The organism is Bacillus sp. XB1, assembly GCF_053557995.1.
This window is the reverse complement of record NZ_JBNRIL010000003.1, coordinates 230,685-288,355: the sequence shown is the minus strand read 5'-3', so window position 1 is coordinate 288,355 and position 57,671 is coordinate 230,685. Positions and strand designations below refer to the sequence as shown.

The following is a 57,671-nucleotide window of genomic DNA, read 5'->3' as shown; positions in this document are numbered from 1 at the left end:
ATCAGTAATTGGTATTATCCTACTTATTTTATCTCTTGTTGGAGGACAGTATGTAGCAGAAAATCCAACACTTGCAAGTATGTTCACATTTAGTGGTGAAACAATTGCTATTATGCTTATTGTATATGGATTTATCGCATCGGCATTACCAGTTTGGATGCTTTTAGCACCACGTGATTATTTAAGTACATTTTTAAAAGTCGGAACAATTGTAGGGTTAGCAATCGGTATCTTAATTGTAGCACCAGATTTACAAATGCCAGCAGTTTCGAAATTTATTGATGGAACTGGTCCTGTGTTTTCTGGAAACTTATTCCCGTTCTTATTTATTACTATTGCTTGTGGTGCAGTGTCTGGATTCCATGCTCTCGTTTCATCAGGTACGACGCCGAAGATGATCGAGCAAGAGGGACACGCACAGCCAATCGGTTATGGAGCAATGTTAATGGAGTCGTTTGTAGCAGCGATGGCGATGATTGCAGCTTGTGTATTAACACCGGGAACGTATTTTGCAATTAATAGCCCCGCAGCACTTATCGGTACAGATGTTTCGCAGGCAGCTCAAGTTATTTCCTCATGGGGATTTGCTATTACACCAAATGAACTAAAAGATCTCGCTGTAAATGTTGGAGAGCAAACAATTTTATCACGTACAGGTGGTGCGCCAACATTAGCGATAGGTATGGCATATATTTTCTCACAAGTAATAGGTGGAACGGCCATGATGGCATTTTGGTATCATTTTGCGATTCTCTTTGAAGCTCTATTCATTTTAACAACAATTGATGCCGGAACGCGTGTCGGCCGATTTATGATTCAAGATATTTTAGGGCATGTATATAAGCCATTTGGGAAAACGGATTCTACATTAGCGAATGTAATCGCTACAACATTATGTGTATTAGGGTGGGGATATTTCTTATACCAAGGGGTAATAGATCCGCTCGGTGGAATTAATACATTATGGCCACTTTTCGGTATTGCAAATCAAATGCTAGCAGGTATTGCATTATTACTTGGAACGACAATTTTGTTTAAAATGGGAAAAAAGGCGTACGTTTGGGTAACACTTATTCCAACTATCGGGTTGCTGATTGTAACGATGACGGCGGGATATCAAAAGCTATTTCATGAAAATCCTAAAATTGGATTTCTATCGCATGCAAAGGTATTTCAGGGAGCATTAGATGAGGGAAAAGTGTTAGCGCCAGCTAAAAATGTCGCTCAAATGAAGCAAATTATTTTCAATGATTATATCGATGCAGCGCTTTGCGGAATTTTTATGATAGTTGTAATCGCTGTGTTAATTTCAGCACTTCGAATTTGGATCCAAGTATTAAGAAATAAGCCAATGCCGTTAAAAGAGGCACCATATATTCCTAGAGATGAAAGTGAGTCGAGGAACTATGCTTAAAAAGTTGTGGCAAGTATGGGGTGAAAGAAAACGCTTTATTAGTTTGCTCGTTGGAGTACCAAGTTATGAAGTATATGTGGAGCATATGAAAAAGCATCATCCTGAAGAAGAGGTTGTATGTCAAAAGCAATTTTTTGCTGAGGCACAAGAAGCAAGATTTAATGCAAAGGGTGGAAAAATATCACGCTGTTGTTAATGAAAAAGGGCGAGTTTTCGCTCTTTTTATTTTTTTGCTGTTTCACGTGGAACAGCAAAAATAAACAAAACCTTTGGGAATTAAAGGTATTTCGTATACAATAAAGTGAGGAAGGGGATAGATGGAAAAGTAGGGAGATTATTTTATGTTAAGGGACTTATTTGTAAATACAACAATTATTCTTTCCTTTATTTTTATTGGGGGTCAGCTTTTAAGGGATAAGCCGTTAAAAGAAGGATTCTCTTTTGGGCAGAAATGTGTAGTAGGCATTTTTACTGGGATACTAGGTATAGTATTAATGTATTTCAGTGTTCGTGTTGGTACCATTCTATTGGATTTACGCTATTTAGCTGTTATTCTAGCTGTTATTATTGGAGGACCGATAGCGAGTACCATAACAATTGGTATGATTTTAGTAACTAGGCTGTTGTTTATGGATTATTCATTAGCTTCTCAAGTGGCTTTTTATACAATCATTGCGATAGGAATAGGGAGTATCTTTATTTCGCGCATGAAGCTTTCTTTAGGGGGAAAGTGGGTATGGTTACACACATATATTTTATCTATTCTAATCCCAGCGTTATATATATGGTTAATTAAAGAGATCCACATAGTGGGATTATATTTAATTTCTAGTATTATTACAGGTTACATAACATTCATAAGTGCAAATTATGTTTTACAATCCAATGAGTTATTTCAAAAGATGAAACAATACGCAACGATAGATGCATTGACAGGTTTAGGAAACGTAAGACAGTTTGATTTAGAGATGAATCGTCATATTAGTAATAAGAACATGAAAAATGATTCGTTTTGTTTACTACTTATAGATATTGACCACTTTAAGTATGTAAATGATACGTACGGGCATCCTGCAGGGGACGAAGTGCTAAAACAAGTAGGATGTATTTTACGAGAAACTTCACAATTTCCAGATTTGGCTTTTCGAAAGGGTGGAGAGGAGTTTGCGCTTTTGATACCGAATAAGGGATTAGCTTACGGAATTCGTATGGGCGAGCAAATTCGTACAGCTGTTGAAAGTCACCCATTTCAATTGTTAGATGGAACGAAAATAAAAATTACAGTTTCGGTGGGGGTTTCAGAATATGAAGAATCACCGGAGAAATTTATTCAAGCGGCGGATGATGCGTTATACTACTCGAAACGAAATGGTAGAAATAAGGTCAGCTCTGTATCTTAAAGATAAGATGACCAGAAGACATAAAGCTTATAAAAAACACTCACAGAGGCAATGTATGAACTTTGTGAGTGTTTTTTATTTATATATTAGACAAGCTCTTTTGATACAACAAATTTACGATATGCACCATGGTGAGTTGGACCTACGTATTCGTTAATTTTGAATGAGTAACGAATAGCAGCCGTGATGAATTCTTTAGCAGTTTTTACTGCTTCTTTCACAGGTTTTCCTTTTGCAAGTTCTGCTGTAATTGCAGCAGAATATGTGCAACCTGCGCCGTGTGTATTTGTCGTATCAATTTTTTCTGATTCTAGAAGGTCGAATGTTTCTCCATCATATAGGACGTCGATTGCAGTTTCCGTACCAAGTTTGCTACCGCCTTTAATTAGGACGTATTTTGCACCTAAAGCATGGATCTTTTTCGCTGCTTCTTTCATGTCTTCAAGAGAATTAATCTTTACGCCACTTAATTGGTAAGCTTCAAATAAGTTTGGTGTTACAACTAATGCCTTTGGAACAAGAACGTCACGTAAGCAGTCATTCGTTTCAGGATGTAATGCTTCATCAGCACCTTTACATACCATAACAGGGTCAACTACTACATTATTGAAATTGTGCTTTTCGATTGTTTCTGCAACCATTTCAATAATTTCTACTGATCCAAGCATACCTGTTTTTAAAGCGTCTACGCCAACACCTTCAATTGTTGTTTCTAATTGTGGTTTTAATGTAGAAGCTGGGATTGGAAATACGTTATGTGCCCAACCGTTATGTGGATCCATCGTTACGATTGTTGTAAGAGATGTCATTCCGTATACGCCCAGTTCTTGGAATGTTTTTAAATCTGCTTGTATACCAGCACCGCCACTTGTGTCAGAACCAGCGATAGTAAGTGCTTTATTTAATGTCATTATGAAAGCCCCCTCGAGTGATATAATGAAAACTATGTTCTCACCATTATATCAATGTTACGAATAAGTACAAAGTGAAAAGTAGATGATTTATTTTAAGAGCTATTTAAAATCTTGTATGCAGGAGACTGAGTATGTTTCGAGATAATCGTACAAATGAATTAGTTATATTAAAGGAAATTGCAGAAACATTAAATACATCAAATGATACATATCATGTATTGCAAGCTGTCCTAGAGAAATTACTAAGTGTAACAGGTTTAACGACAGGATGGATTTTTCTTGCGGATGAAAATGGGAAGTATACGAAGTTAATTGACTATCAATTACCAGAGGCACTGACATATGAAAATAAACGCCCGATGTGCGAAGGTGAATGTTGGTGTTTACGAGGTTTTGTAGATGGAAAATTAGAGAGAGCCGTTAATATTATTGAATGTAAAAGAATTAATAATGCAATTGAATATAATTGGGGAGATACGGAGGGCATTCTTCATCATGCTACGGTTCCTTTAAAAGCTGGGGGAGAAAAATTTGGGGTGTTAAATGTTGCAAGTCCGGGTAAAACACATTTTTCAGAAGAAGAATTAGTATTACTCCAATCGGTTGCTTTCCAAATTGGTACGGCTTTAAAGCGAACAAAATTATATGAAAATGAAAAGAGAAGAGCACATTATTATGTGAAATTAGAGCGTTTCATTCAAGATTTAAAAACGATTCATAAGTTTAATGTACTACCTGAAAAAGTGGTAAATCACGTAGGTGAAGTATTTCAATGGAATCAAGTAGCGCTTTTTATTAGGGAGGAAAAAGAATTATCTCTGCGAGCGTCTTACGTTCAGGAAGAGTTACAAGAGGATGTAAAAGAGGCGGCCAAGAGGGCGTTAGAACAAGATGAACCAGTTCTAATAAAACATCAAATAGGACATAATGTACATCTAAATCGAGCTGTTATTGCTACACCAATACATATTCAAAACCATATATTTGGTGTTTTATGTGTTAGCTTGAATAATGGAGAGTTTGATGCTAATACAATAGACGTAATTCAAGCATTATCGAACCATGTTTCGTTAATAATAGAGAATTTGAGGTTAAACGAGCAGCGCCGTGAACTTGTACGAATGGAAGAAAGAAATCGGTTAGCAAGAGATTTACATGATTCTGTTTCGCAAAAATTATTTTCATTAACCTTCATGACAAAAGGCGCCGAGGCAGTTTTAAAAGGTAAAAATGAAAAGGTAGATCAATCTTTGCATGAGATGCGTGAACTTGCGCAAGGAGCTTTGAAAGAAATGAGGACATTAATTTGGCAGCTTCGTCCGGCGGGATTAGAAAAAGGATTATTGCCAGCTCTAAAGCAGTACGGTGAAAATTTGGGACTGAAAATTAGGGAGCAAGTTACGGGTGTTCGTGATTTACCTCGTGTAGTAGAAGAAGCTTTGTGGCGCATAGGCCAAGAAGCACTGAACAATGTAAGTAAGCATGCAGGTGTAAAAGAAGCGACGATTTATTTTACAGTGAATGAGAAAAATGTATCATTAGAAATAGTTGATCAAGGAAAGGGATTTGTGGAAAAGAATATAAAAGAAAAGAAATCACTAGGTATGACTACGATGCGTGAAAGAGTAGAATTAGTTGGTGGAACAATTAAAATTGTAAGTAGTAATAAACGAACGAGCGTAAAAGTAAACGTACCATTATGATGTGAAAATGAGGGAAGTTTGTGAAAATAAAAGTATTGTTAGTTGATGATCATACAGTCGTTTTAAAAGGATTAGCATTTTTCTTAAGTACACAGGAAGATTTAGAGTTAGTTGGAGAAGCGAATAATGGGAAAGAAGCGTTAGTGAAAGTAGGAGAAACAACTCCCGATGTTATATTAATGGATTTATACATGCCTGAAATGGATGGTGTTGAGGCGACGGCATATATTAAAAAAGAGTATCCAAATGTGAAAGTAATTGTATTAACTAGCTTTTCTGATCAGGCGCATGTGTTACCTGCATTAAGGGCTGGAGCAAGTGGGTATATTTTAAAAGATGTAGAACCAGATCAGCTTGTTGAGGCTATTCGAAGCGCATATAAAGGTAATATTCAATTACATCCGGATATAGCAAATGCTCTTCTCTCTCAAACATTACCTGTAGAAGAAAAGGAAGAAGAACCTTCTATTCAAGTGGATGTGCTAACAGCGAGAGAAAATGAAGTATTGCAGCTATTAGCAAAAGGGATGAGCAATAAGGAAATTGCATCGGTTTTAGTTATTACAGAAAAGACAGTTAAGGCGCATGTAAGTAGCATTTTGAGTAAGTTGAATTTATCTGATCGTACGCAAGCGGCATTATATGCAGTGAAAAATGGAATTGTATAAGACGAAAGTCGTAAGACCAAGTTCGCCTTTGGAAGGTGGACTTTTTTTATGAAAAAATACGTCTATGTGAGGACGAAATTGTCTTTATATAAAGATAAAATATGTTTGTAAGCAACAAAACAACAATTACAAGGGATACCTTTTTTGAAAGCATATAACAACATAAGAGTGAGTACTAGGAGGAATAAATAATGGCAACAGTTTTATTCGTTAAAGCAAATAACCGTCCAGCGGAACAAGCGGTTAGTGTAAAATTATATGAGGCATTTTTAGCAAACTATAAAGAAGCACACCCAAATGATACAGTAGTAGAACTTGATTTATATAAAGAAGAATTACCATATGTAGGCGTAGACATGATTAATGGTACATTCAAGGCAGGTAAAGGCTTTGATTTAACAGAAGAAGAAGCAAAAGCAGTAGCAGTTGCTGATAAGTATTTAAATCAATTCCTAGAAGCTGATAAAGTTGTTTTCGGCTTCCCATTATGGAACTTAACGATTCCAGCAGTATTGCACACATATATTGATTATTTAAACCGTGCTGGTAAAACGTTCAAATATACGCCAGAGGGTCCAGTTGGCCTAATCGGAGATAAGAAGATTGCATTATTAAATGCAAGAGGCGGCGTATATTCAGAAGGTCCAGCAGCTGAGGTAGAAATGGCTGTTAAATATGTAGCAAGTATGATGGGCTTCTTCGGCGCAACAAACATGAAAACAGTAGTTATTGAAGGACATAACCAATTCCCAGATAAAGCAGAAGAAATCATCGCTGCAGGTCTTGAAGAAGCAGCTAAAGTAGCAAGTGAATTTTAATTAAAATTATAATCGTCACTCGAAAAAACAGTATTAACGTTTACATGTTAATGCTGTTTTTTATATTTTTAGTTCATCAGCAAGTTTTTCTAATGTATTTCGATCTTGTATATAATATGTTCGGCCTTCTTTTCTTAAATAATTTTGTTGGCAAAACTGATTTAATATATATAAAAGATGACGGTAGCTGACATTTAAATATTCCGAGGCCTCGGTATGCTTTTCTATATAACAATTATTTTGCTCTGTTAATAAAATAAAAGCAGCTAATCGATTTTCAAAAGGATAACTATAGTTTTTTGCGTAATTTTCAGTGCGAGTAATTGTCTTTTCTCCAATAAATTTACATAAGTGCTGTAAAAACGTTGCATCTTGTAATAAAAGTTGCTGACAATCTTTAAGAGGAAGTGCCAAACACACACAATCTTCTAGTACTTCAACGGACTTAGTAATATTTTCTACTCCTATTAATCCTAATTCCCCGATAAAAGATGGTGCTTGAATAAAATTAATTAATGAAACCTTCCCGTTTTTATGACTCATATATATTTTTGCTTTCCCAGAAATTAAGTAATAGAGATAAGGGAGAGCATTTCCTTCGCTACATATCATCTCTTTCGTTTGAAAAGAATGCAGCTCTACATATGGCAAGACATGAAATGAAAATAGGGTATGGAATTGATGGATTCGCATGTATTGATAAATTTCTTCCTCATTTTTGCTGATTTTCATATTTTCACCCCTATGTATAGTATGAGATATCTCCTATTATCTTTACAAGAAGGAATGATACGATTTATGTAAATTTGTTTTTGTAGAAAAGAGAGTGTGATGAATTTATGAAAAAATATAAAACGTTGTTATTTGATGTAGATGATACATTACTAGACTTCCAAAAGGCTGAAAAAGTGGCTTTACGGGTGCTTTTTGAAGAGAAGGGAATCCCTTTAACAGACGAGATAGAGGCTCGTTATAAAAAAATAAATAAAGGTCTTTGGGATGCTTTTGAAAAAGGGGAACTATCACGCAATGAAGTTGTAAATACAAGATTTTCTCTGTTGTTTAAAGAGTATGGAGAAGAAGTAGATGGAATATTATTGGAAAATAATTATCGTAACTACTTAGAAGAAGGAAATCAACTCATGCAAGGTGCGTTTGAATTTATAAATCAAATTCAAGGAGAGTATGAATTGTATATAGTGACAAATGGTGTTTCTAAGACGCAAGATAAACGTTTACGTAATGCAGGTTTACATTCATTATTTAAAGATGTTTTTGTTTCGGAAGATACAGGTTTTCAAAAGCCGATGAAAGAGTATTTTGATTATGTTTTTGAACGGATTCCTAACTTTGCACCTGAAGCAGGGCTGATTATTGGGGATTCATTAAGCGCTGATATGAAAGGTGGATATGTAGCGGGAATTGATACTTGTTGGTTTAATCCAGAAAGGAAATTAAATGATAGTGGGATTATACCGACATATGAAGTGCATAATTTTGAGGAGTTAGAAGCGTTATTAAAGCAGCATGTGTAATAAAAAAATAGGCAGTGGAGCTTTTATCCCCACTGCCTATTTTTATTAATTTTTATTTTCGTTATGTTTTGGGAGCGGAAAGGCATTCCCGATAGCAGCTGCACCAAGCATGGGCAATAGTAAATTAAGCGGGAAAAACATAAGTAATAGTAATGTTATAGCTATTGGCTTTCGTAACGCATAGCTTGAAATTGCTGTCGTTACGATGGCAACAGATGCTACTGGATCTATAGGAAGAATAGATGCTACAGCGTATCCGATACTTGACCCGGAAAATATAATTGGGAAGATATGTCCACCTCGCCACCCTGTGTTCAAACAAACGGCAGTAATGCACAACTTTAAAATCCCTGAAAGAAGTAGTATCCAAAAAGATAAATGGCTCCATTCAACAACTAATTCTTTTAATTGATGTTCCCCTGAAAATAATGTGTACGGAAGAAAAGTTCCCGCAATTCCTAATAAAATACCACCGATAATTCCGAGTGTCAGTTTGTATTCCCTAAAAGGGTGAATTAACTTCTCTAATGTGAATTCTAACTTGAAATAAAAGAAACCAACTATAGCACCGATACTAGCAAGTGGAAGAAATGCGATCCATTCATTGAAAGAAAGTGCACCTTCCCCGAAATCAACAATAAAGGATCCACGATTATCGAGTTTACTCAGTAGTAAATAAACAGAAAAACCTGCGAAAGTAGTAGTTAAGTATACAATCGCCTTTTTTCCTTTAGAAAAAGCAGCAATTTGTTCCCCCTCATTTTCATTTGGTGCTAAATAACCGAATAATGGTGCGTTAAAAATGACACTTAAAGTAGCTCCAATTCCGATCTCGGTTAGCTCATTCATACCCTTTAAGGCAAATTTAAAGCGATCCCCTACCCATGTGCACAGTCCGCCTATAATTCCAACTAGTGCGGCTTCTGGACCAAGACTAGCTCCGAAAATTAAAACAATAATCGCTGTTAAAGTAGCCTGATGGACAAAGCGATATTCGATTCGACCAGTTTTTTTATATTCAGCCATCACTTCAGGCATAAGGCGTGGGTATGTACCGAAATGTTTTTGTGATAGACCAACAAGGACCCCGCCAATTATTGTTACGCAAAGGGTGTAATAAGAGGGAAAAGAGAGAACTTCAGGCAAGTATCCCCAAATAAAGTGGATTCCAATATTTATTGTGACTAAAAATAACCAGACTGTAGCTCCTACTATAGATCCTAGAAGAATGCCATATAGAGCAAGTATGTACTGCATATCTTTTTTATTTGTCATGTTATACCTCCGTTATGTAAATCTTAGTAGGTAAAAAAGTGAAATATACTAGTGAAAAATGGATTGAATATATATAGTATCTTTTTGAGAAGATGGCCTATTCAACATATAGGCTAACTTTAGGGGAATTTGAATTTATAGGTTAAATTACTTATTTAATTTTATAGATTGATTTGAGGTTTTTAAAGGTCTTTTTTGAAATAGACTAGAATATATTTCTTTTGTTGCTTTATATGAAACTGTTAACATTTATTTTAGAACATTCAGAAAAACTGTTTGACATTAGGAAATTATTGCTATAAAATCAACGGTAATTGCATAGTCTTATCAAGAAAAGGTGGAGGGACAGGCCCGATGAAACCTTGGCAACAGCCGTATAACGGAATTGTGCCAAATCCTGCAGGTAGTAATCCTGAGAGATAAGAAAGAGCCTTTAGAGCGTGTTTTCAAACTGCTCCTTTCTTGTTTTCAGGAAAGGGGCAGTTTTTTATTTTGTATAAAAGAAAGGAGAATGAGAGATGGGAGAATCATGGGGAAAAGGAACAATTTGTGTGCAAGGTGGCTATACGCCAAAAAATGGTGAACCACGTGTTTTACCACTTTATCAAAGTACAACATATAAATACGATACTTCAGATGATTTAGCAGCCCTATTTAACTTAGAGGCAGAAGGATATATTTATACACGTATTGGAAACCCTACTCTAGCCGCATTTGAGCAGAAGTTATCAGATTTAGAAGGCGGTGTAGGAGCTGTTGCAACGGCTTCTGGGCAAGCAGCTATTATGCTCGCAGTTTTAAATATTTGTAGTAGTGGGGATCATTTACTTTGTTCTTCAACGGTTTACGGGGGAACGTTTAATTTATTTGGAGTGAGTTTGCGTAAACTGGGTATTGATGTTACGTTCTTTAATCCAAATTTAACGGCAGATGAAATTACGGCGCTTGCTAATGACAAGACGAAACTTATCTATGCAGAATCGTTAGGAAATCCAGCGATGAATGTTTTAAATTTTAAAGAATTTTCAGCTGCTGCTAAAGAATTAGAGGTACCTTTTATCGTTGATAATACATTAGCAACTCCTTATTTATGCCAGGCGTTTGAACATGGGGCAAATATTATTGTTCATTCTACGACGAAGTATATCGATGGGCATGCGAGCTCCTTAGGCGGTATTGTAATTGACGGTGGAAACTTTGATTGGACAAATGGAAAGTATCCTGAACTTGTTGAACCAGATCCAAGTTATCACGGTGTAAGTTACGTTCAAAACTTTGGTGCAGCAGCGTATATTGTGAAAGCACGTGTTCAGCTATTAAGAGATTATGGAAATTGTATGAGCCCATTCAATGCATATATTAGCAATATTGGCTTAGAAACATTGCATTTACGAATGGAACGTCATAGTGAAAATGCTCTTGCAGTTGCTAAGTGGCTTGCTAGCCATGAACGTATTGAATGGGTGAATTATCCGGGCTTAGATAGTAATGAAAATTACTCATTGGCACAACAGTACTTGAAAAAAGGCGCTAGTGGTGTTTTAACTTTCGGTATTAAAGGCGGATTAGAAGCAGCAAAAGAATTTATCGCAAATGTAAAACTAGCAACTCTTGTAACGCACGTAGCTGATGCACGAACTTGCGTTATACATCCTGCTAGTACGACGCATAGACAATTAAATGCTGAAGATCAGCGTTTAGCTGGTGTTACATCTGATTTAATTCGTTTATCAGTTGGTATAGAAGATGTTTCTGATATTATTGCAGATTTGGAAGCAGCTCTAGTTGGGGGCAAAACACATGCCGATCATAATTGATAAAGATTTACCGGCTCGCAAAGTGTTACAAAAAGAAAATATTTTTGTAATGACGAAGGAGCGAGCGGAAACACAAGATATACGCGCTTTAAAAATTGCTATATTAAATTTAATGCCAACGAAGCAAGACACAGAGGCGCAATTACTTCGCTTAATTGGAAACACACCGTTACAATTAGATGTTCATTTGCTTCATATGGAATCACATCTATCTCGTAATGTAACGCAAGAACATTTAACAAGCTTTTATAAAACGTTTCGTGATATTGAAAATGAAAAGTTTGATGGGCTCATTATTACAGGAGCGCCAGTGGAGACCCTCGCTTTTGAAGAGGTAGATTATTGGGAAGAGCTTAAACATATTATGGAGTATTCAAAAACGAATGTAACATCTACGCTCCATATTTGCTGGGGAGCACAGGCTGGCTTGTACTATCATTATGGTGTTCCAAAGTATCCCCTTAAGGAAAAAATGTTCGGTGTATTTGAACATGAAGTTTGCGAGCAACATGTGAAATTGTTACAAGGATTTGATGAATTGTTTTTTGCTCCGCATTCTCGTCATACAGAAGTACGAGAGAATGATATTAGAGGAGTGAAAGACTTAACATTGTTAGCAAACTCTGAAGAAGCAGGTGTTCACCTTGTTATTGGGCCAGAAGGAAGGCAAGTGTTTGCCCTTGGACATAGCGAATATAGTTGTGAGACGTTAAAACAAGAATACGAACGAGATCGTGACAAGGGATTAAATATTGATGTGCCAAAAAACTATTTTAAACATAATAATCCAGATGAAAAGCCGCTTGTTAGGTGGAGGAGTCATGGTAATTTATTGTTTTCTAATTGGTTGAATTATTACGTGTATCAAGAAACCCCTTATATATTGTAAAGAAAGATTGTGTAACACGTGGCAACGTTTTCCTTGTAAAGATTAACCTTTATTTTTCCGAATGTTCAAAATACATTGTTTTTCAGATTTTTTACTCATATAATTTCATCTAAACACAATTTTTGAGGGGTGGACAGTACTATGAAAGAAATTCAAGTTGGGTTATTAGGTCTTGGGACAGTTGGCAGTGGTGTGGTTCGTATTATTACGGATCATCAAGAACGACTCATACACCAAGTAGGTTGTCCAGTGAAGGTAACGAAAGTATTAGTGCAAAACATTGAGAAAGAGAGAGAGGTAGAGGTACCTTCTACTCTATTAACACAAGATGCAAATGAAATTTTAGATAATCCAAATATTGATGTTGTCATTGAAGTGATGGGTGGCATTGATGATGCAAAATCATATATTTTACAAGCTTTAAAAAGCGGAAAGCATGTTGTAACTGCAAATAAAGACTTAATGGCATTACATGGAGCTGAATTATTAGCGACAGCAAAAGATAATAAGGCTGATTTATTCTATGAGGCGAGTGTGGCAGGGGGAATTCCAATTTTACGCAGTATCGTAGAAGGACTTTCCTCAGATCTTATTACGAAAGTAATGGGAATTGTAAATGGAACGACAAATTTTATTTTGACGAAAATGTCAGACGAAGGGAGAGCATATAACGACGTGTTAAAAGAAGCCCAACAACTTGGATTTGCAGAAGCAGATCCAACATCAGATGTAGAAGGTTTAGATGCAGCAAGAAAAATGACGATTTTAGCTACTCTCGGTTTCTCTACAAATGTAGAGCTTGGAGACGTGAAAGTAAAAGGGATTACCTCTATTACAGAGGAAGATATTGAATATAGTAAGAGCTTAGGTTATACAATTAAATTAATCGGTCTTGCAAAACGAGATGGTGAAAAATTGGAGGTTACAGTTGAACCAACTTTACTTCCAAATACACATCCTCTTGCGGCAGTACAAAATGAATATAACGCTGTGTATGTTTACGGTGAAGCAGTTGGGGAAACGATGTTTTATGGACCAGGCGCAGGAAGTTTACCAACAGCGACAGCTGTTGTTTCGGATTTAGTTGCTGTAATGCAAAATATTAGATTAGGGGTAACAGGAAATAGTGCTGTAGTCCCACAATATCAAAAAGTATTAAAAGAGCCAGACGAAATTGTCGTGAAAAAGTTTTTAAGACTGCATGTAAAAGACGAAATTGGTGTATTTGCAAAAATTACTTCATTGTTCTCTGAGCGCGGAGTTAGCTTTGAGAAAATTATTCAAATGCCGCTTGAAGAGAAAGGAAAGGCTGAAATTGTAATTGTAACGCATCGTGCGTCTCTTGCTGATTATGATTATATTCTACATACGTTGCAAGGGTATGAAGAAATAGATTGTTTGAAAGCGAACTATCGAATTGAAGGGGATGCTAAGTAGTATCCTTACCATAAAACAGAAAGAGCCTATTAAGCAGCTTGCTTAATAGGCTCTTTTCTATTTAAAATCTGCGTACCAACTTGAATAAATGCTTGGATAATCCAGCCTGTTGTAAAGGATAAGATGATTGTTCCAAAATAGATAGGTCCGTCTAATAAAAAGCTTAACGTTAAAAATAAAAAGGCTAATGAAATCTCTGTTCTTCTAAACGTCCATTTTTTCTTCTCAGCAACCGTTAAAACGAAAGCTTCTTGAGGCGCTGCGCAAAGGTTTGTAGAGACGTAAAGACCAATTCCAGCTCCAACGAATAGATTTCCGCAAATAAGTGTTATATATTTTGGAAGAGAGCGGATAGCGTCCATAATAGTTGTAATGGAACCAATCCAATCAACAAAAAGAGAAATAAGAACCATCGTTACAATTGTACCGATTGTAATTTGTTTTTTATTCCAAAAGAGTACGATAAGTGTAAAGGCAAAGTTAATCATAAAAATCCAAAAACCAATACTTATGCCAAAATTTTGATATAGTGCAATAAAGAAGGAATCATAAGGGCTAAGTCCAAAGGAAGTAATTGTCGTCATCATATTAATACCGATGGCAAGAATGAGTAAACCGCCAATGAAAAATATATATTCTAATTTGAATCGAAGCATAGTTGTATATCCTTTCTAAATGTATTTGCTAGGAAAGGATATATTGTGGAAAGCTTACCAGGTCAAGGGAGAATTTTTGTGAGAAGGGGAAAATGAGATGACAAATATAAGAAAGATTGCTGAACTTGCTGGAGTATCTGTTTCAACTGTTTCACGTGTACTAAATAATCATCCGTACGTAAATGAACAGAAACGAAAAGAAATTTTAGCGATTATAGAAGAATTAAATTACACGCAAAACGTGAATGCGATTCATTTAGTGAAAGGAAAAACGAATGTAATTGGCGTTTTATTACCACACGTAAATGATCAATATTATAGCGCTATTATCGAGGGGATATCAAAAGAGACAGCCAAGAATAATTATAATATGATGCTTTGCCAGACGAATTATAGCGAAGAAAGAGAACTAGAAATTTTAAATATGTTAAAAATGAAAAAGCTTGATGGGGTTATTATTTGTTCTCGGGCAAATAGTAAGGAGAAGCTTGAAGAATATACAAAATTCGGCCCGATTGTTATGTGTGAAGAAATAGATTCAAAATGCATTTCAAGTGTCCATATCGATTACTACAAAGTATTTTCACTTGGGATGAAAAGCTTAATAGATGCCGGTCATACACATATTGGATATTGTATTGGAAGAAGTAATAGTGTTAATAGCCAAAGACGAAAGAAGGCATATGAAGATTCGCTTCAACAGAGTATCGTAACACCGCTAGAGACCTGGAAATTTGAGGGTTGTTTTACAGTGGAAGATGGACGCAATGTAATTAGAGAATGGGCTCATATGTCAGTAAAACCGACGGCGTTCCTTGTATCTTGTAACCATATTGCAGCGGGGATGGTTACAGAAGCAAAAAAACAAGGAATTCGTATTCCGGAGGATATTACGATTATCGGGTGTGATGATCAAGAGGTGGCAGATATATTGGGTATAACGACGATTTCGCATTCTAGTAAAAACGTTGGAGTAAAAGCGTTTGAATTATTATATGAAAAGATTAATGAAGAGAAATTAGATGTGAAGCATATAGAGTTATTACCAGAGTTAGTAAATAGAGAAACGACGTAATTGAGAAGGTGTGAAAATCGCTTTTCAAAATTTCGTTTGGTATAATTATGGACAATCTATGAGGGCTAAAAGGGGTTTTGATATGAGATCAAAAGTAGTAAAAGTAATTCTACTCATTACAATTGCATCTTTCTGTTTATTTGCATATGGCTTTGTTTCAGGTGTAAATGATGTATTAAATCCGAAAGCTTCAAATTTAATTAAAAAGACCGATGTAGTGGCAAAAGAGAAAAAGAAAACGGGAACGTTACAAATCGTTAGTTTAGGTGATTCATTAACGCGTGGCGTTGGTGATAAAGAAGGAATTGGCTATGTTGGGCGAATGAAAGAGGATTTACAAAAAGATTATAAGCAAAAAATTGCATTAACAAATTTAGCAGTTAGTGGTGCAAAAATGCCCGATTTATTAAAACAAATTGAAAGTAATGGCGCTCAATATTCAATTAAGCAAGCAGATGTAATCGTGTTAACGATTGGTGGGAATGATTTGTTCCCAGGCTGGGAATCGCTTGGGAAAATAGATTTAGAGACGTATCGTCCTGACACAGAAACGTTTCAAAATGAAGCAAAGAAAATTATAGAAGAAATTCGTAAATTAAATACAGATAGTCCGATTTTTTGGCTTGGTTTATACAATCCTTTTGAAGATGTAGAAGATTTAAAAGGGTCTTCAAACATTGTTGTGGACTGGAATGCATCTTTAGAGAAGTTAGCGCTAAACGATAAAAATGTGTATATTACACCGACATTTGATTTATTCCAAAACCGCGGGAAAGATTTATTATACTCTGATCATTTTCATCCGAACGAAGTAGGTTATACGTATATGGCAGAACGTTTAGTTCAAAATGTTGTAAGTAAATTAAAACTAGAACAAGGAGGGGTAAAATGACGACGATACTTTCCGTACGAGATTTGAAGAAGGTAATTGGAAAGAAGACTCTTGTAGAGAATATTTCCTTTGATGTAAAGCAAGGAGAAGTGTTCGGGTTCTTAGGACCAAATGGTGCTGGAAAGACGACTACCATTCGAATGTTAGTCGGATTGATTAAGGCGACAGAAGGTAAGATTTCTATCGGTGGTTATTCGATTAAGGAAAATTTCAGAGAAGCGATGCGTCAAATTGGGAGTATCGTTGAAAACCCAGAGTTGTATACATATTTAACGGGATGGGAAAATTTAAAGCAATTTGCTCGTATGTTAGGTGATATATCAGATGAACGTATTATTGAAATTGCTGAAATGGTTCATTTAGATGAAAGAATTCATGACAAGGTAAAAACGTACTCACTTGGTATGAAACAACGCCTTGGAATTGCGCAGGCGCTCCTTGGGAATCCAAAATTGCTCATATTAGATGAGCCAACGAATGGTTTAGATCCAGCAGGGATTAGAGAACTTAGGGAATTTATACATAAGCTTGTAAAAGAAGAAAATATGAGCGTGTTTATTTCAAGTCACTTGCTAAGTGAAGTGCAAATGATATGTGATCGCGTTGCTATTATTCATAAAGGAAAAATGATAACAGTTGCCAAGGTTGAAGAATTAATTAAAACAGCAAGTGATCGTGTAGAATGGATTGTTACACCAATTTCTAAGGCGAAAGATATGCTAGAAGCGGCCGAAGAAGTAAGGGAAGTGAGTGTAGAAGGCGATCGATTACTATGCCGCATGGATATTGCATCTATAAGTAGTTGGAATAAACACTTTGTCGAAAATGAAATAGATGTACATAGCGTTAAGGAGCTTGTATTTACGCTAGAAGATTTATTTATTGAACTCACAAGGGGTGAGCAGCATGCGTGAATTTGCGAATCTAGTTTTAAATGAATCAGAAAAGATTTACCGTAAGAAACGTATTTTTGTTGTCATGCTTATTTTAGCAATCTTGATCCCGCTTTTTGTGTATGCGCAGTATCGTGAAATAGAAACGACACAAAAAAGACTCGGTACAACCGATTGGAAGGTTTCATTGCAACAGCAAATTGTTGATTCTCAGAACCGGTTGAACAATTCTAGGTTGCCAGAAGAATGGCGTGATTGGTTAAAGGTAAGAGTTGAGCAACAACAATATTATTTAGATCATGATATTAATCCGATGGCACCGGGTGCACCGACTTTTGTCAGATCATTTATTGAACAAGGAATTACATTATTTATTCCGCTTCTCGTAATGATTGTCGCCATTGATATCGTTTCAGGAGAACGAAGTGATGGGACGATGAAGATGTTACTTACGCGGCCAATCCGGCGCTGGAAAATACTCCTTAGTAAATACGTGACGATGTTATTTTTCATTTCGCTCATACTGTTTCTTGTAGGTTTGTTTGCTTACATATTATCAGGGCTTGTATTTGGATACTCGGGATGGAATTTACCTGTTTTAACAGGATTTGTTATTGATAAGGAAACGCTAAATACGAACTTTGTGCATCTTATTCCGCAGTGGCAATACATCTTAATGGCGTATGGACTAGCATGGTTTGTTGCTATCGTTGTCGGAACTATATCATTTATGGTCTCTGTTTTAATTCGTAATACACCAGCTGGTATGGGCGTTATGCTAGCTGCATTAATTGCAGGCGGTATTTTAAGCTCGTTCGCAACATCTTGGGAAGGCGCCAAATATATTTTTAGTGTGAATTTATCATTAACGGATTATTTATCAGGAAAATTACCTGCATTACAAGGTTTATCGATGGGATTTTCTTTGATGAATTTAACTGTTTGGGCAGTTGTTTCCCTTGTTATTTCGTTCGTAGTATTTACAAGACAGGATATGGTGAATTAATTAGACAGGAAGTGACAGTATGGAAAATGTTTTAAAGAATGATTGGGAGCCACTATTGGCACCAGAATTCGAGAAAGAGTATTATCTTACTCTATCCAGTTTTTTGACAGAAGAATATAGCACGCATGTTGTTTATCCGAAGGTAGAAGATATTTTTAACGCTCTTCAGTATACAAGTTATGAAAATACAAAGGTTGTTATTTTAGGACAAGATCCATATCATGGACCGAATCAAGCGCATGGTTTAAGCTTTTCTGTGCAACCTGGTGTTAAAACACCACCGTCATTGTTAAATATGTATAAAGAACTTCGAGATGAATATGGTTATGAAATCCCGAATAACGGTTATTTAGTAAAATGGGCGGAACAAGGAGTATTATTACTAAATACCGTATTAACAGTTCGTCAAGGCGAAGCAAATTCTCATAAGGGAAAAGGATGGGAGCACTTCACAGATCGTGTAATTGAACTATTGAATGAACGTGAAAAGCCAGTTATTTTCATATTGTGGGGGCGCCATGCGCAGGCGAAGAAGAAGTTAATTACGAATCCGAATCATCATATTATCGAATCTGTACATCCAAGCCCACTATCGGCAAGACGTGGTTTCTTTGGTAGTAAGCCATATTCTAAAGTAAATACGATTTTAGCTAATATGGGCGAAAGAGAAATTGATTGGGAAATTCCAAATTTATAAATAGAAAAGGTAGTTAACAGTCGTTAACTACCTTTTTATTATTATTGTTGCTCGTTCTTTAATTTTGCATCTAGTACAAAAGTGCCAAATGGGATAACTGATGAAACAAATGCTCCAAGTGCCCATAAAATTGATTTACGGTGTACGATTGTTACTTGAATTACTGCAAAGATGAATAGAATAAATAGAACACCATGAGCCATGCCTGTAATTTTAACAGCTGTTGCAAATCCTGCGAAATATTTCAATGGCATTGCTACAAATAATAGTAATAGGAAAGAAATACCCTCAACTAGTCCAATTGCTCTTAATCGTCCGATTGGTGTAGATAACATAAAGTAGCCTCCTTTAACGTATGCTTGTATATAGTAAATTTGTATTCTTTTTCAAAATAAAATAGTCTATTTTGTTTCATTATATACAAAAAGAAAGTTTACACTACGAGAATAGTGCAAAGTTCAAAATATAGTCACAAAAGCATGAGAATTTAAATAAAAACCTATTTGAAGTATTTGACTTCAAATAGGTTTTGTGAATGAAAATATTAAACAAGTACATCCGTTTTTAAAACGAATTTCTCTACAACTTTTGCAACACCATCGTTCATATTTGTATCTGTTACGTAGTTTGCAATTTCTTTAATATCATCAGGTGCATTGCCCATTGCAACGCCAAGACCAGCAAATTCAATCATCGCTTGGTCGTTATAGCTATCGCCCATTGCGATAACTTCTTCACGCTTAATGCCAAGCTTTTGGATCAGTTTGTTTAAGCTCGTTCCTTTTGTAACACCAGCTTCAGTAAATTCTAAGAAGAATGGTTTCGAACGCATCACGCTTAATTGGCCTTCTAGCTGTTTTTGTAGTTTCTTTTCAACTTCAACAAGGCGTTCAGCTTCTTTATTCATTAATACTTTTACTACGGGCTCTTTAACTGCAGCTTTAAAGTCATCTACTACAACAATTGGCATACCAGTAATATCGCCCTCAATTTCAGTATAAGGATTATTTTCTTCCGTTACGATATCATCGCCCATATAAGTATGAATCCATACATCTTCAGTTTTACTAATTTCAAATAGGTTGTGAACGATTTCAGGAGATAGTGTACTACTAAAGATTTCTTCGTTTGTTTTACAGTTAATAATTTTTGCACCATTAAAAGATAAAATGAAACTGCCGTATTCTTCTAAACGAAGTTCTTTCGCTACATTGCGCATACCGAACGTTGGACGTCCAGAAGCAAGTACAACCTTTACGCCTTGCTCTTGTGCAGTCATTAACGCTTCTTTCGTACGAGGTGAAATAGTATGGTCATCACGTAATAAAGTATCATCTAAATCTAAAACAATCATTTTATAAGTCATATAGAAAATTCCTTTCTTTAATTGAAATCAAAATACATGTTCATGAAGAGATTGAGGAATAATAGTAAGACATCAAACCTCTTTGAAAAGAAGTAGATAAATTATTATGAGTGTGTTGCTCATAATATTGGTTAATAATCATTGGGGATGAATAAAACCCCAATGATTAAAGTTTGATTTTATCGTAACAACTCTAAAGGTAGAGTGCAATAATGGAAGTTTTCCAATTTAAGATATTTGTTTTGCTGTGGAACGAGAAAATAGTATTTCTAGCAAGATTGCCATTACAGATCCAAGAACGAGACCATTACTTAAAAACGATGCTAGAAATGGTGGAAGTGTGGAATATGCTCCTGCTGGAACAAACATAACTCCGACTCCTGTAAAGATTGAAAGACCGGCTACTTTAAATAATCGTTCTTTATCCTGGACAGTTTCGTATTCTCGAAAGGCGAGGCCAATCATGCTTGCGAATACAGGATAAATAGCGGCATAACCAACTGCAACAGGGATTGCTGCAAAGAATGAAGTAATCTTTGGAAATATACTAACGACAATAATAAAGCTTGACCCTAATATAAACGGGAGACGTTTATAAATATTAGTCGTTGCAATAAAACCTGCTGATCCAGAAATAGCGACAGGCCCAATAGCTGAAAATAGGCCGCCTAGCAATTGGTTGATTCCTGTTATAATGCCAGCTTGTTTAAAACGATCTGATGCAGCGTTTTCTTCATATTTAGAGACAACCTTTTGTACAACGCGAATACTTGCTAACATATTTGTTAGAAGTAAGAGCGTAACGAAAATGACCGTAATTACCATGTTCCATTCAACACGAGGCATTCCGAAAACAAATAAGGATGGAAAACGGATTATGTCTGTCACTGGTGTTATTGGATTAGATAATCCGAAGCATGCGAATAATATCCAGCCGCATACGATACTGAAAAGAACGGAATATTGTCCAATAATAGGTAGCTTCATGATGAAAAAGGATAGTAAAATAACAATGAGTGAAAGAATAAATACGTTAGGTTGTACTTCTGTATGTTTTCCATCAAGGCCAAACATTCCCTTTAAGAAGGAGCCACTAAGCTGCGCGACAAGAAGAAATAAATACGTTCCAATGACTGTCGGTGTAAAATAGCGAACGAGTTTATCAATAAGTCCAAAAACGCTAAGAATAATACAAATAATACCACTTAATAAGAAAGCATATTGAAGAACTTTAAGTGTCTCATTATTTGATCCAAATAGTACGACGCCTAAACTTGCGTAAAGAGAGAAAATTCCCCACCAAAGGCCAGCAGGACCTTCTTGAATAGGAAGTTTATGCCCAAATATAGCTTGCAAGAGACCAGCAAAACCTAGAACAAATAATGTTCTTTGTACAAATGCGATGGCTTCAGCGCCATTAAGACCATAACTAGTTGCGACACTAATTGGTACAATAAGGCTTCCAGCTAAAATAAATAGTGCCCATTGTAAGGCGGAAAGAAATGTCTTCATTATATCAACCTCTTTCATAGATTCCGTATCTAGTATATACGTATTTTATTTCCACTGGCAAAGATTGTAGATAGAGAAAAGAGTTGAAACACAGTATGAATGCACGTAAGCAATTATGGATAGCAGTTATATGTATGACTTTTGTTGTAATTCTAGGAACGATAGGATTTATGACGATTGAAGAGATTAGTTTGTTTCAAGCATTTTGGATGACAATGATTACTGTATTGACTGTTGGATACGGAGATGCCGTTCCTGTAACGCAAGCGGGGAAAGTATTTGCGCTTCTTATTATTCCTGTTGGCGTAGGTATTGTTACGTATGCAATTGGGGTAGTGGCAGCTATGATTATTGAAGGGAATTTATTTCATGCAGTACGGAGGAAGAAGATGGATAAACAAATAGCGCAGTTGAAAAATCATATTATAGTGTGTGGTTGCGGTAGAGTGGGGCTTCAAGTTGTACATGAATTGCAAGAAAAGAATATTCCATTTGTCGTTGTTGATAAAGATGAAAGTATATTGGAGCAGGAAAAGCTTTTATTTGTACATGGAGATGCAACGGAAGATCAAGTATTACATAATGCCGGAATTTTAAAAGCAGCTGGTTTAGTTGCTATTGTTGCAAATGATGCCGAAAATGTATTTATTACATTAACAGCAAGAGGGTTAAACGATACGATTAAAATTGTGGCGAGATCTGAAAAGCCAGAAACTGAAGAGAAATTAAGGCGTGCTGGTGCAAATAAGGTTATTAATCCATCTAGTATGGCGGGTATTCATATCGCAAAAGGTATTGCAAATCCATTAACTGTTCATTATATTGATACAGTGTTGTATGGAGTAGAACAGTCATTTGTCATTGAAGAAATTCTAGTTGGAAAAGATTCAATATTGGTTGGTAAATCGTTACTAGAGAGTAATGTAAGGAATCAGTTTGATGTAACAATATTAGCGATTTCAAGAAATGGGAATATTATACATAATCCGACAGGGCAGGAAAAATTGAAAGAACGTGATATGATAATAGTATTTGGTTCAGTAGAAAAATTGGGACAATTCGAGAAAGAATTACAAAGTACGAGGTGATAAGGAATGCAAATATCTAGCGACAAGATTTTAAATAAAATGGCGAATGAAATTGCGAAGGCAAAAAGTAGTGAAGGACAAAAGTCAAAAGAACATTTATTAGTTGTGCGTGCTTTATGTGACTTATTATTAGATGAACAAGTTGAAACATCTACATATAGAGAACCGAAAATTCAATCGCAAGTAATTGGATCACAACCAGTAACAACTATGCAACCAATTGCACCTGTTTCTGGGGAGCCAGTATATATAAAAGAAAGTGATGCAAACGGTAATTCTTTATTTGATTTTTAGAAGATAAATCGTTTGGCTTATATGCAAAAATTGCTTATGATAAAGGTAAAAAAGGGGAATTAAGATGAAAATTTTCTTTTTACTAGGTTGTATTGCAGCGGGGCTATCTGTTGCGTTAGGGGCCTTTGGAGCACACGGTTTAGAAAATAAAATTTCTGCAAAAATGTTAGAAGTTTGGAAAACAGGCGTTACATATCAAATGTTTCATGCAGGTGGACTATTCGTAGTTGCTTTATTGATGGATAAGGTTCAATCATCACTTTTAACTACTGCTGGTTGGCTAATGGTAGCTGGAATTATTATGTTCTCAGGTAGTTTGTATGCATTAAGTACGACAGGCATTAAGTTCTTTGGTCCAATTACACCTCTTGGTGGTGTAGCGTTTATAGTGGCGTGGATTCTAGTAGGGACTGCAGTTGTAAAAGGATTATAAAAAAACAAAAGCTGGCATTTGCCAGCTTTTTTTATGGTCTTGGAGTATAAGTTGCTTGTTGACTAGGTAAATACGTAATTTCTTCTGGAAACTCTACGTAATCTAAGTAGATCATTAGTAGTAAATAGCGTTTTCCTGATTGCGGTTCACTAATAACAATATGGTCACGGCCAGCTGCTTCAATAATACCTGTATAAGATTGTGTACCAAGGGAACTGCCACGTTCATAAGTCATTACAACCGTAGCTTGCTTACCTTTGTTTAAACGAAGGATATTTTCAATATAGGATTGCTCTAGAGGTAACATGCCTTGAGAAATTGCATATTGAGCTTGCGCAGCTTGAGCTGTTTGTTGTTGCATCGCTTGCTGCTGTTGTTGAGTCATTTGTTGCGGTTGTACATAAGTTCCAGATGGTTGATAAAAACCTGTTCCATAGTACGGATTTTGTTGCTGTGCCATTCAAAAATCCCTCCTCATTTTTATTCCTTAATATACGCTAGGGCAGTCTCCAGCAGATGGCTGGAAGAAGCAGTGCTTTTTAAAGCGACCAGAGTTTTGTTGGTTATACCAAGTCGGTGGACATGCCCCTTCAGGTCTAAAGAACCATAAGGCAAAGTTGGCAGGCCAAAAACGTTGCCCTTGAATGGTCCGTCTCGCTAGGGCAATATCTTGTTCACGTGCCCGTTGATAAAAGTATCCTTTTTGCGTTGCTTCAAAACCGCCGGGGTTTTGATAAACCATTTGACGTAAATTACGAATGCTTTTAAAGTCTAAACAATTTCCGCGGACACGATTTACCCCAACGTTTCCGACCATTAACATTCCTTGTTGTCCTTCTCCTTCGGCTTCAGCACGCATCAGTCTAGCTAACAACTTTACATCTTCTTCGTTATAAGCAATAACTCCCATTATGTGTCACCTCTCTTTTTGGAATACCTTTTGGAAAGAGGTTTATCTCTAGATGAAGTGTGTAACAATTACTAGTTCATACGTATGAGGAAAAGGGCTCAGATATGACAACCAAACGAAGTTTTACATTGAGAGCGGAAAATAAAAAAAGCTAGCGTGAGCCAGCTTTTTTATTAAAAAACTTTAGACCATAAGTTTGAGAAGAAATCACCAATAGAGCGCATTGTTAACACAAACCAATTTGCTTTTTCAACTTCCTCTGTCGTTTTTGCAGTAACTTTCATACTTTTACTACCGTCTAAGAAACCATATTTATCAGTTGATTCTAAAGTAATTGAGCCTACTTTGGCATCTTTCTTAATAGGAGCAACTAAATGTCCATCTTCAGCAAGAGATTTATCTAATTCAGTCCCAATTTTATAAGGTTCTTTGCTACCTTTTTTCGCAATTACTGTTATTTCTTTTTCGGGTGCAACAGTTACTTGGTCTTCTTTCCCTTTTACTACAGAGATTGTATTGTTCTTATTAACTTTTAGTTTTTGTTTTTCAAAGTTATTAAATCCGTATTCGATTAATTCACGAGATTCTGTGAAACGTTCATCCATTGATTTTGTTTTAATAATAACCGAGATAAGACGTACATCACCACGTTTAGCAGTAATAGTAAATCCGTATCCAGCTGTATCAGAACTTCCAGTTTTTAAACCATCAGTACCTTCATAAGCGAAAGCAGCTCCTGGTAACATCCAATTCCAGTTTTCCATACGAATTGGTTTTGGGTGATTGTCTGGGAAGTTTCTAAATCTTTGTTTTGTATCCTCTAGCATTTCTGGATACTTTGTAATCATTGCTTTTGAAAGCATACCCATATCACGAGCTGACATAGAGTTTTCTGCATTTGGATCAGTACCCTCAGGATGTTTTCCTTTTAAGTCAGCGTTATTTAAGCCCGTAGCGTTTACAAATTTATATTTCTTTAATCCTAGCTTTTTAGCATGTTCATTTGCAAGATTTAAGAAGTTTTTCTCACTTCCTGCAAGAAGTTCTGCTAAAGCGATACTAGATCCATTTGCAGAGAATATAACAATAGAATGATATAATTCTTTTACAGTATATTGACGTCCTTTTTCGAACGGTACATTAGAGAATTCATTATTACGAGAGACTTCATAAGCGTAATCAGAAATATTTACTTTCGTATCCCATGTGATTTTTCCTTCTTTAATTGCTTCTAAAACAGCGTAAACAACAATTAATTTCGACATACTAGCAATAGCTAGCAATTCATCGGGATTTTGCTCGTGAAGTATTTTTCCTGTATCTGCATCAAATAAAAGTGCAGCGGCTGCCTCAATATGTATTTTTTCTTCCGCATGGGATGTTGTTACTCCTAAGGAAGAAATTGACAATACAAGCAATAGTAAAATAGACAAAATTTTTTTCATATAGATTATCACCTTCGCATCGTTATTTAGCATATAGCTCGTATCATTTTAGCATATCTTTACATATAAAAAGGTTACAATTTTACAATAAATTTGAAAAAATGTCGGTTTTTCTTCAAAAGTGCAGAAAAAAGGGGATTTTTGAGGATAAATATAGAGAAGAATAAAAAAAGGAACGAATTTCGTTCCTTTTCACCATTTATATGTGTAAAAATTTCTCTACTTTTTCGTCTGGTAAAATGTTTCCAACGAAGAATGTTCCAAATTCACCATAACGAGCACTTACTTCATCGAAGCGCATTTCATATATAAGTTTTTTAAATTGAAGAACATCGTCAGCGAATAATGTTACGCCCCATTCGAAATCGTCGAATCCAACAGATCCTGAAATCACTTGGCGTACTTTACCTGCGTATTGACGGCCAATTTTACTATGACTGTACATCATTTTTTTACGCTCTTCCATAGGAAGCATGTACCAGTTGTCATCACCTTGGCGACGCTTATCCATTGGATAGAAGCAAATATGATTTGCTTTCGGCAATTCAGGATATAAGCGAGCTAAAATTTGCGGGTTTTGGTATGGATCCTCATCAGCTGGAAGATAGTTGCTTAATTCAACAACAGATACGTAAGAATATGCAGGAACCATATATTCAGCTAAAGTTGTTTTATTCAATTCTGTCTCAATTTCATTTAACTCTTCCATTGTTGGACGTAAAATCATAAGCATAATATCAGCTTTTTGGCCAACAACTGTATACATTGCGTGACTACCTTTTTTCGCAGTAGCTACTTCGTTCCATTTTTCAACGACATTTAAAAATTCAGACACTGCTTGTCCGCGTTCGTCGCTAGATAATGTTTTCCATGCAGCCCAATCAATAGAACGTAAATCATGTAAACAATACCAGCCATCTAACGTTGTTGTTGCTTCACTCATTCTATTCACCTCAGTTAATGATAGTTTTACACGTTAACTATAGCATATATAGTTTTAAAATCATCTATATAAAACCTTGGCGCATAAAATTGTCACATTTAAGTGTTTAAGCAAGGTGAATTTAACGGCTGAATTTTATGAAAATATAATCATTTTTATTTTATCTATTTTTTGGGAGCTATAAGTTTAAAATATAGAAGAAAAGCAGTATTCTTAAAGATAGAGTTTTTTTAACATATGTAGGAGGGTTTATTCGTGAGCAACTTATTTACAACAGTAAAAGAAAAAGTTCAAGGAAAAGGCATTTCTATCGTACTTCCTGAAGGAACTGATGAAAGAATTTTAGGCGCTGCAGAGCGTTTAGCAAAAGAAGAGTTAGTAAAACCAATCTTAGTTGGTAATAGAGAAGAAATTAGCGCAAAAGCTGCTAGCATGAATTTAACATTAGCAGGCGTTGATATTTACGACCCAGCTACATACGAAGAAATGGATGCAATGGTAGCATCTTTCGTTGAACGCCGTAAAGGTAAAGCAACTGAAGAAGACGCTCGCAAAATCCTTAAAGACGAAAACTACTTCGGTACAATGCTTGTATACATGGGCAAAGCACACGGTCTAGTAAGTGGTGCAGCTCACTCTACAGCTGATACAGTTCGTCCAGCACTTCAAATTATTAAAACAAAACCAGGCGTTACAAAAACTTCTGGCGTATTCATCATGGTACGTGAAGAAGAGAAATATGTATTCGCTGATTGCGCAATTAACATTGCACCAAACAGCCAAGATTTAGCTGAAATCGGTATCGAAAGTGCGAAAACTGCTGAGTTATTCGGCATTGATCCACGCGTTGCTATGTTAAGCTTCTCTACAAAAGGTTCTGCGAAATCTCCAGAAACAGAAAAAGTTGTAGAAGCAACTCGCATTGCAAAAGAAATGGCTCCTGAGTTAACTTTAGATGGAGAATTCCAATTCGATGCTGCATTCGTACCATCTGTAGCTGAGAAAAAAGCTCCAGGTTCTACAATTAAAGGTGATGCTAACGTATTCGTATTCCCAAGCTTAGAAGCTGGTAATATCGGCTACAAAATCGCTCAACGTTTAGGTAACTTCGAAGCAGTAGGACCAATCTTACAAGGCTTAAACATGCCTGTAAATGACCTATCTCGTGGATGTAACGAGGAAGAAGTGTACAAGTTAGCTTTAATTACAGCAGCTCAAGCACTTTAATTCTATAATGAATTGAAATAAAGACCGTCGCTATTATAGCGACGGTCTTTATTTTTCTAAACCAAGTGCTTTATTATTACGATCAATAATACGTTGTAAATTCGTCTCATATAAAGGAATCTCATCTATTGTTAATTGAGATGGTGTTAACTTTGGAGCGAATTGCTGCAATGTTTTTAAAAGACGCATCATTAAATCTTGTACTGTAATGGTTTCACCAAGTAATTCTGAGAGTGAGGCCATCGTACTTGGTACAATTTCAGGGTACGTAAAGCGTGTTTCTTCCCCTTGAATTGCTAGGTTGTAGAAATCACGAACGAGTGCGGCACGCTCAGAGCCACTTCCGGTAGCGCAAAGATAGATTTGGACAGCGACACCTCCGCGAATACGACGTTGTGAAATACCAGCGAATTTTTGATCGCGAATACTTAAGTCATAACTACCAGGACAGTAAGAGCCGACAATTTCTTTTGCCTCGATAGTAACGTCGTAATCCTTTAACATCTCCTTAATCAAATGCCACATTGTATCGTATCCAAGGTCAATATCGATACCTTTTTCTGTTTCTTGGAATAAAAGTGATACGTTTAAAACACCTTCATCAAGCACGACCGCAAGCCCGCCAGAATTACGGACAATAACATTGAAGTTGTTTTGTTTTAAAAAAGAAATACCTTCTTCTAAATGCGGAAGGCGTGAATCTTGAATGCCAAGGACAATTGTATTGTGATGAACCCATGAACGCATTGTTGCCGCTGACTTGCCATTTCCAATGCTTGTGCATAATGTGTCATCCATTGCGAATGACTGAAGTGCATGGAATGTTGGTCCTAAACTAGATTGATCTACAATGCGCCACTCTGGCTGAGATAAAATGGAACGGGAATTGCTCATATAACTAACCCCTTATCTTTAAAATGACAATCTCTATTATAGCAAAAAATGAAGAATGGAGTTTTCTCACATATAAAGGGGGAGCTTATAGGTGAAATAATAAAAAGGATGCATTACATGCATCCTTTTTATTCTGCAATTTTTTCTAAATTACCGTTTCGGTCCATTCGGAAAGATGTTTGAGAACGTTCTTCGTCATCCATGACTGCCAATTTACGAGCTCGGTTCATAATGTTCATAAGTGTTTCGTAATCTTCTTGTACAGTATGAGATTGCTTTTCTAATTTTTCTAGTTTCTTTTCTAGTTCCTCATTCCGAAGGATTTGTGCTTTAATTTCTTGTTTCAATCTCGTATTCTCGTTTTCAAGAGCTGTCACTTTTATATTTGAAGATCCGACTGTTTGTAAAAAATAAATAACATCTTGCATTGTCATAGAGCTTCTTGCAGCAGGAGCAGTAGATTCTTGATATGGAATAGCTTCTTTATATTGTACGATTGATTCTTCTTGTACTAATTCTTCATAATCAGTTATCGAATCTGAAGCTGGTGGTGTATAAAGTAAACGTTTTTTCGCTTGTTCACCGCTTGCAGCACGCATTTTATCTTTACGATGTTTTTTTGCTAGTTGAAGAGCTTGTTCATAGCTATAGCGAACAACAGCATTCCAGCGGAAACCACAAGCAGCAGATGTACGATTTAACTGATCCCCTACTTCCTCAAATGCATTTAATTGCGTACTTCCTTCTCTAACATGACGAAGTACCGTTTCAGCAAGTAATAAATCATCCTCATCTGTCCAAGCATCTTGTCTTACTTTCATAGATTCAACTCCCTTTCTTTTTATGAACTTCCTATTTTTATAATGGGCAAAAAAATAAACTTTTATACAAAGCTTTTAAAAATATGGTAGATTTCGATGAAAGGTAAAAATTTTCCCATGAATGGTGAGCGCTTCTGTAGGAGAGCATATAAAATATGTAGCATTATGTAGAGAATAGGCTTTGTAGGGAAACTTGCAACGAGCTTCAAAGAGCGGTAAAATACCATTTAGTGTTTATTTTTAAACGTACTTGAGAAAAGTTTAAAATAGAGGAAGTGTTATATAATGGGAAACGAGTTTCGCGTGTGCGATGACTGTCAGGCAACGAACGTTAAAACGTTAGTTCCGAAGTTAAAAAAAGTAGATTCATGTGCAACGATTGAAGTTGGATGTCAGTCTTACTGTGGTCCTGGTCGTAAAAAATCATTCGCATTTGTAAATAACCGTCCAGTTGCGGCTCCAACAGAAGATGAGTTAATCGCAAAAATTGAAGCAAAGTTAAATAAGTAAGAAAAAGAAGAGTGAAAAGATTACTCTTCTTTTTTATGCCCATAAGAGGAATAATTTATTCTGCGAAAGTACTCTTGTATGGACGAACGTTTTCTAAAGGATAGACACAACTTTTGTATTAAAATTCCAATTTGTATAAATTTATATTTCAAAATAATGGTTGACAGTCTTTTAAAGCGATAGGTAGAATAGAAGTGTCTGATTCTGATAATCATTATCAGGAAAATAACAATTCACCTAATTTTTTTATTACTATTTGAGAATAAATTTCATTTCAATAAATATATGTTGTTAGTTAGGATGGTTGAGGGATGGAAGCGAGCGCAAGCAGTATAGAACAGCAAGAAGAGAATGTTAAAGAGATTAAGAGCAGACCGCTTATCGCTTCTATTATTTTAGTAGCGGGTACAGTTTTGTTAGCTTTAAGCATGGCAGTTTCTATTTCTTTTGGGGCTGCAGATATTAGTTTAAAGACTGTATGGCAAGCTGTATTTCAGTTTGATGGATCTATTACACATCATAATGTAATTCAAGAGCTTCGCATGCCTAGAGCAATAGGGGGCGTAGTTGCAGGTGCCTTTTTAGCGGTATCAGGAGCAATTATGCAAGGTATGACGCGAAATCCACTTGCTTCGCCATCGTTAATGGGGATTACAGATGGGGCTGTATTTGGAATTGCAATTATGTATGCATTTTTTCCTAATTCACCTTATTTAATGTTTGTTATCGCATCTTTTATTGGAGCTGCGTTTGGTGCAAGCATTGTATATGGAATTGGGTCTTCTTCACCAGGTGGATTAACACCTGTGAAATTAGCTTTAGCAGGTGCAGCTATTAGCGCTTTATTAGGGGCGATTTCATCTGGAATCGCATTGTATTTCAATCTTGCCCAAGAGGTAAGCATGTGGAATGCAGGCGGAGTTGCTGGAGTGAAATGGCAAAGTATTAATATGTTAGTGCCAATTGGCCTTGTTTGTCTTTTTATCGCAATTATGATGTCGAGATATATTACAATTTTGAGCTTCGGTGAAGAAATTGCAATTGGACTTGGTCAAAATACGACATTAATTAAATTTATCGGAACAGTACTTGTTCTTGTTTTAACGGGTTCCGCAGTTTCCATGGCAGGATCAGTTGGATTTGTTGGTCTTGTAATTCCGCATATGACTCGTTTTCTTGTAGGCTCGGACTATAGATGGGTTATTCCATGTTCTGCGGTCTTAGGCGGGCTGTTAATTGAATGTGCAGATATGTTATCTCGCGTTATTAACCCGCCATTTGAAACGCCAATTGGAGCAATTACAGCGCTAATTGGGGTTCCATTCTTCCTCTACTTAGCACGTAATGAAGGGAGAGGAAAGATGTGAGGACGAGTGTCTTAACAAAAAAGAACATTTCTATATTAACGATTTTAGTAGGACTAATCGTTTCTATATTTCTTATTAGTTTAAATACAGGAACTTTTAAAATCCCGCCAATGGACGTATTAAAGTCATTGGTTGGACTAGGGGCTGAAGATCAGTCTGTTATTTTATTTGAATTCCGTATGCCGCGTATGGTAATTGCTATACTAGTCGGATCTGCTTTAGCTATGTCAGGTGCGATTTTGCAAGGTTTATCACGAAATCCGCTTGCTGATCCAGGTATTATAGGTATTAATGCTGGAGCGGGATTAACAGTTGTTATATTCGTCTACTTCTTCTTCGGGAAAGTAGGGACTGGTACATTTTTATCTGTATTCATTCTTCCATTCTTTGCACTAGTTGGAGCGATATTAGCAGCGGTAATTATTTATTTACTAGCATGGAAAGACGGCGTTTCATCGACTCGATTAATACTTGTCGGTATTGCCGTTGCAGCTGGATTTGGAGCTGTTAGTTTAATTTTCTCTATGAAGATGACATCTAACGATTTTCGTTTTGCTACGATTTGGCTGGCGGGAAGTCTATGGGGTACAGATTGGAAATTCGTATTAAGTGTACTTCCATGGATGGTTATTTTCTTACCGCTTGCTATAAGTAAAGCACACATATTAAATGTAATGAACCTAGGCGATTCTACAGCAGTTGGCCTTGGTGTAAACGTAGAAAAAGAAAGACGTAAATTATTATTTATTGCAGTTTGTTTAGCAGGTGCATCTGTTGCTGTTGCGGGCGGAATTGGCTTTATCGGTTTAATGGCCCCGCATTTAGCAAGGCGCCTTGTTGGTGGTAAACATCAAATTATGTTGCCCACCGCTGCGCTAATAGGAACGTTTTTACTTTTATTCGCAGACGTAATTTCAAGAAGTGTATTAACAACTTCAGAAATACCAGTCGGTCTTGTTATTTCTGTAATTGGTGCACCATATTTCATTTATTTACTTATGAGGACAAAATAAAGGGAGGCTTTTCGTATGGCAACTTTAGCGGTGGATGCGGTATCTGTTGGCTATAATGAAGGTTTAATTATTGACGGGTTAACAGTTGAAATTCCGGAAGGGAAAATTACAACAATTATTGGACCAAATGGTTGTGGGAAGTCCACATTATTAAAAACGGCGTCTCGTATTTTGAAGGCAAAGCAAGGTACTGTTTATCTCGACGGAAAAGCAATTGAGAAACAGCCAACGAAAGAAATTGCAAAGAAAATGGCGATTTTACCACAAACTGCAGAAGTGCCAACGGGTCTTACTGTATTTGAGCTTGTGTCATATGGAAGATTCCCTCATCAAAAAGGGTTTGGCACGTTGAAAGAAGAGGATTATCGCTACATTAACTGGGCACTTGAAGTGACAGGAATGAAAGAATTTGCGAATCGTCCAGCAGAAGCGCTATCAGGTGGCCAACGTCAACGTGTTTGGATCGCAATGGCTCTTGCACAAGGAACAGAATTACTTGTATTGGATGAACCAACAACGTACTTAGATATGGCTCATCAATTAGAAGTATTAAACTTATTGAAAAAGTTAAATGAAGAAGAAGGTAGAACGATTGTTATGGTTATCCATGACTTAAACCACGCTTCTCGTTTCTCTGATCATATGATTGCATTAAAAGCAGGTAAGTTAATGAAACAAGGAACGCCAGATGAAGTTATGACAAGTGAAACACTTCGTAACGTATTTGAGATTGAAGCTCAAATCGTTCCATGTCCAGTAAACTGTAAGCCAATTTGTTTAACATATGATTTAGCGATGATTAGTAATCAATTGCGTAAAAAAGCATAAGTAGAACCCCCTCGTAAAGAGGGGGAATTCTAATGGACGTTGAGCTTCTTATATAAGAATGGGAAGTTGAACGCCCGTTAGAATGGGTTGTTAACAACAATTAATAAATATATATTAATTAATTGTTGTATTTGTTTCTTATAGTTCATTGTAACTTATAAGATAAATACAGCTAGAAGGAGTGGGAACATGAAGAATTTTAAAATGGCACTATTAGCAATGGTACTAGTTGTGACTTCTGTACTATTTGCAGCTTGTTCTAACAAAGAAGAAGAAAAGAAAGCAGATGCAAAGACTGAAGAGCGCACTGTAAAACATGCAAAAGGGGAAATTAAAATTCCTGCAAACCCAAAGAAAATTGCTGACCTTAGTGGTTCAACAGAAGAATTATTAATTTTCGGTATGAAACCGGTTATTACTGCTAATACATCTCAAGAAAAAATTGATGCACATATTGAAAAGAAACTAAAAGACGTTAAACCAGTTGGTTCTGCTTGGGGCGATAAAATTAACATTGAAGCAGTAGCTGCTGCAAAACCAGATTTAATTCTTGTAAATAATCGTCAAGAAAAGATTTATGATCAATTATCTAAAATTGCACCAACAGTTATGTTAAACACTCCATTAGATCAATGGCGTCCAAAATTCGAAGAAGTAGGTCAAATCTTCGGTAAAGAAAAAGAAACAAAAGAATGGTTCAAAAAGTATGATGAAAAAGCAAGCAAATTACATGACAAAATCGTCGCTAAAACTGGTGAAGCAACATTTATGAAAATGGCTGCATATCCAAATGCTTTCCGCGTATATGGTGATTACGGTTACGGTAGCGTAATCTTTAATGATTTAAAACTACCAGCAGTTAAAGGGACACCAACTGATAAACCGTTAGTACAAGTACAAAAAGAAGCTTTAATCGATTACAACCCAGATTACTTATTCGTATTTACAACTGGTGACGGTTCTCAGCGCTTAAAAGAATTCCAAGAAGAATCAATTTGGAAAAACATGAACGCTGTTAAAAATAACCACGTATTTACAATTAAAAATGAAGACTTAAACAAAGGTTACTTCCCACTAGGGAAAGATATGATCTTAGACGAAGTTGCTGAATTCGTTTTAGGTAAATAATGTATAAAGGAAATCACTTTTACTTCGGTAAAGGTGATTTTTTCTTTTTATAAAGGGAATTAATACAGTCTTTCATTTCTTTCTGTTTCTCATTTCGTTTATAATATAAAGTAAGAATGTAGTAAAGAAAGGGGGATGTCGGAAAGTGGTATATTTAAACGACAAACTCAGCGAAACAAAAGTGTTTAAAGACCCAGTACATAAATATGTGCACGTGCGTGATCGTGTTATTTGGGATTTAATCGGAACGAAAGAATTTCAACGCTTGCGCCGTATTAAGCAGCTTGGAACGACATTTTTTACATTTCACGGTGCAGAGCATAGTCGCTTTACTCATTCGTTAGGTGTATACGAAATTATTCGTCGTATGATTGATGATGTGTTTGATGGCAGACCAAATTGGAATGCTGAAGATAGATTGTTATGTTTATGTGCGGCATTACTTCATGATGTCGGTCACGGCCCATTTTCTCACTCGTTTGAAAAAGTATTTTCATTAGATCATGAGAAATTTACGCAAAAGATTATCGTAGGCGATACGGAGATTAATGATGTATTAAGTCGTGTTGATAAGGAGTTTCCACAAAAGGTAGCAGATGTAATTGCAAAAACATCTACTAATAAATTAGCGATTAGTATGATTTCGAGCCAAATTGATGCGGATCGTATGGATTATTTATTAAGAGATGCTTATTTTACAGGCGTAAAGTACGGAAACTTCGATATGGAACGTATACTGCGTGTAATGCGTCCGTATGGGAATCAAGTAGTCATTAAAAATAGTGGTATGCATGCTGTTGAGCATTACATTATGAGTCGTTATCAAATGTATTGGCAAGTATATTTCCACCCGGTAACGCGAAGTGCAGAAGTTATTTTAACGAAGATTTTACACCGTGCGAAATCACTGCACGAGAAGTATTATACATTTAAAAATCATCCTGTTCATTTCTATTCTTTATTTGAAGAAGAAGTAACAGTAGAGGATTATTTAAAGTTAGACGAGAACGTTATGTATTACTACTTCCAAGTATGGCAGGAAGAAGAAGATTCAATTTTAAGCGATTTATGCCGCCGTTTTATGAATCGAAATCTATTTAAATATGTAGAGTTTACAGATAAACACGGTTTAGATAATTGGATGGAATTAAGTAGTTTATTTAAAAAGATTGGACTTGATCCGGAGTATTATTTAGTAGTTGATTCAACATCAGACTTACCGTATGACTTTTATCGTGCAGGAGAAGAAGAAGAGCGTCTACCAATCCTACTTCTTATGCCAAACGGAGAGCTTAGAGAGCTTTCACGTGAGTCGGATATTGTTGAGGCGATTACAGGTAAGAAAAGAACGGATCAAAAGCTATTCTATCCACATGATTTAATCTATGAAGATGGAAGAAAAGGAAAATATAAAGAGAGAATTATTGAGTTGTTAGAAGGAAAGAAATAAGAAGCAGCTAATGGCTGCTTCTTATGAAAAAACTTGAAATTATTTGTCACTTAAGCGTTTTCCGCCAACTGCATAATGGTTTTTAGACATTTCTTCGATGAAAACAACGATGTTTTCTTCAGGAGCACCAGTTGTTTCGCTTACTGCTGCTGTTACTTTCTCAGCAAGAGCTTTCTTTTGTTCTTCTGTGCGTCCTTCTAGCATTTTCACTGTTACGTATGGCATGTACAATCGCTCCTTTTATGTAAGTTACACTCTTATTATAGCGGATTATGGGGAAGAACAATCGAAAAAACAAATAATTTCTTTTTTTGACATATGGAAGAGGAGATGAAGCATGGATCAGTTATTTAGATACCCGTTGCACCAAATTCCTTTGGTAGCAATGGCCATTATTATCGCATTATCAGTTCATGAATTTGCACATGCATATGTAGCATATAAATTTGGAGACGATACAGCAAAGAGACAAGGCCGTTTAACGTTATCACCGATGGCACACTTAGATCCTATAGGTTTGATTGCAGTATTAATTCTTGGATTCGGTTGGGCAAGACCGGTTCCTGTTAACCCATATAACTTTAAAAGACCGCGTCTTGCAGGTATATTAGTTTCAATTGCAGGGCCGATTAGTAACTTAATTTTAAGCGCAATTGGTTTAATTATTTGGTATAGCTTAGTAAAATTTGGTGTATTATACTCAATTCCATCTGCAGTAGCAGATACGTTAGCTCAATTTTTCCAGATTTTTATTATGCTGAATATCGTTTTACTTGTATTTAACTTATTACCGATCCCGCCACTTGATGGGTATCGAGTTGTGGAAGATTTAGCGCCAGCAAATATTCGCGCGAAAATGACACAGTATGAAAAATACGGGGCAATTGCGTTATTAATTCTCGTTATTACACCGCTTAGTAATTACACAATTCAACCTATTTTCCAGGTAGTTATTCCGCATGTATTTGTATTTTTAGATAGCATCATTGCGCCTATTTTTGGCCTTTTATAATTTTTAAGTGAGGAGGATTTTACATATGACAGAGAAAAAGAAAAAAATCGGTTTTAATATCGTGAAAAATGATTCAACAGATGGACATGGTGGATTTGGTGTTGGGGCATTAAGCTTAGAAAACATTTCACCTGTATTTGTTGATGTACTAGAGAAAACTGCATTCGTTGATATTGGTGCGATGCACGCGCGTAGTACAGTAGAAAAAGGTATTAAGTTTTTAACAAATAAAGATGAAGTTCCAAACGGAAAACCATTTTGGCTTGTTTGGGTAACGATTGAAAGAACTGCGACAGGTGCGTATTATGCAGGTGTAACAGCTTGTGAAATGACAGTAGACCGTGAAATTCGCCGCGGATATAAATCACTTCCAGAGCACGTAAATAAAATGGATAAATCATTGAAGCGTCACATTATGGTTGACCATATGGATGAATCATCTAAAAAGGTACTTGGTACGTTCTTGAAAGAACATAATGAAGCTATTTGGAACGAATCTAGTGAAGAATTGCGCCGTGCATTATTAAGTGAATAAAAAATAGCTGACGGATGCCCGTCAGCTATTTTTTTTACCAAGGAAGATATTTTTTCCACCAACTTGTTTTTTTCTTTTCTTCAGTCGTTTTTTCAAATTCTTCTTTATCATCGACGTGATTCATACAATATTCAGTCGGTTCGGTACCTTTAGCGAAATACATTTTCACAGAAATAGGACAATTTTTTGTAGCAATTTTACCGTTCTCTGGATTGATATTAACCGCTACGACGTCACCTGGTTGTTTAAATTCTTTTTTTGGTTGTCCATCTAACCCTTTCTCCATCGTATCAGTCCATATTTTCTTCGCATATCCTTGTTCTGCTACGTTTGAAATAGATTTAGGTTGATCATATCCGACCCACACACCAGTTACGATTTGCGGAGTAAATCCGATCATCCAACTATCCGTTTCAGTAGAACCAGATTTGCCGGCATATGTTCTTGATAGTTTGGATAACATCGATTGACCAGTTACAGCAGCATAGCTGCTTAGTTTCTTATTAAACATACCGGTCATCATTTCTTCCATTACAAACGCTTTGCTCTTGTCGAGAACTTGTTTACTCTCTAAATGAGCATCGTATAATATATTTCCTTCATGATCCATAATGCGGCGAATGAAAGTAGGTTTTACTTCTTTTCCACCATTTGCGAACATGCTATAAGCGTTAACCATTTCAATTGGTTTTACTGGTGATGTACCAAGAGCTAGAGAAGGCACATCTTTTAATGCACTTTTAATTCCAAATTGTTTCGCTGTTTTTGCAAGCGCGTCATCGCCTAAAAACAAATTCGTTTTCACAGCATAAATGTTATCAGAGACTGCGAGAGCTTGTGCCATCGTTACGAAATCATCTGCATAATAATCTTTATAGTTCTTCGGTTTATACTTTGAAACGCCGTCACCTAAGGTGAATACAGTATATTCGCTTTTTAAGCGCGTAGCAGGCGTGAATCCTCGTTCTAATGCCGCATAATATAGAAATGGCTTAAATGTAGAACCAGGCTGACGAATGGCTTGTGTAGCCCTGTTAAATTGACTCGTAGTATAATCAGTTCCACCAACAAGAGCAGCCACTTCACCTGTCTTTGGATTCATAGAGACGAGAGCAGTTTGTATGTTTGTTGTGTCAGGTATGTGATCTTTTACAGCTTGTTCTGCTACAGCTTGTAGTTTAGGGTCTAGCGTTGTATAAATTCGCAAGCCACCCCGTTGTAAAGCTTGTTCGTCTAATCCAACATCACGAAGGAGCGAAGCTTGTACAGCATCTTGGAAATATGGTGCGACCTCTGCTACTTTTTTCGTATCTAATGAGGCAAAAGTTAGTGGCTCTTTCTTCGCTAAGGCTGCTTGTTGCTTCGTAATATATCCTTGTTCTACCATTTCATCTAATATGAGAGCTTGTCGTCCTTTCGCACGATCCTCTTTCAAAAAGGGAGAATAGACACTTGGCCCTTTCGGGATACCTGCGAGCATACTAGCTTCTGCTAATGTTAACTCTTTTGCCGTTTTATCGAAATATAGACGGGATGCAGCTTCGATGCCATAAGCGCCATGTCCGTAATAAATTGTATTTAAATATCCTTCTAAAATATGATTTTTATTATAATTCACCTCAAGGCGAATTGTGTACATTGCTTCTAATAGTTTACGTTTCCACGTTTTATCATGATCTAAGTAAAGGTTACGAGCATACTGTTGTGTAATCGTACTAGCACCTTGGACTTTTGCCATCGCTTTTAAATCGGCAACAATGGCACCGGCAATACGTTTCATATCAAAGCCATGATGTTTGTAGAATCGTTGATCTTCAATAGATAGTGTCGCCTCTTTTACATAAGGTGAAATTTCATTAAGAGGTACATTGTAACGTTTTTGCATTTCATTACTTTGTCCTATAACAGTGTCATCATTTGCGTAAAAGACGCTTGTTTGCGGGACCGCAACAGGAGGAGGTCCCATAATTTTTGCAACTATAATAATAACAAAAAAAGAAAAAACGAAGAAAAGGACGCAAGAAAACATTGCGGTGAAGAAAAGACGTTTATATTTTTTAAGTTTTGGATTCATAGTTTGATCCATCTTTTTTCAGCCCCTCATTAATACAAGCGTTATTGTATTAGTATTGAGGGTTTTCATTTATTTTAAACAATGAAATTTCGAAAATAAAAAAGCCCCTTCCATTAAGAAAGGAGCTCAAAGGCACGTGCTGGCCAATCAGTAATGATGACATCTACACCATAATCAATCATAGTTTGTAAATCTTTGTATTCATTAATTGTATATGGACGGAAAACATACCCTTGCTCTTGTGCTAACTGCACAAATTCTTTCGTTAATAACTGGAAGTTTGGATGTAATCCATTTGCTTCTCTATGTTTTGCTTCGGCAATTGGATCAGCAAGTGGTGTATCATATAAAATTGCTCTTGGGATTTCAGGAGCAATTTCTGCTAATAATGAAACAGAGTCATGGTTAAATGATGAAAATACAATTTGATTAGAAAGATGATATTCACGCACAAGTGCAACAGCTTTTTCCTCAATATTTGGGTAATGAATAACATCTGTCTTTAATTCAATATTTAGTTGTAAGTTCGTTGTGGAAAGCCAAATGAAAACCTCACGCAACGTTGGGATTTTTGCTTCATGGAAAGAAGGGTCTTTATAGCTACCAGCGTCCAATGATTGTAGTTCCTCTACCGTTTTTTCCGAAACAAGTCCAACGCCATTTGTTGTACGATCGACGGTTTCATCGTGAATTACGACAAGTTCACCATCTTTTGATAAGTGGACATCGAGTTCAATTCCGTGAGCGCCAATGCGTTCTGCTTCTTGGAAGGCAATCATCGTATTTTCGGGATGTGTTCCTTTTACTCCGCGGTGAGCGAAAATAAGTGGTTTACTCATGTGAAATTCTCCTTATTATCTCTTTTCTTTCATTATGAAACTGCTTTAGGGAAAATACAATTGAATATGACAAACATTTACAAAAGTCTAACAGTTGCACAAAAGTTAACGTTAACGTAAAATGTAATAATCAAGTGAAGGGAGGAATAAACATGTATAAAATTGATGAAGTAACAAAGCAAGTTGGTTTGACAAAACGTACACTTCGTTATTATGAGGAAATTGGTTTAATTCATCCCCCAGAACGTAGTGAGGGAAATATTCGTCTGTATACGGATGAGGATATTGCCAGAATTAAAAAAATTGTAGAAGCGAAAGAAGTGCTAGGAATCACACTTCAAGAAATGCAGCATTTTTTATCATTAAAAGAAAGAATGGAGCAAAGAAGAAGTAGTGAAAATCCTCGTGACCGTGAAGTGATTCAAGAAATTAAAGAGATGCTTGAACAACAAGTGCAAACGTTAGACGAGAAAATGGAGCAAATGCAGCGTGTAAAGACAGAGCTTGAAGATAGCTTACATCGTGCAGTAACATTTTTAGAGAACACAAAAGGAGAGTAATCAAAATGGAGAGCAAACAAAAATTAGGGAGATTGATTACAGTGGTGGCTACCTTCCTTGCCTTTTCGGGTATAGGGGTAGTCGACCCAATTTTACCAAGCATTGCTGAACAAATTGGTGCATCGCATTGGCAAGTAGAGATGTTATTTACAGCATATATTTTAACGATGGCAATTATGATGTTACCAGCTGGAATATTCGCATCGAGATTTGGTGATAAACGAATGATGACGATTGGTCTTGCGATCGTGACTATATTTGCGTTTATATGCGGTATATCGCAAACGATTGCTCAATTATCTCTTTTCCGCGCTGGATGGGGATTAGGAAATGCGATGTTTTTTGCTACAGCAATGACGCTATTAATAGCATTAAGTAAAGAAGTTCATGAAGCAGTAGGATTGTATGAAGCAGCTATCGGTTTAGGGATGGCAGGCGGACCGTTATTAGGCGGGATATTAGGTGGACATTCTTGGCGTTACCCATTTTTTGCGACGAGTATTTTAATCTTCTTAGCATTTATTTTAGTTTTCTTTTTTGTAAAAGAACCGGAGCGAAAAGTGAAGCGTAAAGCGGCAGGCGTAGGAGAATTACTTAACTTAGTTAAATATAAACCGTTTATGCAAGGTGCGATTTCAGGAATGTTATACTACTACGGATTTTTCGTTGTGTTAGCATATTCACCACTTATTATGCATTTATCTGCTATTCAATTAGGGTTTGTGTTTTGCGGATGGGGATTAGCGTTAGCTTACGGTTCTGCAATTTTAGCCCATAAGCTAGAAGGGAAATATGAGCCGAAAACATTGTTGAAAGGAAGTTTACTCGTATTTGCGCTTTTCTTAATCGCGCTATTCTTTGTAAAAATTATGTGGTTACAAATTGTATTAATTGTTCTATCAGGATTAGCATCTGGATTAAATAATGCATTATTTACAAGTTATGTAATGGATATTTCACCTTATGAAAGATCTGTTACATCAGGTGTTTATAATTTCGTTCGTTGGTTAGGTGGTGCAATTGCGCCAATCTTATCAGGGGTCATCGGTCATACTGTTTCACCGCAAAGTCCGTTTTTAGTCGGTGGAATTGTTGTATTAGTTGGTTGCGTAATGCTTTTAATTCCGATTCAAAAACCGGTAGAAGTAGAGAAAAAAGCCCTTTCTTAAGAAAGGGCTTTTTTTATGCATAGATATTGGAGCCCTCTGACTAAAATATATTTTCGCTATTTTTTTACTTTTAACTATACTTTTTGGATGTTTTGTTTTATTTTTGTTAGGGGACATTAATGATGTCCCTATTATAAATTTGCATTGAAAGGCGTGATTGTACGATGGAACTATGGTTCACTGAAAAACAAACAAAACATTTTGGGATTACGGCGCGTATTAACCGCACATTACATACGGAGCAAACAGAATTCCAAAAATTAGATATGGTTGAAACGGAAGAGTTCGGAAACATGCTTATTTTAGATGGCATGGTTATGACAACAGAAAAAGATGAGTTCGTTTATCATGAAATGGTAGCGCACGTACCTTTATTTACACATCCAAACCCTGAAAACGTATTAGTTGTTGGCGGCGGTGATGGCGGTGTTATTCGTGAAGTATTAAAACACCCAAGTGTAAAGAAAGCAACTCTTGTTGAAATCGATGGAAAGGTAATTGAGTACTCTAAACAATATCTACCATCAATTGCAGGCGCATTAGATAATGAGCGTGTAGAAGTAAAAGTAGGAGATGGCTTCCTACACATCGCAGAGAGCGAAAATGAATATGACGTAATTATGGTAGATTCTACTGAGCCAGTAGGACCAGCAGTAAACTTATTTACGAAAGGTTTCTACGCTGGAATCTCTAAAGCGTTAAAAGAAGACGGTATTTTCGTTGCACAAACGGACAACCCTTGGTTTACACCAGAATTAATTACAACTGTGTTTAAAGACGTAAAAGAGATCTTCCCTATTACTCGTTTATACACAGCGAACATTCCAACTTACCCAAGTGGTCTTTGGACGTTCACAATTGGATCTAAAAAACATGATCCATTACAAGTAAGTGAAGAGCGTTTCCACGAAATCGAAACGAAATACTACACAAAAGAATTACACAACGCAGCGTTCGCATTACCAAAATTTGTTGGCGATTTAATTAAGTAAGAAAATCGCGTTTGAACAAATAAAGTGTGAGTAGCTCATTTAAGGTGTTTGTCCAGAAGACTTGAACATGCTAGCTACTTACACTCCTGTAAAGAAAATCGTCTTCTTGTTATGAAACAGAAGACCCGGTAAATCGAGAAAGAGGAGCAATGCGCTCCAAATTTGAGAAATAATGAAAGGTTGGGATACCTTAAGTTCCACATAAGGAGGAAAAGAATATGCGTTTTGATGAAGCTTATTCAGGTAAAGTATTTATTAAAAGTCATCCAAGTTTTGAAGAGTCAAAGGTAGTTATTTACGGGATGCCTATGGATTGGACAGTAAGTTACCGTCCGGGATCTCGCTTTGGCCCTGCACGTATTCGTGAAGTATCAATCGGTCTTGAAGAATATAGCCCGTATTTAGATCGTGAACTAGAAGAGGTAAAATATTTTGATGCGGGTGATATCCCATTACCATTCGGAAACGCACAACGCAGTTTAGACATGATTGAAGAGTATGTATCAAAACTTTTAGATGCCGATAAGTTTCCACTAGGTCTCGGTGGTGAGCACCTAGTGTCTTGGCCAATTTTTAAGGCAATGGCAAAAAAATATCCGGATTTAGCAATCATCCATATGGATGCTCATACTGATTTACGTGAGTCGTATGAAGGGGAGCCTTTATCCCACTCTACACCTATTCGTAAGGTGTGCGATTTAATTGGTCCGGAAAACGTATATTCTTTCGGTATTCGTTCTGGAATGAAGGAAGAATTCGAATGGGCAAAAGAAGTAGGTATGAACTTATATAAATTTGACGTATTAGAACCGTTAAAAGAAGTATTACCGAAACTGGCAGGACGCCCAGTTTATGTCACAATTGACATTGACGTATTAGACCCAGCTCACGCTCCTGGAACAGGAACGTTAGAAGCTGGAGGTATCACATCTAAAGAATTATTAGATTCCATCGTAGCAATTGCAAATTCAAATATAAATGTAGTTGGAGCAGACTTAGTAGAAGTAGCTCCAGTCTACGACCATAGTGATCAAACACCAGTCGCAGCAAGCAAATTCGTGCGGGAAATGCTGCTCGGTTGGGTGAAATAAAAGTGAAGCCGACTGTTTAGACCCGGTGACTAAGGTTCTTTCTTGCAAAAGGTGCTTTTTACCTTTTGGCAGGGAAGGTTCTTAGACGCAAGGGGCTAGGAGACGTAACTGGATAAAATAAAAGCGGAAGCGGCTCGCTCAGAATGTGGGGGGGATGGAGCTTCAGACGTAGAGGCGCTTTTTGCCTCGAAGGAAGAAGCGAAGCCACCAATCATTCTAGCCGCTGCAGCTAGATAAAATAAGAGCCCTCTATATGATTAGAGGGCTCTTATTTTGTCGTTATGTGTCGGTAAGTCGATATATTGAAAAAATCGCCGATATAATTCGAGTTGCGCCGATATATTAAAAAAATCGCCGATATAATTCGAGTTGCGCTGATATATTGAAAAAACCGCTGATATAATTTCATTTACCATTACGCAACACAAAAAAAAGCTATTCTCAAACGATGGGAATAGCTCTTTTTCTTATGCAACCTTCTCTTCCGAAGTAACTCCGCGAATTTCATCAGCAGAGCGGATTGGATATTTACGGAACACAATAGATCCAATGTATCCGACAATAGTGGTAACGATTCCACATAGTACGGCAGCGATCGTTACTTTTATAACGTCATTAAATCCGAATAGGACAAGAAGACCTGGAATTGGTGATGCTGTTCCTGGTGCATTATTAACAAGCTGGAATAGCGATGTAATAATACCGGCAAGTGCACCGCCAACGAAATTTGTCATATAGATTGGAATTGGATTTGCTGAGACAACATCGGCTTGTGTTAAAGGTTCGATTGCTACAGCAATTGTATCTTTCTTTGAACAAATTTTTAATCGTTTAAAGAAAATAAAGTTCATCGGGGCTGAGGCCGCAACGGCAAGACTACCAATCGCCATAGGTAAACCTGTTAATCCAAGCATTGCAGTTAGTGCCATAGAACTCAGTGGAGAGGTAGAAATAACTGTTATTAATCCACCAAGCATAATACCCATAATGATAGGGCTTTCTGTAGTTGCAACTGAAATCATAGAACCGATTTTACCGAGTGTTGCGTTAACAAGCGGATCCATAAGCATTGCCATTCCGCGTGAGATTGGTGCAGCGATAAATAGGATTGCTAAAAATTCCACGCCAGCTGGTAATTTCTTTTCGAGAAATTTCACGACGAAAGCACAAACGTATCCAGCGAAAAATCCTGGTAAAATACCGAATCCACTAGTAGCGATACCAATTAAAACAGCGTATACGGGGGAAACACCGATTGCTAATGCGACTAAAATCGCTGCTGCGACACCGCTCATACTACCGGAAGCTTCTCCTACTGATTGTAAAAAGTCATTATGAAACATTTCCCCACCTATATAACGGTGAAATGCTTCAATAAGAAAACTTGCGATTGCTGCATTAGCTAAAGCACCCATCGCCTTCATTCCATAAGGCGCACGGTAACTAAAAAGTGTAAATAGACAAAGTACAACAAGTAATAGTGCTAAACCTTGCAAGATAGCCATTTGAAAACTGTCTCCTTTGATTTTTGTAATAAAAATTCGTATCATTCAATAATAATATAAAAGTGTATGAAACGGAAAAATTTTTTCTTGGGAACTTGCTGTAAGAAAAATCCCTTACAATAATGTAAGGAAAGTGTAAGACTTTTAGATAGAGTATAGTATGCTCTTTTCCGTATAATACAAGTATAGATATAATACTAGTGAGAAAGAAGTGCAAACAGGAGGTTCATGTATGAAATTGGTAATTAAAGTTTTAGCTGTATTCGCCATTATTCTAGGTGGAACAGCGTATTATTTGAACACAAAAACAGAAGGTGTACATGCTTTTGTAGACAACTTCTTTTCAAATAAAGAAATACAAGATTATTATGCGGTTATAGATAAAGGTGAGAAAAAAGACGGAGAATACTTGTATACTTTTAAAGGGTATACAGAAGACGGAAAGTTACAGATCATTAAAAGAATGATGAACCGTGAATTGCATACGGGGGCGTTTATAAAAATTTATGCAAAAGGTATGCAAGGAAAAGGATGGGCTGAAATCCCGAAAGAATCTATTCCACAAAAAGCGTTGGAAAAAATAGAAAAACCATAAAAGGAGCGACTCATTCGCTCCTTTTTAGTGCGTTAAAATAGTGATAGATGTTTTTTCCTTGTTAGAAATAATTTTTGCACGTCCACCAATTGGGAAAGTGAAAATCGGGGTTGTATGCCCGAAACTTGCGTTTGCAATGATAGGAATATGTGCAAGTTCAGGTTTTGAAGCAATCATTTCTTGAATGTCTTCTATCGTACATTCTGCACCTTTTTGCATCTTTCCTATAACGATTCCCTTTATGTATTCAAAATCTTGCTGCTGCATAAGGGAATGTAAATAACGATCAAAAGTTTTAAGAGTAGATGTTCCAGTTAAACTATCTTCTTCAATAAATAAAATTTTGTCCTTTAAATTTGGCATATATGGTGTACCTTGCAGTAAGTTAAATGTGCTCATATTGCCACCGATAATATCTCCCGTAGCTTCTCCTTCCTGAATTGAAACGTATCCTTTATTTTTAATAAATTCTCGATTTTTCTGATCTATATACCAAGAATCATCGCTCCATGTTTCAGATGGCAGGACTTCAATAGGCTCATTAGAAGTTAAGCACTTTAAAAAGTAATCGGTTGTATACTCGAGCCCTTTCTCCATTCCAAAGGAAGAGAAATGGGGTCCTGAATATGTAACGAGACCTGTTTTTGCGTAAATTGCATTATTTAAAGCAGTAATATCTGAATAACCACAGAAAAATTTCGGATTTTTACGAATTAGATCATAATCGAGATGTTTCAATAAACCATTGGAGTTGTATCCGCCAAGTGTCGTCAAAATAGCTTTTACATTAGGGTCTCTAAATGCTTTATGGAGGTCTTGAATGCGGGAAGAAATAGAAGAGGAAGCAAATCGATCTATCTCATCGGCATATTTTGAGAATGTAACTTGAAAGCCCATGTCGGTTAATCTTTTTATAGCAAATTTTTTATTTTCATTTGAAACAATACTTAAACTACACGATGGTGAAATCACCCGTATTTCATCACCCTTTTTTAACTTTGTTGGTATCACTATATTCACCTCTTTAATTGAAAGAATATTTAGATTTAAAAAATATTTTATCATATAAAATAAAGTAGAAGTGAATTATTTTTTGAAATGGAGTTTTCCTGATTTTTCAGCAGACAGACAGAGTCTTTTTTTGATATGATAGGAAAAGTGATTTATTATAAGTAGTATTTAATATCTATAACATTTGAAAGGTGTGCAAGACGTGGAGAAACAACTTGCAGGCTTGCCGGTACACGTTCATTTCGTAACAGAAATCCGTGAAGGGGCGAGGAAGGAAACCGTTGCTTTTGAAGCAAATGGTCAATACTATGTAAAAGGTCAAGGTACATATGTAACATTCCAGGAGCCGAACGAACAAGGCGAAGTGAAAACAATTATTAAAATTCAAGATGAACAAGTTCTCATTATGCGTTCAGGTGCTGTTTCTATGCGTCAGACGCATGTGAAAGGTGAATGGACAACTGGTACGTATACGAGTGAACTTGGTACGTTTGCATTGCAAACAAAGACTGATAACGTTCTTTTTAAATGGTCGGATGAAAAGAAAAAAGGACAACTCTTCTTAACTTACGCATTGCTTCTAAGTGAACAAGAAGCTGGCAGATATACTATTACAATTAATTTGAAGGAGGCAAAATAATGAATTCCTTAGAACAAGTAAAAGGATTGATTAAAGAAGAAATTCAGGCTGCTGTATTAAAGGCAGAATTAGCGACAGAAGAACAGATTCCAAACGTTGTATTAGAATCTCCAAAAGATAAAACAAATGGTGACTTCTCTACAAATATGGCAATGCAACTTGCACGCGTTGCGAAAAAAGCACCTCGTATGATTGCAGAAGAACTAGTTGCAAACTTCGATAAAGCAAAAGCTTCTATTGAAAAAATCGAAATCGCTGGTCCTGGTTTTATTAACTTCTATATGGATAATAGCTACTTAACAGATTTAATTCCAACAATCGTAAACGCTGGTGAAGCTTACGGTGAAACGAATACTGGTAAAGGTGAAAAAGTACAAGTTGAGTTCGTATCTGCTAATCCAACAGGTGACCTTCACTTAGGACATGCACGTGGTGCGGCAGTAGGTGACACTTTATGTAACCTATTAGCAAAAGCAGGCTACGATGTATCTCGTGAGTACTACATTAATGATGCTGGTAACCAAATTCATAACTTAGCTCTTTCTGTTGAAGCTCGTTACATGCAAGCTTTAGGCTTAGATAAAGAAATGCCTGAAGACGGTTACCATGGTGCGGATATCATTGGAATTGGTAAACGTTTAGCAGAAGAATTCGGCGATCGTTATGCGAAAGCTGATGAAAAAGAAAGCTATGAATTCTACCGTGAGTACGGTTTAAAATATGAATTAGCAAAACTTCAAAAAGACTTAGAAAGCTTCCGCGTTAAATTTGATGTATGGTTCTCAGAAACATCACTATACAAAAACGGAAAAATCGATCAAGCTCTTGCTGTATTAAAAGAGCGTGAAGAGATCTTTGAAGAAGACGGCGCAACTTGGTTCCGTTCAATGACTTACGGCGATGACAAAAATCGTGTATTAATTAAAAACGACGGTTCTTACACATACTTAACGCCAGATATCGCGTATCACCGTGATAAATTAGAGCGTGGTTTTGATAAGTTAATCAACATTTGGGGTGCTGACCACCACGGTTACATTCCTCGTATGAAGGCTGCTATTCAAGCACTTGGTTACGATAAAGACACGCTTGAAGTAGAAATCATCCAAATGGTACAACTATACCAAAATGGTGAAAAAATGAAGATGAGTAAGCGTACGGGTAAAGCAGTTACACTTCGTGAGCTTATGGAAGAAGTAGGCGTGGACGCAATGCGTTACTTCTTCGCAATGCGTAGCGGTGATTCTCATTTAGACTTCGATATGGACTTAGCTGTATCAAAATCTAATGAAAACCCAGTATACTATGCACAATATGCTCATGCTCGCGTATGCAGTATCCTTCGTCAAGGCGAAGAATTAGGATTAGCTGTAGATGGAGATGTGAACTATAAACTTGTTACTTCTGAGAAAGAAGTAGAGTTACTGAAAAAACTTGGTGAATTCCCAGCTGTAGTTGCGGATGCAGCACAAAAACGTCTGCCACACCGTATTACAAACTATGCATTTGAATTAGCAGCAACATTACACAGCTTCTACAATGCAGAAAAAGTATTAAACCAAGATAACTTAGAATTAAGTAAAGCTCGTTATGAGTTAATGAAAGCAGTACGCACTACACTTCAAAATGCATTAGCAATCGTAGGAGTATCTGCACCAGAAAAAATGTAATGAAGAAAAGCGGAAGCGGCTCGTTTAGAATAGGAGGGGGATGGAGCTCCTGACAGAGAGGTGTACTTTGCCTCGGAGGAAGGCGCGAAGCCACCGAGTATTCTAGCCGCTGGAACTGGACAATAAAGAAAAGCGGAGCCGATTGTTTAGTCCCGAAGGCTAAGGTTCTTTCCAACAGAAGATGCATTTTATCTTCTCGTGAGGAAGGTTCTTAGACAGAAGGGGCTAGGAGGCAGAGCTGGACATAAAGAAAAGCGGAAGCGGACTTTCGTTTTTAAATAAAAGGCAATCACACGATGTTGTGATTGCCTTTTTATGTGGAGATAATAAAAAAAATTTATCAAACAAAAGGGGAATTTGCGTCGTCTTATATAAATGACAGGAGGCTTATGATGGAAGAAAAGATAGAAGAATTAATTGATATATATAAGCAGCAAATATATTCCTTATGCTATAAGTTAGCGAAAACGAAAGAAGATGCGGAAGATATTTTTCAAGAGACGTGGATAAAGGTTTTTTCATCAAGGCACCAACTTTCTTATGTGGATAATTATAAAAAGTGGATTACTACAATTTGCGTTCGTACATTTTATGACTTTTACCGCAAGAAGAAAAGATGGAAAGATCGCGTCTTAGATTTATTTCATAAAGAAGATGGTGGAGAAATAGATTTCGCAGATGATGTGAATATATCAGAAGAATTTATTCAAAAAGTGGAAGCGGAAATGATACGGGAAGTTATACAGCTATTGAATGAAAAATATAAAACCGTGCTCGTACTCTACTATTATGAACAATACTCTTATAAAGAAATTAGCGAAATATTAAATATACCGATTGGTACAGTGAAATATCGCCTTAATTATGCGAAGAAGCAAATGCGAGAACATTTGGAGGGGTTCGTTTATGACAGAAGATAAATTTGAACAGAAGGTAAAGAGTAGCTTAGCAGAAGAGATAACTCCAAGCGAAGAGCTAATAAATAACACGAAGCAGGGCGTGCGAAAGGCTCAGAAGTTAGAGAGGAAATGGATGATTTGTATTCACACCATTTGGATTGTTTTGTTAACAATTGTTATAGAACAATTTATCACTCATTTGGATCATAAAATTCCTATGCTGATAGCAAGTGTGATTACGATGCACGTATACATTCCGATATATGTTGTAATACAGTCGTTTTTAAAGAAGGAGTATAAATTACATGATAGAGTTCGCTAATCCATTTGTAGTATTTGAGATAGCTGGGATTACAATGTTTTTGGCTTTTATAGCACTTTTAATATGTGTTGGGTCATGGGTATATACAGATGCTAAAGCACATCAAATGAGCAAAGGATGGAGTATTTTAGCAGTTATATTACCATTCTTTATTGGGTTTTTATTATATATGGCAAGAAGAAGTAAAAAGAAGGTTGAAGGAGAACGTAAGGTGAATTTTGTTAAAAAACAGAAAGTAACATTAGTTGCGATATTGGCAAGCACAATGTTTGTATTACTTAGTGGTTTTACTTTTGCACAAACGTTAGATGATGCGTGGAGAGCCGGAGATATATATTTAGCAAATGAGAAGCAAGGGAAAACAAGTTACGAGGCAAAATTCTCATCATGGGATATTGCCGGTAAGGATATTGAATTTCAGTATGAAAAGGATACAGAAGTGACATTTTCTTATGAGACAGATGCAAAACGAGGAAACTTATGTTTTAGTGTGTATGAAAGACAAGGAGAAGGTATAAAAGAGTTAAAGGAAATTTGTGAATCGAAAAAAGGTACTTTTACAGTTACTTTAAAAGCAAATGAGGAATATGTATTGAATATAAGCGGATTAAAAGTAAAAGATGGATTTGTAAAAGTGAATTGGGAAGAGAAATAAAAGGGTCCTATAAAGGACCTCTTTTCTATTGAATAGTATAAGTAACAGAAAAACTAACAGGACTATAGTAAACGTAAGGTGCATGAAATTGAACATACATATTTCCATCTGTTTTTGCAGTGAAAATTCGGCCGTAACCATCAGAATAACGTCCAATAAGGTTATGATTTGAGTCATAAACACTGTAACTAGGAGTTTTGCTGTTAGGTTGAATTGTTAACTCTTGTCCCTTTTGAAGGAAAACAGGTTCTTGTTCAGAACTACCTCCAGTTTGCAAAGAATAAAATTTTGTAAAGCTTTGTTCTTGAGCGGCAGCAGCGACTTTTGTTTCAGGAATAAACGCGGTAGCGCCGGTAATACCTGCTAAAGTTAACGCACCTGCTAAAATCATTTTTTTCATAATAGAAAAAGCCTCCTTATAAGTTGTAATCGGTATTGTTACAGTTAATATTGTATACGATAATGAGTAGGATAAAATATGCTTTTATGCATATATATTTTTTCTCAATAAAAGACCACTGATAAAAATCAGTGGTCTTTTATTGATTAAGCAGCTTTCTGTTCAGTTTGAGTAACAGGTTTTTGAAGCGAGTTATAAACACCTGTTCCGATAACGTCTAATGCCATTTTCATTCGTTCAGGTGAAATATTTTCTAATACGTTATCTTGAGGTGTATGGTATACCTTCTCAATATGATAGATTAATGGATTCCAACTATCGACACCCATCCAAATAAATAGAGCAGCAGGAATACCAGCTTCAGCAAATGGAACATGATCACTAGAACCGAATTTACCTTGTAGGACGAGGTCATTATTTAGTTGTTTACCTGCTTGCAAGGCAGCATCTGTTACAAAGTTTGTAGAGCCATCAGGTGTCATAGCGTATAAATTCTTTGCTTTATCATAATTTGTTGCAACCATGTCGGCGTTAAAGACACCTAAAATACGGTCGCGTTCTTTTTGGGATAGACTATTCACGTAATAATCCGAACCAAGTAATCCAGTTTCTTCAGAACCAAAGGTAATAAAGCGAATTTCTTTATCAGTTTCTACATTTTGAAAAGCACGAGCTAGTTCTAATACTAATCCAGTTCCAGAAGCATTATCATTTGCGCCAGGTGCTCCGACAACACTATCATAGTGCGAGCTTACAACGACTGCTTTTTCATTACCTGTACTCTTCTTTGGTTTCTTTTTGGCGATAACATTTAGAGATGTTAATTTAGATTCATGTCTCGCTTTTAGGGAAAGAATTGTTGTCCCCTTTTTAGCGATTTCTTCTTTAAATGCATTTCCTTGCGCATAAGCAAGACCAAAGACAGGGATAGATTGCTTTTTCATTAGGCGGGGATTGAAGGTTTGTCCATAATTTCCGCGTCCGCCAATTAAACTGTATAAAAGAACACCTTTTGCACCTTTGCTAACAGCATTTTCAACTTGTTTATTATAGTCGGTAACTGTCGTTCCTCTTTCAAATAAAACAATTTTACCGTTTACTTCATTTGGAATATCTTCTAATTTTGTCCCACCTTGAACAAAGATAAGGGGAGCTGTAACAGCTTCTGTAGAAATTAGTGCATTAGGAGCAGCACCAGCTTGCCAATTACGTTTTGTTGATAGGGGTGATTCAATGAATCCAACGTATTGATCGGGCACCTGAAATGGTTGATATTCTACTTCATAGCCCATTGATTTAAGCTGCATACCAATGTAACGAGAAGCCCATTCTTCGGATTTTGTTCCACCGGGGCGAGGACCAATTGTTTCAGATAAGAAACGAACATGTTCAATCGCGCGGTTTGGATCAATCTGTTTTGTAATAGATGGAGTTTGTGTAACCTCTGACGTGGAATCCGCTTTTGCTTGCCCAATTGGAGCTAAGCTAACAGCAAGTGATACAGCAAGCAAAGAGCTTACTATTTTTTGTTTCAATGATTTTCTCATTTTTTCCTCTCCTATTCTTCTATTCTCTCTGACTGACAAAAGAAGACGGATAATGACTTTATTTTACCTTCACACCTTTTATTTTTCAATATTCTGACATTGAGAAATAAAAAAACGATATATGCATATTTGCATATTTTTGAGGGAGATATGTATGCTATCATTTTAAACGAAGGTTCGCTTTCTACTCTGAAAGCTCCTACATTGCATGAATCTAGTGTACCCAAACTTTAGATTATGTAGAGGAATGGAACCACTGTAGGGTTTCATTTCTCATGTTTGAATCAGTTGATGGTAATTATGTTTCCGCATTTCATAATTATTATCAGTGATATATGTAAGGCATCCATATGAAAATAAGAGGCTGTTCAAAGGTTTTCCGTACTTTTGGGCAGCCTCACCCCGTTAAAAGGACGATACTTTATGTATCGTCCTTTTTGTATAAAAAAACATCCAATCAATTGAGAGATTGATTGGATGTGAAAAAATTATTAATAATTTTTTTTGCGTTTTGTAGCTAAAATACTTAATAATCCAGCTAGTAGAAGAACAATACCTACTGTTTGTGTAGGGTCTTCTTTATGACCTGTATTTGGAAGGTGTTTATCCGTATTTCGATCATCTTGCTGTTTGTTATCTGTTTTATTCGATGTTTCTTCGGAAGTTCCGTTTTCGTGTTTCTCAGGTGTTTCATTATTTTGTTCTTCAGAAGTTCCGTTTTCGTGTTTCTCAGATGTTTCATTGCCTTTGTTTTCTTCTTTATTTGGAGGAGTAATTGGCTTGTCATCTCCACCTGAAGAAGATTCAATTTTTTTATTTGAAACTGTAATTTGTAGTGGCTTAGCTTGGGCTTTATCAATTGTAAAGTTTATTGGTGATGCATCTAATTGATAGCCTTTAGGAGCCTTTGTTTCTACTAATTGATAATTACCAGGTTTCAAATCATTTACGATTACTTTTCCGTGTTGATCTGTTTTTAAACCTTCTCGGATGATTTTTCCATCTTGGTCTAAAATATTGAAAATGGCACCTTCAAGTGTTCCATGGTGATCAATATCAACTTTAGTTAACTCAATTGAACCTGTTGTTAAACTATTTAAAGCTGTAACAGAGGTAACCTGAGATTGTCCTTTCGTAATTGTGAAAGGAATTGGTTTAACGTTTAAATCATAGCCAGTTGGAGCTTTCGTTTCAATGAACTGATAATCTCCTGGACGTAAATCAGAAACTGAAATCTTCCCATCTTTATCAGTAGTTAAATCAGTGCGAACAATTTTACCTTTCGCATCGATGATGTTAAACACTGCATCAGAAAGTTTTGTATCTGAATTTATATCATCCACTTTTATTAATTCTACAGCACCCTCAGTTAAGCTATTTGTAGCAGTAACTTGGAGCTTTTCTTTTTGGCTTTTCTTAATTGTAAAATTAATAGGTGTACTATCTAATTTATAGTGTTTAGGAGCTTTCGTTTCAACAAACTGATAGTCCCCAGGACGTAAATCAGAAACAGAAATTTTTCCGTGTACATCTGTTGTAAGCTCAGTACGAATGTCTTTACCATTCATATCAGTAATTTTAAATACCGCATCTTTAAGAGCAGTACCATCTACATCATCCACTTTAGAAAGTTCCACAGCGCCTTTCGTTAAGCTATTTGTAGCTGTAACGGAGATAGGATCAGCTTGGCTCTTTGTAATTGTGAATGGAATTGGCTCTTTGTTTAAATCGTAGTGTTTCGGAGCCGTTGTCTCGATGAATTGATAATCACCAGGACGTAGGTCAGAAACGCTAATTTTACCTTGTTGATTCGTAACAAGATCTTTGCGAATTACAGTGCCATTCATATCCACAATTTTAAATACTGCGCCTTCAAGAGTAGTGCCATCGACGTCATCCACTTTAGAAAGTTCCACGCCGCCTTTTGTTAAACTATTTTTCATAGTAACGGTAGCAATATCTTTTTGGCTTTTTTCAATTGTAAATATAATTGGTTTTTTGTCTAAATCATAGTGTTCAGGGGCCGTTATTTCAACGAATTGATACGTACCAGGACGTAAGTTTTCGATAACGATTTTACCTTCACTGTTTGTTTTTAAATCTGTTTTAAGTACTTTGCCATCTTGATCTAGTAAATTAAATACCGCATCGGCAAGTTTTGTTTGAGTGGTTAAATCATCAACTTTAAGTAATTCGATACTACCTTGTTTTAAGCTATTTGTAGCAGTTAAAGAAATAACTTTCTTCTGTCCTTTTTCAATAGTGAATTTGATTGGTGTTTCATCTAAAACGTAATGCTTAGGAGCTTTCGTTTCGATAAATTGGTAATCACCAGGACGTAGGTCGTTAATTTCGATTATTCCTTGTTCATTTGTAACAAGGTCTTTATGAACTACATCACCGTTCATATTAACAATTTTAAATACTGCATCTTTAAGAACAGTGCCATCAATATCGTCTACTTTAGAAAGTTTAACTGCACCCTTTGTTAAAGCATTTGTAGCAGTGATATGAAGAGTTTCAGTTTGGCTCTTTTTAATTGTAAATACGATAGGTTTTTTATCTAAATCGTAATGTTCAGGAGCAATTGTTTCAACGAATTGATACGTACCAGGACGTAGATTTTCAACAACAATTTTACCTTCAGCATTTGTTTTTAAGCCTTCTTCCACTAGCTCACCGTCTGCATCTAATAAATTAAATACGGCGTTAGAAAGTTTTGTATTTATATCAATATCGTCAATCTTTGTTAGTTCAACGCTACCTTTTTTTAAAGCATTTTTGCCTGTAACATTGATCTCTTTCGTTTGACTTCTTTCAATTGTAAATGGAATCGTTGTTTCATCTAATACATAGTGCTCAGGAGCTTTTGTTTCAATGAACTGATAGTCTCCAGGGCGTAAATCAGAAACAGAAATTTTTCCGTTTTTATCTGTAACAAGATTCGTATGAACTTCCTTACCATTCATATCCACAATCTTAAAGATTGCACCTTCGAGCATCGTACGATCGATGTCATCAATTTTTGTTAATGTTACTGCACCTTTCCTTAAACTGTTAGTAGCGGTAACAGTAATATTCTCTTTTTGACTTTTTTCGATAGTGAACGGAATAGGGTCTTTGCTTAAGGTATAGTCTTTTGGAGCTTTTACTTCAATAAATTGATAGTCTCCAGGACGTAAATCAGAAGCAGTAATTTTACCGTTTTTATCAGTCGTTAAACCTTTGCGAATTACCTTTTTAGTATCATGAGCGTCAACGATTATAAATTCTGCACCTTCAAGAGTAGTGCCATCAACATCATCAACTTTTGTTAAAGTGACGCCACCTGTAAGTAAACTATTTTTTACAGTAACAGGGATAGGAAGATCTTCCTTACTACCTTTTTTAATTGTGAACTTAATAGGTGTTTTGTCTAATTTATAATGTTCAGGGGCTTTTGTTTCGATAAATTGATAATCCCCTGGTGCTAAATCAGGAATAACTAATACTCCGTGATCATCTGTTGTTAAATCTTTCATAATTTCTTTGCCAGTTGGGTCTTGCAATGTGAATACAGCGCCGGCAAGAGCTTTACTACTTTCCACATCATCTTCTTTAATAAGTTTAACTTTTCCTTTCGTTAAACTATTTTTAAATGTAAGTGGAAGGAGTTTTTGTTGTCCTTTTTCGATTGTAAATTCAATTGGTTCTACATTTACATCGTAATAAGTTGGAGCCTTTGTTTCGATAAGTTTATAGTTACCAGGACGTAAGTCATCTACAACTAGCATTCCTTTATTATTCGTAACAAGGTCCGTACGAACATCTTCATTAGTATCTCTATTAACGATTTTA

Annotated in this window: 58 protein-coding genes and 1 riboswitch (2 of these 59 cut by a window edge); of the genes, 37 read left to right on the top strand and 21 right to left on the bottom strand. The window is 36.2% G+C overall.

Features of this window, described 5'->3' with window-relative positions:
- The 3 genes from cstA to ACK1U5_RS22620 form a co-directional block, all read left to right on the top strand.
- A protein-coding gene (gene cstA, locus ACK1U5_RS22630) for a carbon starvation protein CstA (RefSeq protein ID WP_000854310.1) crosses the window boundary here: on the top strand, positions 1–1,414 show its 3' portion. It extends 662 nt beyond the left edge of the window; the window shows 1,414 of its 2,076 coding nt (coding positions 663–2,076); its start codon lies off the left edge, out of view; its stop codon occupies positions 1,412–1,414.
- Positions 1,407–1,610 (top strand): YbdD/YjiX family protein, encoded by a 204-nt coding sequence (locus tag ACK1U5_RS22625; protein WP_000914504.1) that lies wholly within the window; start codon positions 1,407–1,409, stop codon positions 1,608–1,610. The genes cstA and ACK1U5_RS22625 overlap by 8 nt, the downstream gene beginning before the upstream one ends.
- A 145-nt stretch (positions 1,611–1,755) precedes the next feature.
- The gene (locus ACK1U5_RS22620; protein ID WP_069604734.1) at positions 1,756–2,814 is read left to right on the top strand and encodes a GGDEF domain-containing protein; all 1,059 of its coding nucleotides are present in this window, start codon (positions 1,756–1,758) and stop codon (positions 2,812–2,814) included.
- 86 nt (positions 2,815–2,900) lie between these two features.
- Here the strand turns inward: ACK1U5_RS22620 and pdxK are convergent, their stop codons facing one another.
- On the bottom strand, positions 2,901–3,725 hold the full coding sequence (gene pdxK, locus ACK1U5_RS22615; RefSeq protein WP_000174264.1) for a pyridoxine/pyridoxal/pyridoxamine kinase: 825 nt from the start codon (positions 3,723–3,725) through the stop codon (positions 2,901–2,903).
- A 134-nt stretch (positions 3,726–3,859) separates the two neighbouring features.
- On the opposite strand from pdxK, the gene ACK1U5_RS22610 reads away from it, so the two are divergent.
- The 3 genes from ACK1U5_RS22610 (at position 3,860) to ACK1U5_RS22600 (ending at position 6,917) form a co-directional block, all read left to right on the top strand.
- Positions 3,860–5,431 (top strand): GAF domain-containing sensor histidine kinase, encoded by a 1,572-nt coding sequence (locus tag ACK1U5_RS22610; RefSeq protein ID WP_000488144.1) that lies wholly within the window; start codon positions 3,860–3,862, stop codon positions 5,429–5,431.
- Between the two features lie 20 nt (positions 5,432–5,451).
- Positions 5,452–6,099, top strand: a complete 648-nt coding sequence (locus ACK1U5_RS22605; RefSeq protein WP_000695812.1) for a response regulator — start codon at positions 5,452–5,454, stop codon at positions 6,097–6,099.
- Positions 6,100–6,290: 191 nt separating this feature from the next.
- Entirely contained in the window at positions 6,291–6,917 is a 627-nt protein-coding gene (locus ACK1U5_RS22600) for an FMN-dependent NADH-azoreductase (RefSeq protein WP_061139576.1), read from the top strand.
- Positions 6,918–6,977: 60 nt separating this feature from the next.
- On the opposite strand, the gene ACK1U5_RS22595 is transcribed toward ACK1U5_RS22600, so the two are convergent.
- On the bottom strand, positions 6,978–7,649 hold the full coding sequence (locus ACK1U5_RS22595) for a transcriptional regulator YeiL (RefSeq protein WP_000703321.1): 672 nt from the start codon (positions 7,647–7,649) through the stop codon (positions 6,978–6,980).
- A 107-nt stretch (positions 7,650–7,756) separates the two neighbouring features.
- Here ACK1U5_RS22595 and ACK1U5_RS22590 point away from each other — a divergent pair, with 107 nt between their 5' ends.
- On the top strand, positions 7,757–8,452 hold the full coding sequence (locus ACK1U5_RS22590; protein WP_000760192.1) for a YjjG family noncanonical pyrimidine nucleotidase: 696 nt from the start codon (positions 7,757–7,759) through the stop codon (positions 8,450–8,452).
- Positions 8,453–8,497: 45 nt separating this feature from the next.
- On the opposite strand, the gene ACK1U5_RS22585 is transcribed toward ACK1U5_RS22590, so the two are convergent.
- On the bottom strand, positions 8,498–9,727 hold the full coding sequence (locus ACK1U5_RS22585; RefSeq protein ID WP_000182467.1) for a chloride channel protein: 1,230 nt from the start codon (positions 9,725–9,727) through the stop codon (positions 8,498–8,500).
- A 321-nt stretch (positions 9,728–10,048) separates the two neighbouring features.
- A riboswitch (SAM riboswitch) is annotated at positions 10,049–10,153 on the top strand.
- Positions 10,154–10,245: 92 nt separating this feature from the next.
- On the opposite strand from ACK1U5_RS22585, the gene ACK1U5_RS22580 reads away from it, so the two are divergent.
- The 3 genes from ACK1U5_RS22580 (at position 10,246) to ACK1U5_RS22570 (ending at position 13,870) form a co-directional block, all read left to right on the top strand.
- Complete coding sequence (locus tag ACK1U5_RS22580) at positions 10,246–11,544, top strand: bifunctional O-acetylhomoserine aminocarboxypropyltransferase/cysteine synthase (RefSeq protein ID WP_044585038.1); 1,299 nt, start codon at positions 10,246–10,248, stop codon at positions 11,542–11,544.
- Positions 11,528–12,433 (top strand): homoserine O-acetyltransferase MetA, encoded by a 906-nt coding sequence (gene metA / locus ACK1U5_RS22575; protein ID WP_001121538.1) that lies wholly within the window; start codon positions 11,528–11,530, stop codon positions 12,431–12,433. The genes ACK1U5_RS22580 and metA overlap by 17 nt, the downstream gene beginning before the upstream one ends.
- Positions 12,434–12,574: 141 nt before the next feature.
- Entirely contained in the window at positions 12,575–13,870 is a 1,296-nt protein-coding gene (locus ACK1U5_RS22570) for a homoserine dehydrogenase (RefSeq protein WP_000659109.1), read from the top strand.
- Between the two features lie 29 nt (positions 13,871–13,899).
- Here the strand turns inward: ACK1U5_RS22570 and ACK1U5_RS22565 are convergent, their stop codons facing one another.
- The gene (locus ACK1U5_RS22565; RefSeq protein ID WP_000943411.1) at positions 13,900–14,526 is read right to left on the bottom strand and encodes a YczE/YyaS/YitT family protein; all 627 of its coding nucleotides are present in this window, start codon (positions 14,524–14,526) and stop codon (positions 13,900–13,902) included.
- A gap of 97 nt (positions 14,527–14,623) precedes the next feature.
- Here ACK1U5_RS22565 and ACK1U5_RS22560 point away from each other — a divergent pair, with 97 nt between their 5' ends.
- The 5 genes from ACK1U5_RS22560 to ACK1U5_RS22540 are packed head-to-tail and all read left to right on the top strand — an operon-like array spanning position 14,624 to position 19,089.
- Positions 14,624–15,601, top strand: a complete 978-nt coding sequence (locus ACK1U5_RS22560) for a LacI family DNA-binding transcriptional regulator (RefSeq protein ID WP_000181959.1) — start codon at positions 14,624–14,626, stop codon at positions 15,599–15,601.
- A gap of 10 nt (positions 15,602–15,611) precedes the next feature.
- Complete coding sequence (locus tag ACK1U5_RS22555) at positions 15,612–16,493, top strand: SGNH/GDSL hydrolase family protein (protein ID WP_002022849.1); 882 nt, start codon at positions 15,612–15,614, stop codon at positions 16,491–16,493.
- A complete protein-coding gene (locus ACK1U5_RS22550; protein WP_000207709.1) occupies positions 16,490–17,407 on the top strand; it encodes an ABC transporter ATP-binding protein in 918 nt (305 codons plus the stop codon). Before ACK1U5_RS22555 ends, ACK1U5_RS22550 begins: the two co-directional genes overlap by 4 nt.
- Positions 17,400–18,392, top strand: a complete 993-nt coding sequence (locus ACK1U5_RS22545) for an ABC transporter permease subunit (RefSeq protein ID WP_001206497.1) — start codon at positions 17,400–17,402, stop codon at positions 18,390–18,392. Before ACK1U5_RS22550 ends, ACK1U5_RS22545 begins: the two co-directional genes overlap by 8 nt.
- A 19-nt stretch (positions 18,393–18,411) precedes the next feature.
- The gene (locus tag ACK1U5_RS22540) at positions 18,412–19,089 is read left to right on the top strand and encodes a uracil-DNA glycosylase (protein ID WP_000432520.1); all 678 of its coding nucleotides are present in this window, start codon (positions 18,412–18,414) and stop codon (positions 19,087–19,089) included.
- Positions 19,090–19,130: 41 nt separating this feature from the next.
- On the opposite strand, the gene ACK1U5_RS22535 is transcribed toward ACK1U5_RS22540, so the two are convergent.
- From ACK1U5_RS22535 to ACK1U5_RS22525, 3 genes are all read right to left on the bottom strand, one after another.
- Complete coding sequence (locus ACK1U5_RS22535; RefSeq protein WP_000953396.1) at positions 19,131–19,424, bottom strand: DUF3817 domain-containing protein; 294 nt, start codon at positions 19,422–19,424, stop codon at positions 19,131–19,133.
- Positions 19,425–19,633: 209 nt separating this feature from the next.
- Entirely contained in the window at positions 19,634–20,455 is an 822-nt protein-coding gene (locus ACK1U5_RS22530; protein ID WP_000221382.1) for a Cof-type HAD-IIB family hydrolase, read from the bottom strand.
- Positions 20,456–20,683: 228 nt separating this feature from the next.
- Complete coding sequence (locus ACK1U5_RS22525) at positions 20,684–21,967, bottom strand: purine/pyrimidine permease (protein WP_000847044.1); 1,284 nt, start codon at positions 21,965–21,967, stop codon at positions 20,684–20,686.
- Positions 21,968–22,062: 95 nt separating this feature from the next.
- Between ACK1U5_RS22525 and ACK1U5_RS22520 the strand changes: the two genes are divergently transcribed.
- From ACK1U5_RS22520 to ACK1U5_RS22510, 3 genes are all read left to right on the top strand, one after another.
- Positions 22,063–23,055 (top strand): potassium channel family protein, encoded by a 993-nt coding sequence (locus tag ACK1U5_RS22520; RefSeq protein ID WP_000993984.1) that lies wholly within the window; start codon positions 22,063–22,065, stop codon positions 23,053–23,055.
- A 6-nt stretch (positions 23,056–23,061) separates the two neighbouring features.
- Positions 23,062–23,349 carry a YwdI family protein gene (locus tag ACK1U5_RS22515; RefSeq protein WP_001167349.1) on the top strand — a complete coding sequence of 96 codons (288 nt, stop codon included), beginning with the start codon at positions 23,062–23,064 and terminating at the stop codon, positions 23,347–23,349.
- 64 nt (positions 23,350–23,413) lie between these two features.
- A complete protein-coding gene (locus tag ACK1U5_RS22510; RefSeq protein WP_000688315.1) occupies positions 23,414–23,782 on the top strand; it encodes a DUF423 domain-containing protein in 369 nt (122 codons plus the stop codon).
- A gap of 31 nt (positions 23,783–23,813) precedes the next feature.
- Here the strand turns inward: ACK1U5_RS22510 and gerQ are convergent, their stop codons facing one another.
- The 4 genes from gerQ to hemQ all read right to left on the bottom strand — a co-directional run bounded on the left by gerQ (position 23,814) and on the right by hemQ (position 27,080).
- On the bottom strand, positions 23,814–24,242 hold the full coding sequence (gene gerQ / locus ACK1U5_RS22505; RefSeq protein WP_000068652.1) for a spore coat protein GerQ: 429 nt from the start codon (positions 24,240–24,242) through the stop codon (positions 23,814–23,816).
- 27 nt (positions 24,243–24,269) lie between these two features.
- A complete protein-coding gene (cwlJ, locus tag ACK1U5_RS22500; protein ID WP_000538167.1) occupies positions 24,270–24,692 on the bottom strand; it encodes a cell wall hydrolase CwlJ in 423 nt (140 codons plus the stop codon).
- Between the two features lie 173 nt (positions 24,693–24,865).
- A complete protein-coding gene (locus tag ACK1U5_RS22495) occupies positions 24,866–26,137 on the bottom strand; it encodes a serine hydrolase (protein ID WP_000722867.1) in 1,272 nt (423 codons plus the stop codon).
- A 199-nt stretch (positions 26,138–26,336) separates the two neighbouring features.
- Positions 26,337–27,080, bottom strand: a complete 744-nt coding sequence (gene hemQ, locus ACK1U5_RS22490; protein WP_001287595.1) for a hydrogen peroxide-dependent heme synthase — start codon at positions 27,078–27,080, stop codon at positions 26,337–26,339.
- A gap of 255 nt (positions 27,081–27,335) precedes the next feature.
- Here hemQ and pta point away from each other — a divergent pair, with 255 nt between their 5' ends.
- Entirely contained in the window at positions 27,336–28,307 is a 972-nt protein-coding gene (pta, locus tag ACK1U5_RS22485) for a phosphate acetyltransferase (protein WP_000067225.1), read from the top strand.
- 48 nt (positions 28,308–28,355) lie between these two features.
- Here pta and ACK1U5_RS22480 read toward each other — a convergent pair whose 3' ends face one another.
- Both ACK1U5_RS22480 and ACK1U5_RS22475 read right to left on the bottom strand, forming a co-directional pair.
- On the bottom strand, positions 28,356–29,201 hold the full coding sequence (locus tag ACK1U5_RS22480; protein ID WP_000071949.1) for a lipoate--protein ligase family protein: 846 nt from the start codon (positions 29,199–29,201) through the stop codon (positions 28,356–28,358).
- Between the two features lie 128 nt (positions 29,202–29,329).
- A complete protein-coding gene (locus ACK1U5_RS22475) occupies positions 29,330–30,022 on the bottom strand; it encodes an RsfA family transcriptional regulator (protein ID WP_000868358.1) in 693 nt (230 codons plus the stop codon).
- 285 nt (positions 30,023–30,307) lie between these two features.
- Between ACK1U5_RS22475 and ACK1U5_RS22470 the strand changes: the two genes are divergently transcribed.
- From ACK1U5_RS22470 to ACK1U5_RS22445, 6 genes are all read left to right on the top strand, one after another.
- Positions 30,308–30,532 (top strand): DUF1450 domain-containing protein, encoded by a 225-nt coding sequence (locus tag ACK1U5_RS22470; protein ID WP_000526078.1) that lies wholly within the window; start codon positions 30,308–30,310, stop codon positions 30,530–30,532.
- A 311-nt stretch (positions 30,533–30,843) separates the two neighbouring features.
- Positions 30,844–31,899: a FecCD family ABC transporter permease gene (locus ACK1U5_RS22465; RefSeq protein ID WP_000388296.1), complete on the top strand. Its 1,056-nt coding sequence runs from the start codon at positions 30,844–30,846 to the stop codon at positions 31,897–31,899.
- A complete protein-coding gene (locus ACK1U5_RS22460; RefSeq protein ID WP_001260757.1) occupies positions 31,896–32,912 on the top strand; it encodes a FecCD family ABC transporter permease in 1,017 nt (338 codons plus the stop codon). The genes ACK1U5_RS22465 and ACK1U5_RS22460 overlap by 4 nt, the downstream gene beginning before the upstream one ends.
- Positions 32,913–32,927: 15 nt before the next feature.
- Positions 32,928–33,740, top strand: a complete 813-nt coding sequence (locus ACK1U5_RS22455) for an ABC transporter ATP-binding protein (protein ID WP_000212068.1) — start codon at positions 32,928–32,930, stop codon at positions 33,738–33,740.
- A gap of 189 nt (positions 33,741–33,929) precedes the next feature.
- Positions 33,930–34,868, top strand: a complete 939-nt coding sequence (locus ACK1U5_RS22450) for an ABC transporter substrate-binding protein (protein WP_000787724.1) — start codon at positions 33,930–33,932, stop codon at positions 34,866–34,868.
- Between the two features lie 145 nt (positions 34,869–35,013).
- Positions 35,014–36,318 carry an HD domain-containing protein gene (locus ACK1U5_RS22445; RefSeq protein WP_000262731.1) on the top strand — a complete coding sequence of 435 codons (1,305 nt, stop codon included), beginning with the start codon at positions 35,014–35,016 and terminating at the stop codon, positions 36,316–36,318.
- A gap of 39 nt (positions 36,319–36,357) precedes the next feature.
- On the opposite strand, the gene ACK1U5_RS22440 is transcribed toward ACK1U5_RS22445, so the two are convergent.
- The gene (locus ACK1U5_RS22440) at positions 36,358–36,543 is read right to left on the bottom strand and encodes a 2-hydroxymuconate tautomerase (protein ID WP_001147171.1); all 186 of its coding nucleotides are present in this window, start codon (positions 36,541–36,543) and stop codon (positions 36,358–36,360) included.
- A 112-nt stretch (positions 36,544–36,655) separates the two neighbouring features.
- Here ACK1U5_RS22440 and ACK1U5_RS22435 point away from each other — a divergent pair, with 112 nt between their 5' ends.
- Together ACK1U5_RS22435 and ACK1U5_RS22430 are read left to right on the top strand one after the other, a co-directional pair.
- Positions 36,656–37,330 carry a site-2 protease family protein gene (locus ACK1U5_RS22435; RefSeq protein ID WP_000372455.1) on the top strand — a complete coding sequence of 225 codons (675 nt, stop codon included), beginning with the start codon at positions 36,656–36,658 and terminating at the stop codon, positions 37,328–37,330.
- A 25-nt stretch (positions 37,331–37,355) separates the two neighbouring features.
- A complete protein-coding gene (locus ACK1U5_RS22430) occupies positions 37,356–37,865 on the top strand; it encodes a YwhD family protein (RefSeq protein ID WP_000136678.1) in 510 nt (169 codons plus the stop codon).
- Positions 37,866–37,899: 34 nt separating this feature from the next.
- On the opposite strand, the gene ACK1U5_RS22425 is transcribed toward ACK1U5_RS22430, so the two are convergent.
- Together ACK1U5_RS22425 and ACK1U5_RS22420 are read right to left on the bottom strand one after the other, a co-directional pair.
- Entirely contained in the window at positions 37,900–39,951 is a 2,052-nt protein-coding gene (locus ACK1U5_RS22425; RefSeq protein ID WP_000372962.1) for a transglycosylase domain-containing protein, read from the bottom strand.
- Between the two features lie 101 nt (positions 39,952–40,052).
- Entirely contained in the window at positions 40,053–40,778 is a 726-nt protein-coding gene (locus ACK1U5_RS22420; protein WP_000042786.1) for a glycerophosphodiester phosphodiesterase, read from the bottom strand.
- Positions 40,779–40,930: 152 nt separating this feature from the next.
- On the opposite strand from ACK1U5_RS22420, the gene ACK1U5_RS22415 reads away from it, so the two are divergent.
- The 4 genes from ACK1U5_RS22415 (at position 40,931) to speB (ending at position 44,590) form a co-directional block, all read left to right on the top strand.
- On the top strand, positions 40,931–41,338 hold the full coding sequence (locus ACK1U5_RS22415) for a MerR family transcriptional regulator (RefSeq protein ID WP_000276557.1): 408 nt from the start codon (positions 40,931–40,933) through the stop codon (positions 41,336–41,338).
- 5 nt (positions 41,339–41,343) lie between these two features.
- Positions 41,344–42,507, top strand: coding sequence for an MFS transporter (locus tag ACK1U5_RS22410; RefSeq protein WP_000444243.1), 1,164 nt, complete (start codon positions 41,344–41,346; stop codon positions 42,505–42,507).
- 164 nt (positions 42,508–42,671) lie between these two features.
- Complete coding sequence (speE, locus tag ACK1U5_RS22405) at positions 42,672–43,499, top strand: polyamine aminopropyltransferase (protein ID WP_000424698.1); 828 nt, start codon at positions 42,672–42,674, stop codon at positions 43,497–43,499.
- 218 nt (positions 43,500–43,717) lie between these two features.
- Entirely contained in the window at positions 43,718–44,590 is an 873-nt protein-coding gene (gene speB / locus ACK1U5_RS22400; protein ID WP_001209831.1) for an agmatinase, read from the top strand.
- 467 nt (positions 44,591–45,057) lie between these two features.
- Here speB and ACK1U5_RS22395 read toward each other — a convergent pair whose 3' ends face one another.
- Entirely contained in the window at positions 45,058–46,095 is a 1,038-nt protein-coding gene (locus ACK1U5_RS22395; RefSeq protein ID WP_000996328.1) for a PTS sugar transporter subunit IIC, read from the bottom strand.
- Positions 46,096–46,327: 232 nt separating this feature from the next.
- Between ACK1U5_RS22395 and ACK1U5_RS22390 the strand changes: the two genes are divergently transcribed.
- Positions 46,328–46,690 (top strand): YxeA family protein, encoded by a 363-nt coding sequence (locus ACK1U5_RS22390; protein WP_000779920.1) that lies wholly within the window; start codon positions 46,328–46,330, stop codon positions 46,688–46,690.
- 24 nt (positions 46,691–46,714) lie between these two features.
- Here the strand turns inward: ACK1U5_RS22390 and ACK1U5_RS22385 are convergent, their stop codons facing one another.
- Positions 46,715–47,701, bottom strand: a complete 987-nt coding sequence (locus ACK1U5_RS22385) for a S66 family peptidase (RefSeq protein WP_000613231.1) — start codon at positions 47,699–47,701, stop codon at positions 46,715–46,717.
- A gap of 202 nt (positions 47,702–47,903) precedes the next feature.
- Here ACK1U5_RS22385 and ACK1U5_RS22380 point away from each other — a divergent pair, with 202 nt between their 5' ends.
- The 5 genes from ACK1U5_RS22380 (at position 47,904) to ACK1U5_RS22360 (ending at position 51,887) form a co-directional block, all read left to right on the top strand.
- Complete coding sequence (locus tag ACK1U5_RS22380) at positions 47,904–48,341, top strand: DUF1934 domain-containing protein (protein WP_000414867.1); 438 nt, start codon at positions 47,904–47,906, stop codon at positions 48,339–48,341.
- A complete protein-coding gene (argS, locus tag ACK1U5_RS22375) occupies positions 48,341–50,011 on the top strand; it encodes an arginine--tRNA ligase (protein ID WP_001086446.1) in 1,671 nt (556 codons plus the stop codon). The genes ACK1U5_RS22380 and argS overlap by 1 nt, the downstream gene beginning before the upstream one ends.
- Before the next feature lie 392 nt (positions 50,012–50,403).
- The gene (locus tag ACK1U5_RS22370; RefSeq protein WP_050964604.1) at positions 50,404–50,931 is read left to right on the top strand and encodes an RNA polymerase sigma factor; all 528 of its coding nucleotides are present in this window, start codon (positions 50,404–50,406) and stop codon (positions 50,929–50,931) included.
- Positions 50,918–51,232 (top strand): hypothetical protein, encoded by a 315-nt coding sequence (locus tag ACK1U5_RS22365; RefSeq protein WP_000133820.1) that lies wholly within the window; start codon positions 50,918–50,920, stop codon positions 51,230–51,232. The genes ACK1U5_RS22370 and ACK1U5_RS22365 overlap by 14 nt, the downstream gene beginning before the upstream one ends.
- Complete coding sequence (locus ACK1U5_RS22360) at positions 51,216–51,887, top strand: ECF-type sigma factor negative effector (protein WP_044585033.1); 672 nt, start codon at positions 51,216–51,218, stop codon at positions 51,885–51,887. Before ACK1U5_RS22365 ends, ACK1U5_RS22360 begins: the two co-directional genes overlap by 17 nt.
- A gap of 25 nt (positions 51,888–51,912) precedes the next feature.
- Here ACK1U5_RS22360 and ACK1U5_RS22355 read toward each other — a convergent pair whose 3' ends face one another.
- The 3 genes from ACK1U5_RS22355 to ACK1U5_RS22345 all read right to left on the bottom strand — a co-directional run.
- Entirely contained in the window at positions 51,913–52,287 is a 375-nt protein-coding gene (locus ACK1U5_RS22355; protein ID WP_000738223.1) for a hypothetical protein, read from the bottom strand.
- A 146-nt stretch (positions 52,288–52,433) separates the two neighbouring features.
- Entirely contained in the window at positions 52,434–53,834 is a 1,401-nt protein-coding gene (locus ACK1U5_RS22350; RefSeq protein WP_001232225.1) for a M28 family metallopeptidase, read from the bottom strand.
- Between the two features lie 491 nt (positions 53,835–54,325).
- Positions 54,326–57,671, bottom strand: the 3' end of a protein-coding gene (locus tag ACK1U5_RS22345; protein WP_448814838.1) for a SpaA isopeptide-forming pilin-related protein. The gene runs 5,213 nt beyond the window's last position; the window shows 3,346 of its 8,559 coding nt (coding positions 5,214–8,559); its start codon lies off the right edge, out of view; the stop codon is at positions 54,326–54,328.

Bases quoted from the DNA above. Each gene is read 5' to 3' on its own strand.
- ACK1U5_RS22610 (WP_000488144.1), top strand. From the start codon at position 3,860: ATGTTTCGAGATAATCGTACAAATGAATTAGTTATATTAAAGGAAATT.
- speE (WP_000424698.1), top strand. From the start codon at position 42,672: ATGGAACTATGGTTCACTGAAAAACAAACAAAACATTTTGGGATTACG.
- ACK1U5_RS22465 (WP_000388296.1), top strand. From the start codon at position 30,844: ATGGAAGCGAGCGCAAGCAGTATAGAACAGCAAGAAGAGAATGTTAAA.
- metA (WP_001121538.1), top strand. From the start codon at position 11,528: ATGCCGATCATAATTGATAAAGATTTACCGGCTCGCAAAGTGTTACAA.
- ACK1U5_RS22565 (WP_000943411.1), bottom strand. From the start codon at position 14,526: ATGCTTCGATTCAAATTAGAATATATATTTTTCATTGGCGGTTTACTC.
- ACK1U5_RS22580 (WP_044585038.1), top strand. From the start codon at position 10,246: ATGGGAGAATCATGGGGAAAAGGAACAATTTGTGTGCAAGGTGGCTAT.
- argS (WP_001086446.1), top strand. From the start codon at position 48,341: ATGAATTCCTTAGAACAAGTAAAAGGATTGATTAAAGAAGAAATTCAG.
- speB (WP_001209831.1), top strand. From the start codon at position 43,718: ATGCGTTTTGATGAAGCTTATTCAGGTAAAGTATTTATTAAAAGTCAT.
- ACK1U5_RS22360 (WP_044585033.1), top strand. From the start codon at position 51,216: ATGATAGAGTTCGCTAATCCATTTGTAGTATTTGAGATAGCTGGGATT.
- ACK1U5_RS22430 (WP_000136678.1), top strand. From the start codon at position 37,356: ATGACAGAGAAAAAGAAAAAAATCGGTTTTAATATCGTGAAAAATGAT.
- ACK1U5_RS22600 (WP_061139576.1), top strand. From the start codon at position 6,291: ATGGCAACAGTTTTATTCGTTAAAGCAAATAACCGTCCAGCGGAACAA.
- ACK1U5_RS22535 (WP_000953396.1), bottom strand. From the start codon at position 19,424: ATGTTATCTACACCAATCGGACGATTAAGAGCAATTGGACTAGTTGAG.
- ACK1U5_RS22440 (WP_001147171.1), bottom strand. From the start codon at position 36,543: ATGCCATACGTAACAGTGAAAATGCTAGAAGGACGCACAGAAGAACAA.
- ACK1U5_RS22410 (WP_000444243.1), top strand. From the start codon at position 41,344: ATGGAGAGCAAACAAAAATTAGGGAGATTGATTACAGTGGTGGCTACC.
- ACK1U5_RS22495 (WP_000722867.1), bottom strand. From the start codon at position 26,137: ATGAAAAAAATTTTGTCTATTTTACTATTGCTTGTATTGTCAATTTCT.
- ACK1U5_RS22370 (WP_050964604.1), top strand. From the start codon at position 50,404: ATGGAAGAAAAGATAGAAGAATTAATTGATATATATAAGCAGCAAATA.
- ACK1U5_RS22620 (WP_069604734.1), top strand. From the start codon at position 1,756: ATGTTAAGGGACTTATTTGTAAATACAACAATTATTCTTTCCTTTATT.
- ACK1U5_RS22415 (WP_000276557.1), top strand. From the start codon at position 40,931: ATGTATAAAATTGATGAAGTAACAAAGCAAGTTGGTTTGACAAAACGT.
- ACK1U5_RS22480 (WP_000071949.1), bottom strand. From the start codon at position 29,201: ATGAGCAATTCCCGTTCCATTTTATCTCAGCCAGAGTGGCGCATTGTA.
- hemQ (WP_001287595.1), bottom strand. From the start codon at position 27,080: ATGAGTGAAGCAACAACAACGTTAGATGGCTGGTATTGTTTACATGAT.
- gerQ (WP_000068652.1), bottom strand. From the start codon at position 24,242: ATGGCACAGCAACAAAATCCGTACTATGGAACAGGTTTTTATCAACCA.
- ACK1U5_RS22595 (WP_000703321.1), bottom strand. From the start codon at position 7,649: ATGAAAATCAGCAAAAATGAGGAAGAAATTTATCAATACATGCGAATC.
- ACK1U5_RS22355 (WP_000738223.1), bottom strand. From the start codon at position 52,287: ATGAAAAAAATGATTTTAGCAGGTGCGTTAACTTTAGCAGGTATTACC.
- ACK1U5_RS22390 (WP_000779920.1), top strand. From the start codon at position 46,328: ATGAAATTGGTAATTAAAGTTTTAGCTGTATTCGCCATTATTCTAGGT.
- ACK1U5_RS22510 (WP_000688315.1), top strand. From the start codon at position 23,414: ATGAAAATTTTCTTTTTACTAGGTTGTATTGCAGCGGGGCTATCTGTT.
- ACK1U5_RS22515 (WP_001167349.1), top strand. From the start codon at position 23,062: ATGCAAATATCTAGCGACAAGATTTTAAATAAAATGGCGAATGAAATT.
- ACK1U5_RS22545 (WP_001206497.1), top strand. From the start codon at position 17,400: ATGCGTGAATTTGCGAATCTAGTTTTAAATGAATCAGAAAAGATTTAC.
- ACK1U5_RS22520 (WP_000993984.1), top strand. From the start codon at position 22,063: ATGAATGCACGTAAGCAATTATGGATAGCAGTTATATGTATGACTTTT.
- ACK1U5_RS22625 (WP_000914504.1), top strand. From the start codon at position 1,407: ATGCTTAAAAAGTTGTGGCAAGTATGGGGTGAAAGAAAACGCTTTATT.
- ACK1U5_RS22455 (WP_000212068.1), top strand. From the start codon at position 32,928: ATGGCAACTTTAGCGGTGGATGCGGTATCTGTTGGCTATAATGAAGGT.
- ACK1U5_RS22560 (WP_000181959.1), top strand. From the start codon at position 14,624: ATGACAAATATAAGAAAGATTGCTGAACTTGCTGGAGTATCTGTTTCA.
- ACK1U5_RS22425 (WP_000372962.1), bottom strand. From the start codon at position 39,951: ATGGATCAAACTATGAATCCAAAACTTAAAAAATATAAACGTCTTTTC.
- ACK1U5_RS22525 (WP_000847044.1), bottom strand. From the start codon at position 21,967: ATGAAGACATTTCTTTCCGCCTTACAATGGGCACTATTTATTTTAGCT.
- ACK1U5_RS22530 (WP_000221382.1), bottom strand. From the start codon at position 20,455: ATGACTTATAAAATGATTGTTTTAGATTTAGATGATACTTTATTACGT.
- ACK1U5_RS22550 (WP_000207709.1), top strand. From the start codon at position 16,490: ATGACGACGATACTTTCCGTACGAGATTTGAAGAAGGTAATTGGAAAG.
- pdxK (WP_000174264.1), bottom strand. From the start codon at position 3,725: ATGACATTAAATAAAGCACTTACTATCGCTGGTTCTGACACAAGTGGC.
- ACK1U5_RS22450 (WP_000787724.1), top strand. From the start codon at position 33,930: ATGAAGAATTTTAAAATGGCACTATTAGCAATGGTACTAGTTGTGACT.
- ACK1U5_RS22395 (WP_000996328.1), bottom strand. From the start codon at position 46,095: ATGGCTATCTTGCAAGGTTTAGCACTATTACTTGTTGTACTTTGTCTA.
- ACK1U5_RS22470 (WP_000526078.1), top strand. From the start codon at position 30,308: ATGGGAAACGAGTTTCGCGTGTGCGATGACTGTCAGGCAACGAACGTT.
- ACK1U5_RS22590 (WP_000760192.1), top strand. From the start codon at position 7,757: ATGAAAAAATATAAAACGTTGTTATTTGATGTAGATGATACATTACTA.
- ACK1U5_RS22365 (WP_000133820.1), top strand. From the start codon at position 50,918: ATGACAGAAGATAAATTTGAACAGAAGGTAAAGAGTAGCTTAGCAGAA.
- ACK1U5_RS22570 (WP_000659109.1), top strand. From the start codon at position 12,575: ATGAAAGAAATTCAAGTTGGGTTATTAGGTCTTGGGACAGTTGGCAGT.
- ACK1U5_RS22350 (WP_001232225.1), bottom strand. From the start codon at position 53,834: ATGAGAAAATCATTGAAACAAAAAATAGTAAGCTCTTTGCTTGCTGTA.
- ACK1U5_RS22420 (WP_000042786.1), bottom strand. From the start codon at position 40,778: ATGAGTAAACCACTTATTTTCGCTCACCGCGGAGTAAAAGGAACACAT.
- ACK1U5_RS22475 (WP_000868358.1), bottom strand. From the start codon at position 30,022: ATGAAAGTAAGACAAGATGCTTGGACAGATGAGGATGATTTATTACTT.
- cwlJ (WP_000538167.1), bottom strand. From the start codon at position 24,692: ATGGGAGTTATTGCTTATAACGAAGAAGATGTAAAGTTGTTAGCTAGA.
- ACK1U5_RS22540 (WP_000432520.1), top strand. From the start codon at position 18,412: ATGGAAAATGTTTTAAAGAATGATTGGGAGCCACTATTGGCACCAGAA.
- ACK1U5_RS22585 (WP_000182467.1), bottom strand. From the start codon at position 9,727: ATGACAAATAAAAAAGATATGCAGTACATACTTGCTCTATATGGCATT.
- ACK1U5_RS22435 (WP_000372455.1), top strand. From the start codon at position 36,656: ATGGATCAGTTATTTAGATACCCGTTGCACCAAATTCCTTTGGTAGCA.